At 44.5% G+C, this 57,671-nt stretch carries 35 protein-coding genes, 1 tRNA gene and 1 pseudogene (2 of these 37 running past the window's edge); 24 read left to right on the plus strand and 13 right to left on the minus strand.

Annotated features, from left to right (window positions below; genetic code table 11):
- The 7 genes from BWI44_RS09915 to BWI44_RS09945 form a co-directional block, all read right to left on the minus strand.
- Nucleotides 1-2,054, minus strand: partial view of a sulfatase-like hydrolase/transferase gene (locus tag BWI44_RS09915; protein ID WP_394368900.1) — the 5' portion only. Its footprint begins 370 nt before the window's first position; the window shows 2,054 of its 2,424 coding nt (coding positions 1-2,054); the start codon lies at nt 2,052-2,054; its stop codon lies beyond the left edge, outside the window.
- A 46-nt stretch (nt 2,055-2,100) separates the two neighbouring features.
- Entirely contained in the window at nt 2,101-3,972 is a 1,872-nt protein-coding gene (locus BWI44_RS09920) for an alpha-L-fucosidase (RefSeq protein ID WP_286813150.1), read from the minus strand.
- 22 nt (nt 3,973-3,994) lie between these two features.
- The gene (locus BWI44_RS09925) at nt 3,995-7,054 is read right to left on the minus strand and encodes a glycoside hydrolase family 2 TIM barrel-domain containing protein (protein WP_286813152.1); all 3,060 of its coding nucleotides are present in this window, start codon (nt 7,052-7,054) and stop codon (nt 3,995-3,997) included.
- A 143-nt stretch (nt 7,055-7,197) separates the two neighbouring features.
- On the minus strand, nt 7,198-9,549 hold the full coding sequence (locus tag BWI44_RS09930) for a glycoside hydrolase family 20 protein (RefSeq protein ID WP_286813154.1): 2,352 nt from the start codon (nt 9,547-9,549) through the stop codon (nt 7,198-7,200).
- 28 nt (nt 9,550-9,577) lie between these two features.
- Entirely contained in the window at nt 9,578-11,161 is a 1,584-nt protein-coding gene (locus BWI44_RS09935; RefSeq protein ID WP_286813156.1) for a sulfatase family protein, read from the minus strand.
- Between the two features lie 232 nt (nt 11,162-11,393).
- Entirely contained in the window at nt 11,394-13,217 is a 1,824-nt protein-coding gene (locus BWI44_RS09940) for a RagB/SusD family nutrient uptake outer membrane protein (protein ID WP_286813158.1), read from the minus strand.
- 28 nt (nt 13,218-13,245) lie between these two features.
- Entirely contained in the window at nt 13,246-16,470 is a 3,225-nt protein-coding gene (locus BWI44_RS09945) for a SusC/RagA family TonB-linked outer membrane protein (RefSeq protein ID WP_195208708.1), read from the minus strand.
- Nucleotides 16,471-16,740: 270 nt separating this feature from the next.
- Between BWI44_RS09945 and BWI44_RS09950 the strand changes: the two are divergent.
- From BWI44_RS09950 to BWI44_RS09975, 6 genes and pseudogenes are all read left to right on the plus strand, one after another.
- Nucleotides 16,741-16,959, plus strand: a pseudogene (locus BWI44_RS09950) (hypothetical protein); the annotation flags it as partial.
- A 17-nt stretch (nt 16,960-16,976) separates the two neighbouring features.
- Complete coding sequence (locus BWI44_RS09955) at nt 16,977-19,016, plus strand: hypothetical protein (protein WP_195208706.1); 2,040 nt, start codon at nt 16,977-16,979, stop codon at nt 19,014-19,016.
- An 857-nt stretch (nt 19,017-19,873) separates the two neighbouring features.
- Nucleotides 19,874-20,545, plus strand: coding sequence for an O-antigen ligase family protein (locus BWI44_RS09960; protein ID WP_195208705.1), 672 nt, complete (start codon nt 19,874-19,876; stop codon nt 20,543-20,545).
- A 110-nt stretch (nt 20,546-20,655) separates the two neighbouring features.
- Entirely contained in the window at nt 20,656-21,081 is a 426-nt protein-coding gene (locus tag BWI44_RS09965; protein WP_195208704.1) for a tetratricopeptide repeat protein, read from the plus strand.
- A 24-nt stretch (nt 21,082-21,105) separates the two neighbouring features.
- Nucleotides 21,106-22,584 (plus strand): hypothetical protein, encoded by a 1,479-nt coding sequence (locus BWI44_RS09970; RefSeq protein ID WP_195208703.1) that lies wholly within the window; start codon nt 21,106-21,108, stop codon nt 22,582-22,584.
- A gap of 419 nt (nt 22,585-23,003) precedes the next feature.
- Nucleotides 23,004-26,912: a hybrid sensor histidine kinase/response regulator transcription factor gene (locus BWI44_RS09975; protein WP_229036105.1), complete on the plus strand. Its 3,909-nt coding sequence runs from the start codon at nt 23,004-23,006 to the stop codon at nt 26,910-26,912.
- Between the two features lie 591 nt (nt 26,913-27,503).
- Here the strand turns inward: BWI44_RS09975 and BWI44_RS09980 are convergent.
- The 3 genes from BWI44_RS09980 to BWI44_RS09990 form a co-directional block, all read right to left on the minus strand.
- Nucleotides 27,504-29,462: a family 20 glycosylhydrolase gene (locus tag BWI44_RS09980; protein WP_229036113.1), complete on the minus strand. Its 1,959-nt coding sequence runs from the start codon at nt 29,460-29,462 to the stop codon at nt 27,504-27,506.
- 110 nt (nt 29,463-29,572) lie between these two features.
- The gene (locus tag BWI44_RS09985; protein WP_195208701.1) at nt 29,573-31,105 is read right to left on the minus strand and encodes an arylsulfatase; all 1,533 of its coding nucleotides are present in this window, start codon (nt 31,103-31,105) and stop codon (nt 29,573-29,575) included.
- Between the two features lie 232 nt (nt 31,106-31,337).
- Nucleotides 31,338-34,013 (minus strand): glycoside hydrolase family 2 protein, encoded by a 2,676-nt coding sequence (locus BWI44_RS09990; protein WP_286813162.1) that lies wholly within the window; start codon nt 34,011-34,013, stop codon nt 31,338-31,340.
- 514 nt (nt 34,014-34,527) lie between these two features.
- On the opposite strand from BWI44_RS09990, the gene mraZ reads away from it, so the two are divergent.
- The 15 genes from mraZ to BWI44_RS10065 all read left to right on the plus strand — a co-directional run bounded on the left by mraZ (nt 34,528) and on the right by BWI44_RS10065 (nt 52,256).
- Nucleotides 34,528-35,004 (plus strand): division/cell wall cluster transcriptional repressor MraZ, encoded by a 477-nt coding sequence (gene mraZ / locus BWI44_RS09995; protein WP_044154727.1) that lies wholly within the window; start codon nt 34,528-34,530, stop codon nt 35,002-35,004.
- A 24-nt stretch (nt 35,005-35,028) separates the two neighbouring features.
- Entirely contained in the window at nt 35,029-35,943 is a 915-nt protein-coding gene (rsmH, locus tag BWI44_RS10000) for a 16S rRNA (cytosine(1402)-N(4))-methyltransferase RsmH (protein ID WP_007660745.1), read from the plus strand.
- A 19-nt stretch (nt 35,944-35,962) separates the two neighbouring features.
- The gene (locus tag BWI44_RS10005; RefSeq protein WP_021968182.1) at nt 35,963-36,322 is read left to right on the plus strand and encodes an FtsL-like putative cell division protein; all 360 of its coding nucleotides are present in this window, start codon (nt 35,963-35,965) and stop codon (nt 36,320-36,322) included.
- A gap of 52 nt (nt 36,323-36,374) precedes the next feature.
- A complete protein-coding gene (locus BWI44_RS10010) occupies nt 36,375-38,477 on the plus strand; it encodes a PASTA domain-containing penicillin-binding protein (RefSeq protein ID WP_115502408.1) in 2,103 nt (700 codons plus the stop codon).
- 33 nt (nt 38,478-38,510) lie between these two features.
- Nucleotides 38,511-39,959, plus strand: coding sequence for a UDP-N-acetylmuramoyl-L-alanyl-D-glutamate--2,6-diaminopimelate ligase (locus tag BWI44_RS10015; protein ID WP_007660748.1), 1,449 nt, complete (start codon nt 38,511-38,513; stop codon nt 39,957-39,959).
- A gap of 75 nt (nt 39,960-40,034) precedes the next feature.
- On the plus strand, nt 40,035-41,303 hold the full coding sequence (gene mraY, locus BWI44_RS10020; RefSeq protein WP_007660749.1) for a phospho-N-acetylmuramoyl-pentapeptide-transferase: 1,269 nt from the start codon (nt 40,035-40,037) through the stop codon (nt 41,301-41,303).
- Between the two features lie 135 nt (nt 41,304-41,438).
- Nucleotides 41,439-42,773, plus strand: coding sequence for a UDP-N-acetylmuramoyl-L-alanine--D-glutamate ligase (gene murD / locus BWI44_RS10025; protein ID WP_195208699.1), 1,335 nt, complete (start codon nt 41,439-41,441; stop codon nt 42,771-42,773).
- Between the two features lie 22 nt (nt 42,774-42,795).
- Nucleotides 42,796-44,073: an FtsW/RodA/SpoVE family cell cycle protein gene (locus BWI44_RS10030; protein ID WP_007660755.1), complete on the plus strand. Its 1,278-nt coding sequence runs from the start codon at nt 42,796-42,798 to the stop codon at nt 44,071-44,073.
- Nucleotides 44,074-44,084: 11 nt separating this feature from the next.
- On the plus strand, nt 44,085-45,242 hold the full coding sequence (murG, locus tag BWI44_RS10035; RefSeq protein WP_286813169.1) for an undecaprenyldiphospho-muramoylpentapeptide beta-N-acetylglucosaminyltransferase: 1,158 nt from the start codon (nt 44,085-44,087) through the stop codon (nt 45,240-45,242).
- A 10-nt stretch (nt 45,243-45,252) separates the two neighbouring features.
- Complete coding sequence (gene murC, locus BWI44_RS10040) at nt 45,253-46,632, plus strand: UDP-N-acetylmuramate--L-alanine ligase (protein ID WP_138290900.1); 1,380 nt, start codon at nt 45,253-45,255, stop codon at nt 46,630-46,632.
- Nucleotides 46,633-46,685: 53 nt separating this feature from the next.
- Nucleotides 46,686-47,426 carry a cell division protein FtsQ/DivIB gene (locus tag BWI44_RS10045; protein ID WP_007660758.1) on the plus strand — a complete coding sequence of 247 codons (741 nt, stop codon included), beginning with the start codon at nt 46,686-46,688 and terminating at the stop codon, nt 47,424-47,426.
- A gap of 109 nt (nt 47,427-47,535) precedes the next feature.
- Nucleotides 47,536-48,960 (plus strand): cell division protein FtsA, encoded by a 1,425-nt coding sequence (gene ftsA, locus BWI44_RS10050; RefSeq protein ID WP_007660759.1) that lies wholly within the window; start codon nt 47,536-47,538, stop codon nt 48,958-48,960.
- 20 nt (nt 48,961-48,980) lie between these two features.
- On the plus strand, nt 48,981-50,300 hold the full coding sequence (ftsZ, locus tag BWI44_RS10055) for a cell division protein FtsZ (protein WP_007660760.1): 1,320 nt from the start codon (nt 48,981-48,983) through the stop codon (nt 50,298-50,300).
- Nucleotides 50,301-50,354: 54 nt separating this feature from the next.
- A complete protein-coding gene (locus BWI44_RS10060) occupies nt 50,355-50,804 on the plus strand; it encodes a GatB/YqeY domain-containing protein (RefSeq protein ID WP_021968176.1) in 450 nt (149 codons plus the stop codon).
- Between the two features lie 201 nt (nt 50,805-51,005).
- A complete protein-coding gene (locus BWI44_RS10065) occupies nt 51,006-52,256 on the plus strand; it encodes an acyloxyacyl hydrolase (RefSeq protein ID WP_007660762.1) in 1,251 nt (416 codons plus the stop codon).
- A gap of 188 nt (nt 52,257-52,444) precedes the next feature.
- On the opposite strand, the gene recO is transcribed toward BWI44_RS10065, so the two are convergent.
- Entirely contained in the window at nt 52,445-53,182 is a 738-nt protein-coding gene (recO, locus tag BWI44_RS10070) for a DNA repair protein RecO (RefSeq protein WP_044534480.1), read from the minus strand.
- A gap of 286 nt (nt 53,183-53,468) precedes the next feature.
- Between recO and BWI44_RS10075 the strand changes: the two genes are divergently transcribed.
- The 3 genes from BWI44_RS10075 to gyrB all read left to right on the plus strand — a co-directional run bounded on the left by BWI44_RS10075 (nt 53,469) and on the right by gyrB (nt 56,006).
- A tRNA-Glu gene (locus tag BWI44_RS10075) sits at nt 53,469-53,540 on the plus strand.
- Nucleotides 53,541-53,579: 39 nt separating this feature from the next.
- A complete protein-coding gene (gene rpsT / locus BWI44_RS10080; protein ID WP_007660764.1) occupies nt 53,580-53,834 on the plus strand; it encodes a 30S ribosomal protein S20 in 255 nt (84 codons plus the stop codon).
- Nucleotides 53,835-54,044: 210 nt separating this feature from the next.
- Nucleotides 54,045-56,006: a DNA topoisomerase (ATP-hydrolyzing) subunit B gene (gene gyrB, locus BWI44_RS10085; RefSeq protein ID WP_007660765.1), complete on the plus strand. Its 1,962-nt coding sequence runs from the start codon at nt 54,045-54,047 to the stop codon at nt 56,004-56,006.
- Between the two features lie 175 nt (nt 56,007-56,181).
- Here gyrB and BWI44_RS10090 read toward each other — a convergent pair whose 3' ends face one another.
- Together BWI44_RS10090 and gpmI are read right to left on the minus strand one after the other, a co-directional pair.
- Nucleotides 56,182-56,763, minus strand: a complete 582-nt coding sequence (locus BWI44_RS10090; RefSeq protein WP_007660767.1) for a DUF3109 family protein — start codon at nt 56,761-56,763, stop codon at nt 56,182-56,184.
- A 69-nt stretch (nt 56,764-56,832) separates the two neighbouring features.
- On the minus strand, nt 56,833-57,671 hold the 3' portion of the coding sequence (gpmI, locus tag BWI44_RS10095) for a 2,3-bisphosphoglycerate-independent phosphoglycerate mutase (RefSeq protein WP_007660774.1). 676 nt of this gene lie beyond the right edge of the window; only the last 839 of its 1,515 coding nucleotides appear in the window; its start codon lies off the right edge, out of view — the gene reads right to left on this strand; its stop codon occupies nt 56,833-56,835.

The following is a 57,671-nucleotide window of genomic DNA, read 5'->3' on the forward strand; positions in this document are numbered from 1 at the left end:
TTCTCGGAATGCAGTGTGAAGTGGGCACGGTCATTCAGCGTCTTCTTCGGATTTTCCAAAAGGTCGATTTCACCGTTCTCCGGCCAGGGACGGTTATTGTTGCCCATAAACCAAAGGGCATCATTAAAGCCTACATAGGAAGTACGTTTGAAGCGGATTTCAATGCGCATATTCTCGGTGAAATTGCACCAAAACTCCTTACTTCCCGGTAAAGAAGTACGGTAACAACCGTGAGAGTACTTCACTTTCTTACCAAAACGGTTGTCTATCGAGTCTTTCTCTTCCACACTCCAGATGCGCAAAACTCCATCCTCTACCTTTGAGCATTTCCGGTTATCGACCTTTGCCGTACGGGACATGTGCATGCCTCGATGTTCTATGAAACCAAGCGGCAAGCCTTTTTTTGTATCTTTATTATTAAACTCATGAGCTGTATAGAAATGCCAGTTCTTGATTTTGGGGTGCATGTCCCCTTCCTTCAAAAGCAACGCACTCCCTGGATTATCATAAACCAGCGTTTCATCATCCTTGGGCAATTTCCGCTCCACTTGTCCGCCGTCGGGATAAGAAACAAACCTACCGGTTCTTTTCAGGACAGGCATAGTAGCATGTTGTTCTCTCAAATAATCGCTCAATGCTTTCGCCAGTTCTTTCGTTTTATCCGGATAACGGGCAGATACATCCTGCTTTTCAGAAATGTCATCCGCCAGGTTATAGAGGCAGTTCTTCCCGGACTCATAATAATGAATCAGTTTCCAGTCTCCTTTCAGTATGGCACTTTGCGGGGCACCGATGGTCTGTACTCTCTCGCCCCAGTTATTTGGATAATGAAAAAACAAGGCGCGTTCCTTATCACCGGGCTGTCCTTTTATTTGCGCCATGAAACTTTGCCCGTCAACATGCTGCGGCGTTTGATAATCGCGCACTCCGGCAAGTTCCAGCAGGGTGGGAAAGAAGTCTTCGATGATGACCGGGGTGTCATTGACAGTCGACGGTTTCGTTATATTCGGATAATAGACAATCATCGGTTCGCGGATACCTCCTTCTTTCAGAGAACCTTTTCCTTCGCTCAACGGAGCGTTCTTGTCTGCACGCCCTATGGTATAACCGCCATTATCGGACATAAAAATGATTACTGTATTATCTGCAATGCCTTTCCGGTCTACATAGTCCATCAAATCTCCCAGACTCTTATCCATTCCCTCCAGCAAAGCGGCGTACTGCGCTTCCTTGTGGGCGAGGCCTTTATCAATATACTTCTGGTAGAAACGTTTGTCCGTCTTGAAGGGGGCATGTACGGCATAATGGCTCATGTACAGGAAAAAAGGGTTGGATTGTTCAATGGCTTTGTCCATAAGTCCCTTTGCTTCCAATGTCAGGGCCTCGGTAAGGAAAGTATCCGTTCCATGATACTTCTCCAGATCCGGTACAGCCCATATCGCCGCCCACTCCGGTTGGCCGGTTGCACCGTATCCTTCTTCTCCCAGATAGCTGCCCATAGCACCGGCGGCATGACCGGCAATGTTGTAATCGAAGCCGATTGTCAGAGGATTGGCAGCAGGCGTATCTATCGAACCGAAGTGTGCTTTGCCTACCATCATCGTCGTATATCCGTTTTCACGCAGCAGTTGCGGCAGGCATTTTGCATAGAAAGAATGTTCCAGGCCGGGTTCAGGGCACAGGCCATTGTAGTTCCAAGCCTCGAAATCCAGCGTTTCATTCTTCCGGTCGGTCGGTGTGTCTTTCTTCAAAGTCCAGTTCGTAACCTTGTGCTGCGCGGCATTTGCGCCAGTGAACAGGCTGACACGCGAAGGGGAACTGATAGGACATGCATAAGCGTTTGTAAACCTGACGCCTTTCTTTGCCAGACGCTCCATGTTGGGCGTCTCATAAATATGATTCAGTTCGGTAGTGTCTTTCCAGAACGGCAGGGAGGTGTCCTGCCATCCCATATCATCAACCAGAAAAAGAATGATATTAGGCTTTTGTTGGGCTGCGACATTACCGGAAAGCAATGCCGCAGCAGCTATAGAAACAAGGGGATATTTCATCATAAGCAATAATTCAAAAGTAGTTTTATAAATGATAATCCAGTACTTGCTATCTTGTCAGAATACCTACTTCACCGACGGTTACGGCGTTTTTATTATTCATCTCCGATATAGGTTCCAGCTTGAAGTAACGGGCGGGATACGTCTTTCCAAACCGTACAAAGTAAGGTACGGGATTGTGCATGATGTTGCTGAACTCACCGCTTGCCTCACATTTAGTCCACGATTGGCCGTCGAGGCTGATGTAGAAAGCATACTTATAGATAGTCCCCGTTAAATCTTCTTCCAAAGAGGGAGCGTAACTGAAACCTTTCACACTCACTTCATGCCCCATATCGACTACCAACGGTGTAAGAGCAGAGGCACGCCAGACAGTTTTCCGGTCTCCGTCGATAGCCAGACGGGAATCTGCATTGCCACCGACCACCTTCCATTCAGTTACAGGAATGTCACTAAGCTGCACTTCCTCACTTTTATCAGCAAGAGGTTCGGCATAGAACAGACCTACGGCAGAAACGTTAGCTATGCCACGGGCGGAACGAATCGTAACACGGATACGCTCCGGACAAGTGTCGGAGAAGCGGACAAGACGCTTATACCCTACTGTAGTGCCCTCGGAGAGATGAATCCAGGCACCGTCTTTATAGGCTTCGACAAGGAAACTTTCGATACGTTGCCCCTTGGAAATATCTTCCTGAATCATAAAAGCATTGACCAGCGCACCTTTCTGCACATCATATTCGCGGGCTGTACCGGAGGTTCCTTGCCATGTTTCGTCTCCTTTCAGCACATAATTGCGGGCAAAGGTCTTCTTCAAATAACCGGAAAACTCTTTCAACCGTTGCACATCGCTCTCATGAATCCGCCCACGAAGGTCGGGCGGGATGTTGAGCAGAAGAACGGAGTTATAGCCAACGGATTTGAAATAGATATCCACCAGATGGCTCAAAGACTTCACCTGATTGTCCTGGTCGGCATGATAGAACCAACCCGGACGGATAGAAACATCCACTTCCGAAGGATACCAGAAAAGTTCGGTGGCACGAGCCACAATGTCGCGTCCGCCCAAGTCCTTTGCCTTGCCGTAGATGCCCAACGCCTTGTTCTGTTCGCCGGAACGGGGGTAGATGCCGGGAGTGAGGGCGGTGGCGCTCCATTCGGTTTCACGGCCGATACCTTTTTCATTGCCTACCCAGCGGACATCATCGCCCATAATGGCGGTGACGGCTTTGGGTTGCAGGCGGCGGATGGTGCGCAGGATGGCGTCCCAGTCGTAGATTTGCTTCTTGCCATTGGGGCCTTCACCGTTGGCACCATCAAACCAGACTTCGTGAACTTCACCGTAATTGGTAAGCAATTCGGTGAGTTGTTCGATGAAGAAGCGGTTGTAGGCGGGGGAATCGCCGTAGCAATCGGCGTTGCGGTCCCAGGGGGAAAGGTAGACACCGAACTTGATGCCATATTTCTTGCAGGCATCACGCAGTTCGCGAACGACATCGCCTTTGCCGTCCTTCCAAGGGGAGGAGGCTACGGAGTGGCGGGTGGTCTTTGTGGGCCAGAGGCAGAAGCCGTCGTGATGCTTCGCGGTGATGAGGACCATCTTGAAACCGGCGTCCTTGAGGGTACGCACCCATTGTTCGCAATCCAGGGCCGTGGGGTTGAAGATATTCGGGTCTTCGGTTCCGTCGCCCCACTCACGACCGGTGAAAGTATTCACACCAAAGTGCAGGAAAGCAGTCAGCTCCATCGCCTGCCACTCCAGTTGCTGGGGAGTGGGAACGAGACGGGAGGCCATGTCGAGCTTCTCGGCGGCGGTGGCATTAACGGGAAAAGCAACGTGCTTTTCATAATAAGTCTCCTGCGCGTGCAATCCGGTGAGGGATGCAAGAGCGAATAAAAAGGATAGTGCAAACTGTTTCATAGTCGTTATTATTATTTTGGTATTACTTCAATGGACGGATTGTGAACCGGAACTTGTATTCCTGCACAGGCACCCGGTATTGCGGCAATACGCCGGGACCGCAGGTTGCCGTTCCCACACCCGCCTGCTCAGCATCCAGATGCACGGTCACAACTCCTTCGCGTCGCAACTGATTAATATGCGTCGCCGTATCCAGACATTCATCCGTGAAAGGAATGACACTGAACTGGAACGGAACGTCGGAACGGAAAGCCAACCCCTCGCCTGCTTCATCAGCAAGTTGCATCCAACGGACATCCGTACGATTTCCCGTAGCCTGCGGACGGACATAATAGTGGAACATACGTTCTACATCCGTATGATAAACACCGATACGGCCGGACTCATTACGGTCAATATACGTTTCATGTTCCCCGCGTCCCAGATAAGCGACCCGGCTATAAGCATCAGGCATCTCAAAAGTAAGTCCCACACGTGCCAATGAAGTAACAACAGCCGTATCGGGAACGAAATGCGTCTGCACATCCAGCGCTCCATCTTTCTTCAACGTATAGATGAAGGTGGCAGTACCGAGACGCTCATTACGGACATTCAGCAGTTCCACTTCACTGCGTCCGCCACGGGCAGAAGTCTTGACCGAAAGGGCGCGTTGCGTCAGTTTATCCAGTCCGACTTTCTTCCAAGCCTTGGCACCACCCACTTTTTCACGATTGTCATTATCCGTAGCAGGGCGGTAGAGGCTCAACATCACGGGAGAAGCCAGCATTTCTTCACCTTTATATATATAGGAGCTTAACGCTCCCGTCACGGGGTCGATGTCCATCTCCACTTTACCGGAGAGTTTCGCCTCAGGAGCACGGTAGTTCCGGTTTCCGGCGAGGGGGAACTGGTCGTAGGCCACTTCATAATCCGTACCAATGAACGGAGCAGCCTCAACAGGTGTCCAGCGCAGATTGAGCCAAGCCTCGCGGACGTCAGCAGGCAGGCGCACGGCACCCAATGTCACTTCCACCGTAGCATGCGGGGCGGCATCTACCTGACGTGTACCGTCGGCAATCACCCGGCCATCGTCGCCCACCACCTGCCAATGCAGTGTGTAAGCGTTGAGATTGGTGAAGTCGTACCAGTTCTTGATACTCAGGGTTAGTTTCTTACTATCTACCAGTTTCGCTTTGATATATTGATAAGCCTTCTTCACCTCGAGCAAATGCGGATGTGGTTCACGAACAGCATTCACCAAGCCATTGCAGCAGAAGTTGCCGAAGCTGGGGATGTTTTTGGGTCCGTAGTCGCCGCCGTAAGTCCAGTACCAGCGACCATCGGCATCTATTTCGCGGAACGACTGGTCTACCCAGTCCCAAATGCAACCGCCCTGTACGATGGGTTCGGTTTCGAAGACTTCCATGTATTCGCGCAGTCCGCCACAGCTATTGCCCATAGCGTGCAGATATTCGGTCATGATGAAGGGACGGTAGACTTTTGGTTCTGTCTGGCGGGCATAAGCAAGAAGTTCGTCCACGCTGCGGTACATGCGGCAGTAGATGTCGGTGTTGTAGTTCTGCTCGGCGCGCTCGTACTGGATGGGGCGGGTGCGCTCGATGGACTTCATGTAGTCGTAGGTGCGTTCGAAGTTGACGCCGTTGCCCGCTTCGTTGCCGAGGGACCAGATGACGATGGCGGGGTGGTTCTTGCTGCGCTCGTACATGCGCCGGGTGCGGTCCATGTGAGCGGGCAGCCAGGTGGTGTCTTTGGCGAGAGAAGCGGGGCCGTATCCCATACCGTGCGATTCGATGTTTGCTTCATCTATCACATAAAGTCCGTAGCGGTCGCAAAGCTGATACCAATACGGGTGGGTGGGATAATGCGAATTGCGCACGGTGTTCAGGTTATGTTGTTTCATCAGGCGGATATCTTGTTCCATGAGTTCACGGCTGACGGTGCGCCCCAGTTGGGAGTGTTCGTGACGGTTGGCGCCTTTCACCAACACGGGCACGCCGTTGATGCAGAAGCGTCCGTCCTTGATTTCGGAAGTGCGGAAGCCGACGTTGCCCCCTGTCAGGTGTGTCACTTGTCCGGCGTCATTCTTCAGGGCCAGTGTCAGCGAGTAAAGGTTGGGATGTTCCGCGCTCCAACGTTTCACTTCCGGAAGAGTCTGTTCGTCAAAAGTAACAAAATTACTCAAGCCACGGCTCTTTACCGGGATTTCTTTTTTCAGGATTGTTTTTCCGGAAGGGTCTTCCAGCGTATACTCCAAAGTGGAGGCGCCGGTTGCCGCCCCTTCAACAGTGGCTTCAAGAGCGAAAAGCCCTTCTTTGTACGTCTGTTTATCCAGGGAAGAAGTCACTTTATAATCGGAGATGAAGCGGCGGGGGGTGCTGTAGAGGTAGACATCGCGCTCAATGCCACTCAAACGCCACATGTCCTGACACTCCAGATAGGCACCGGCGCTCCAGCGATACACTTCAAGCGCGACGGTGTTCTCGCCTTCTTTGACATAGTCGGTGATATCCCATTCGGCAGGAGTCTTGGAACCTTGGTTGTAACCCAACTGATGGCCGTTCACCCAGATGTAATAAAAAGAAATCACGCCTTCGCAGCAAATCACGATGCGGCGGTCGCGCCAGTCGGCGGGCAGGGTGAAGGTGCGGCGGTAGGAGCCTACTTCATTCTCTTCGTAAGGAACCAGCGGCGGGTTCTTGCGGAAGTTGAACAGGGGGTCGTCAAATTCGTAGGTTTCGTTCACGTAAATGGCGGTGCCGTATCCCTGACGTTCCCAGTTGCCGGGGACGTTGATGTCCGCCCAGCCGCCGGTGTAGAAAGAAGGTTTATAGAAATCCTTCGGTCGGAGGTCGGGGTTCTTCACCCAATGGAATTTCCATGTACCGTTCAGGCTCATATAGTAAGGTGACTGTTCGTAGTTGCCGCTGCGCAGGGCATCCGCCGTTTCGTAGGACCACACGTAGGCGTGCGGCTCCAGCTTGTTCTTTCCGATGGCGTACTGGCTCTGCCACTCCGGCTGCGCCGCGAGGGCGACGGGAAGGAGGCAGAGGGCTATCAAACTCAAAAATAGGTTCTTTTTCATATCCGTCTTGCTGTTAGTAAGGTGATTTGTTGAGGATGGAGCGCTTCCGGGGGGACAAAAAGTTCACATCCGTTAAGGATTGAGCTCATTTGGTGCCAACAAACCAGTTGGCGGGGACCGCGAGAGCTCCCGGCGCGTCGTCGTCACTCCACGATGACTTCGTCGAAATAGATGCGGGCTTCCTGCCCCGGGCGCACGTGGGTGAAAGGACATAGGCCTGCCCCGTATGCCACGACGCGGATGTAGCGTGCCTTCTCTCCTATCTCAAACGGAATATCCTCGCGGAAAGTACCTTCGCGGAAGATTTCCTCCTTCGTAAACGACTTCCCGGAGACCTTGCGGAAGTCTTTATTATCCGCCGAAACCAGCACTTCTATCCTTGCGGGTTTATGCGCCGCCATGCCGTAGTTGGTGATGGAACCCAGCGTGAGCCGCGCCACCGCTTCAGGCTTCTTCAAATCAAGAGTGAAGGAAACGGTATCGTTCTTCATCCACGAGCACCATTCGGAGTCGGTATATTTCAGACTTCCACGCACACCATTCACCAGCAGGCCGATGTTGTCGGCACCGATGCTCTTTATTGCCCGGGCCGTTGCCGGATTCCACCCGACGGGCAGTTCCAGCGTTTGTCCCATCTGCTTGCCTGCGGAGAAAGTGGCGGCCTTTATAGTTTTCGTACCCGTGAGCATCAATGGCCGAACGTAGAGGGCGGACTGTGCCGTGGGCTGACTGCCATCCATCGTGTAGCGCACCTCCACATCCGGGCGGATGCAATCCAACTTCACTTCCAGACGGCCGTCACGGGGTGTCACCGTCTGCTGGATGTTGTACATGGAACGGGCGTAGACGATGCCCTTCGCCGCCAGATGTTCGTTAAAGCCATCCATAGCCGCCAGATACGCCTTCCAGTCCTTGCGTTCCGGCCGCGTCCAGGCCACCTCCGCCAATGCGGAGAGGCGGGGGAAAAGCAGGTAGTCCACATCCTCGGGAGCATTGCAGAACTCCGTCCACATACACGCCTGCACCCCCATCAACAGGGAAGCGGTATGCTGCGACCAGTCTTTTTGTATCGGTTCGTAGTCGTATACATCCTTCAAGGTATTGTTTCCGAAATACGTCAACGGCTCAAACCATTGCGGGCCCTGATAGCGGATGAGATACATAATCCGGGCGGGCGTCATGACGAAACGATGTCCCAGTTCGGCAGCTTTCACCGCCGCTTCGCCATACTTCTGCCAGCCTAGGATGATGAAGTCGTCGGGGATAGTAGCGTTCGTCAGCTCATCCCAGCCTATCACCTCACGGCCTTTGCCCTGCACATAGCGCGCCACGCGACCCATGAAGTAGCCTTGCAGTTCTTCTTCATTCGCCAGTTTCTCCTCTTTCATCCGCGCCTGGCACAACGGACACGCTTCCCAATGCGTCTTGCGAGCCTCATCTCCACCCAAATGGATATACTTCGACGGAAAAAGTTCGAGTACCTCATCCAGCACATCTTGCAGGAAAGTGAATACACTATCGTTTCCGGCACAGAAGATGACATCGGCGTTCTCTCCACCCAAACCGGGCAACACGCCGATATATTTATTCACCACCGGACACGCCAGCAACGGATAAGCAGCCAGTGCGGCATTGCTATGCGCCGGCATTTCTATCTCGGGAATCACTTCGATGTGGCGTTCCCCGGCATAGGCCACTATCTCACGAATCTCTTCCTGCGTATAGTATCCCTTTTCTACCGTAGGCTCGCCCTGACGGGGATTTCGGCGGTCGGGAAAGTTCTTGCCCGGACGGTCTACACGGCGGGAACCTATCTCCGTAAGTTCGGGATATTTCTTGATTTCAATGCGCCAGCCGTTGTCATCCGTCAGATGGAAATGCAGTTTATTCAGTTTCAGCATCGCCATGCAGTCGATGATACGCAGCAGGTTCTCCTTAGGGGAGAAGAACCGTGCCACGTCCACCAACAATCCGCGATAGCCGAAACGGGGCTGGTCGGTGATGGTGACTGCCGGAACTGTCCAGTCGATGTTGGCCAAGGTTGAAGGGGAAGCCAATGTTGATGCCGGAGCCGAAGCCGTCTCAATGGCGGCGGGCAGCAATTGTCGGATACTTTGCAGGGCATAGAAGAAACCTTGCACATCGGCAGCATGAATGTTTATTCTCTTGGACGTAATCTCCAGTTTATAGGATTCGCTCTTCAAAGAGGCATCCGTAGTCAGACAGATGTCTCCTTTCTTGCTTCCCACCTTTATACGGGGAGTAAAACCTGCCGCATGGATAAGAAGTGCAGTAAAGCGGCGTACTTCTACAGCTTGTTCCTCGTTCTCCACAGCAAAGGTTGTTTTTGCAGAGAAATGAAAGTTACCCGTGCCCGGCACTATACTGACCGGGCAGGGAACTAAGGAAATGGATTGTGTCAAGTTATCAGCCTGGATGTTTGCTACTGCCAGAAGCAGCAGGCACACCAGTGCATAAATAGTTCTATTTTTCATAAGGTCTTTCTCATTAGCTATTAAAAACTCATTCTTTATCTCTCTCGGGCGAAAAGCGTACAGGATCATTATATTGTTCCTGCAATGCGGTTAGTTGCGCTTTCAGGTCTTTGATGATTTCTTCCGTCCCCGCTTGTCCGTAGATGTTGCGCATCTCGGTGGGGTCGGCCTGCAAGTCATACAGTTCCCATTCATCGATATCATTATAGAAATGAATCAGTTTGTAGCGGTCGGTGCGCACACCATAATGGCGTTTCACCATGTGCTCGGCAGGATATTCGTAGAAGTGATAGTACAAAGCCTTTCGCCAGTCGGCAGGTTTCTCTCCTTTCAGCAGTGGCATCAGGGAAACGCCCTGAATATCTTCCGGCACTTCCACTCCGGCAAGTTCAAGGAAGGTAGGTGCGTAGTCAATGTTCTGCACCATTTCGTCAATATCCCCTTTACGCTGAAAGTCTTTCGGCAAACGCATAATCAATGGAGTACGCATGGACTCTTCGTACATGAAGCGCTTGTCGAACCAACCATGCTCGCCCATATAGAAGCCCTGATCGGAGGTGTAAACCACGAGCGTATTATCATCCAGACCTTTTTCTTTCAGATAATCCAGCACGCGCCCCACGTTGTCGTCCAGAGACTTCACGGTCTTCATATAGTCGCGCATGTAGCGTTGGAACTTCCAGTTGGCAAGTTCCTTGCCTTGCGGATTCTTCTTATAGAAGTCATCAATGATAGGTCCGTAGAATTTATCCCATGCGGCACGCTGTCCTTCGTCCATGCGACCGATGTATTTCTCGTACATGGACTTCAAGCGGCTTTCTTTGTCGGGGCGCAGCATCTTGAGGTCGTAAATCATATCCATATCCTTCACGATGCTCATCTCCTGTGCCGCAGCAGCGGGGCGTCCTTCATAACCGTCAAAGAAGTTGTCCGGCAACGGGAAAGTTTTATCCTCATAAAGTGCCAGATTGCAGGTATCTGCCAGCCAGTTGCGGTGGATGGCCTTGTGATGGATCAGGATACAGAATGGTTTGTCCTTATCCCGCTGATTCTCCATCCAGTTGATGGCGTCATCGGTGATGAGGTTCGTTACATAACCATGTTTCTGTATCGTATCATTATCCTGGGTGATGAAAGCCGGGTTATAATAATCGCCCTGTCCGGGCACAATCTCCCAATAGTTGAAGCCGGTAGGCAGGCTTTCGAGGTGCCATTTACCAATGAGGGCTGTTTCATAACCGGCTTGTTGCAAGAGTTTAGGAAATGTCTGCTGTGAAGCATCGAACACGCAAGTGGTGTTGTCGTAGAATTTATTGGCACAACTGTGCTTGCCCGTAATCATACAGGCACGGCTGGGTCCGCTCAATGAGTTGGCAACAAAACTGTTGGTGAAACGTACTCCATCGGCAGCAATGCGGTCCAGGTTCGGTGTTTCCATATAACGGTGGTCATAGCAGCTCATCATCTGGGCTGTATGGTCATCCGTCATGATGTATACAATGTTGTATTGCTCCTGCTCTTCAGCCTTCTTTTGGGCAGAGCATGAGGCCAAGGATGCCACAGCAGCGGCACCGGTCAGGGAATAGAGTAATCCTGATTGTAAGTTTTTCATGGTCGGAAATCTTTAGTAGTTTAATTGCCCAAAAGTACGCGTAATGGATAAGAGCAATGTTCAAGAATATCTTTATCATATCCAAAATTCACCATTTCGGGTATATCTAAAGCAACAAAAAGACAAAATTAAAAGCAGCGAAGACAAAACCGGAAGCAGAACAGACAAGATGCGCTGTCTGCTTCCGAAATGTTAGGTTATATTAGCCTATTGAAAAAACCAATTCGTCACATTAAAAATAACCGAAGTTATTATCCGTGTAGTCCAAAGCCGAGTTCGTATCGATTTCCTCCTTCGGTATCGGCAACAGCAGATTTTTCTTCAGGAAGTCCGGATCATTTAGGTTTCCATTATTAAAAATACGTTCTCCCCAGTTGCCATTACCCTGCGGATTTTTGGCTACACTCTCCTTGATGATACCATGATTATTATTCAATTCCAGTGCTTTCTTAAAGAACTCGGTACCCCGCATACGCATATTCTGATACATCTCCGGTTCACCGGCTCCTTCCAGTAAACGTTCAAAGAAGATTTTCTCACGTATTTGTTCTTTTGTCAAGCTAGAGTCCCATCTTGCAGGTTGGGCAGAAACAGTAGTGCCTGAACGACGAGCTCTTGCCAACACTTCATCTACCAAATCTATCGCTTTACCCTTATCACCCAATTCATTATAAACATCTGCCATCATCAGTAGTAAATCCGCATAGCGATAAATAATCAAGTTCTTATGGCTATTATTTCCGCTCTGCTCCGGATCAAATGCTTTCTTATAGTAAGGCCATGACTGCGTGTTAACAGAAGGTTTCTGCGTACAGTTTTCAATAAAGCCTTTCAAACCTTTCTGATAACCGGTAGTGGCATCGCCAATGATGGCATTAATCTCTTCCATAGTAGGAGATGCCGGATTAGCAAATTTTTCATAAGGTAATTTGGCAACATACAGTTTAACCTTTTTCCAACCAGCAGGTATTTCTTCTCCCGGTATAGTATAGGTAAAATAGGGATAAGAATAACCGGAGTCACGCGGAGTTGCAATCGGTTCTTCCAGAGGTTTCGGACCTTGTCCCACACCTTTATAAGTTTTCCAGTTAGACAAATAAGAAACATCAATGCGGGGATCACCCGGATACGTAGCCATAAAGTAATCAAGCAACACTTTAGAAGCACGGATTCGTCCGAAACTCTGTCCATTAGTTGCACCAGCCGGCGCAATCAGCCAACTGCCTCTATTACGTGTACTGGACCCAGCCAAAGCAAAATTGAGCTGAAAGATAGCCTCTTTTGAGCCTTGCACATAGTTGGCAAATAAATTGCCAAAATTCTGTTCCAATGCATATTTGCCATATACCTCATCAAAACAAGCTTTTGCTTGTGCCCATGCTCCTTCATCTCCCTGACAAGCTAAAGTATAATACAACTTACCCAGATATGCTTTTGCAGCATACTTGTTTGCAAAGCCGTCATCAGATGTTTCCGGCAAATTTTCATAAGCAAACTCCCAGTCTGTACGCGCTTGTTCATAGACTGTCGCTCTTGGAGAACAAGGTATTTCCAGCGCATCATGAGCCGAAGAAGTAGTCTTCAATGGGACATCTCCGTAAACGACTGCCAAATTGTAGTAAGCCAATGCACGTAGGAAACGGGCTTCCGCCTCCATTTTAGTTTTTATTGCTCCATCCAAAGGACTTCCTTCAACATTTGCAACAAAAGCATTCACCTCACCTATCACCTTATACATACCTTTCCATGCCATGCCGTTGAGGGTTTCATCAATTGGTTTTCCCTTCATAGATGCCAACAAATCTGCCGATGATCCATTCGTCTGAGGATAGCCAAAGCCACTATATCCCATCATAACCTCTTGCCATGCTTGTCCATAAGCATTATCAGCACTCATATAACCATAGCATCCTAAAAGAGCACGCTGTGCATTCTCTGCCGTACTGAATTGGTTCTTCGAGTTCACTGTATACTGGGGGTCTTCGTCCAGCCATGATTCACAAGCACTAAATGACAATGCGCCTGCAACTAATAATATATATTTAAATTTTTTCATATCTCAATCAAATTTATCAGTTAACCACTTAGAAAGTAACATTTAATCCAAACACAAATGAACGCATGCTCGGGAAAGCATTCATATCGATACCCGGGCGAAGGCCTTCAAATGCGAAACTATTGATTTCAGGATCATAGCCGCTATAGCTAGTGATAACGAAAGCATTTTTCACAGAAGCAAACACACTTGTATTCTCAAATCCTATCTTCTTCATCCAAGTTTTAGGCAATACATAATTCAATGTAATATCAGAGCAACGCAGAAAACTACCATCTTCAATATAACGGTCATAAACCACATTCTTTATATTCGTTGTAGCAGCAGGGTAAAGGTTAGAATGATTGGCTTCCGTCCACATGCCCTGATAAGCCTCACGAGTCAGATTACCTGCTTGTTTAGATGGCGTATAGTAACGAATATTCGAGTTCAGGATATCATTACCATATACACCGTTAAAGGTAGCAGACAAAGAAATATCTTTCCAGGTAATGCGGGTATTGAAACCATAGGTAAAGTCAGGATTCGGATCACCGAGCATGTCTTTATCCTTTTCGTCTACCACACCATCTTCATTCATATCAATACATTTAATGCTACCGGGGGTCATATCATTGGCAGTAGAACTCTTATAAGTTTTAGTAGTACCATCAGCCGCAATATAAGACACCTCACCATTTACAATATCTTCCGGTTGAATGATTCCCTGCGTTTTATAACCATAAAATATACCCGGAGCCATACCTGCAATAAACAAATTTGCAATGCCAAAATGGTCACTAATAGCTGCACCTTCATAACCACGCACGTTTTTCAGCATACCGAAATCGGTTGGTTCAAATCCCAGGTCTCCAATTTTAGACTTATTGAAACCGATATTGGCACCAAGGCTCCAACTCCATCCTTTGGAATTACGCAGAATTTCTCCATCCAAAGAAAACTCAATACCCTTATTTGTCAAAGAACCTTGGTTCACCATTACATTGGCAAACCCACTGGAAGCCGGTAAATTACGTTTTATCAGCAAATCATTCGTTTTTTTCGTATACACATCTACCGTACCAAAAAGACGTCCGTTGAAGAATCCGAAATCAATACCCGCATTCCATGAAGAAGTACGTTCCCATTTCAAACCATCATTCTGTAAGTTACTTACAGCCATTGCCAATAAACGGTCACCCGTAGCCTGAGCATAGTCTATAATCTGCGAATAATCAGAGAATGTGGCATAAGGATCAATTCCTTGATTACCCGTCACACCATAACCGGCACGTACTTTCAGTTGGCTCAACCATTTAATATCTTTAACGAATTCTTCCTGTTCAATGCGCCATGCAGCTGAGAAAGAAGGGAAATAAGACCAACGCTTACCTTTTTTGAACTTACTTGAACCATCAGCACGTAAAGAGGCCGTCAACAGATATTTATCATAGGCAGAGAGATTCACACGACCCAGATAAGAAAGTAACTGATAATCTTTCTGAGTCGGCTGGTCATGTTTAATAATTGAAGCCAGATGCAAACCTTTCGTACGTAAATCGAAGTTAGAGAAACGGGTACCCTTTACATTCTTGTTCAGGAAGGTATGGACATCATAAGTCAGACCGGCCGTTGCATCCAAATGAATTTTCTTAGTCAGATCAACATTGTAATTCAGGATATTCTCAATACTATAGTTAGACTTATCTGTGTTGGAAACAGCCAATACGCCTTCATCATTAGCACCAATAGTCAATGTCATACCATACCAACGATTACGGTCATTAACAGAAACGCCACCACCGGCACGAAGATTATAAGAGAAATGTTTGTTTATCTTCCAAAGCAAATCAGCACTTGCATTGAACTTCTTATCGTTTATGATGTCATCATAGTCATTCTTCCAACTATCCACATTTGTCTTCGCATCCATATTATCCAACAACGACGGGTCATCCGACGGAGTGCGATAGGGAGCAGTATCCAACACCGTACGTGCCAAAGAGCCAGCAACGCCTCCGGTTGTATTACCACCGGTCATCATATCATTTTGCTGTAATGAACCATTCATGTTGAGGGTCAGTTTCACCGCCTTCGACAAGTTAGCTGTCAGGTTCAAGCGCAAGTCACCTTGCTTGATTCCAGTATTTTCTACAATACCTTTGATATTCTTGAAGTTTGCAGAAACATAATATTGCACAGCATCAGAACCACCACTGACAGAAGCCGAATAAATCTGAGACAAGGCAGAGATATATGCTTCTTTCTGCCAGTCTACATAGTTAATCACCCGGTAGTTTGCCGGATTGGTAGGATCTGCCTTATAGCTGTCCAGATTCTCTCCATATACGTAACGCATTTCTCCGTTTGCCTGAGGATAATATTTTTCTTCACCCGGATTCACTTTCATATTGGCATAAGTAGCAAATTCATTCAGATTAATCATATCATGCAGATTACGTGCATTTGCTATTGTAAAGTTAGCTGTTACATTCACTTTAGCCTTTCCTGCCTTACCTTTCTTTGTAGTAATAAGGATTACACCATTAGCACCGCGCGAACCATAAATAGCTGTTGCAGAAGCATCCTTCAACACTGTTATGTCTTCAATATCCGCTGGATTCAAGGCACTCAGCGGATCCTGGGCAATCTGAAAGTCACTGCCACCCATTGCAGATGCTGCAAATTCACCTGTTGAAGATTGAGGAATATTGTCAATAACATATAGCGGCTGATTGTCACCACGAAGAGAGTTGGCACCACGAATGGTCACAGATGTGGCTGCACCTGGAGTAGACATGGTTGCACTAACATTCAGACCTGCCACTTTTCCTTGCAAAAGATTATTTAAAGATGACGCTTTAGAAGCATCATTAGCATCAGGACGAAGACTTTTCGTGGCACCAGTCACATCACTCTTCTTTGCAGTACCGTAACCGACAACTACCACTTCATCCAGCAACTGCGTATCATCTTTTAAAGATACATTGATTACAGTCTGATTTCCCACAGATATTTCCTGCGTTACATAACCAATAAAAGAAAAAACTAATACTGATTTAGAGTTGGGGACATCAATCTTATAATTACCGTCAATATCGGTAATCGTCCCAAGCGATCCTCCTTTTACTTGTACATTGACACCGGGTACACCTTCATTGGCGTTGTCAATCACTTTACCTGTTACTTTGACAGATTGCTGTGCAAAAGCGGCAGCAGTAGTTGTCAAGCAGAACAGACATGTTAGAAAAACATTAAATAGCTTCTGTCTCATAGAATTAAATTTAAATTAGTAAAGACTATTGTTAACATTGATTTCGATGCAAATGTAAAGCGAAACAGAAGGAGCACCGGTACAATAATCACTATTACTAAATCCAAAATTGACTACCTACAGCCTTCCTGCAGGGGTATAGCCAAATTTGGAGCTAAAAATAGACAAAATTGGAGTTTCTTTCCATCAGATTCCTGCCTTTTGTTTTGTATGGTTCGATACAAAAGTTTATTTTTGTTCCAATCTTTGCACAACACCATGAGAAAAACCATGTTAACCACACTAGTATTGTTCCTATTATCGCTCTTTCCGGATAAGGCAGCCGGCAATAAACAATACGCTTTCCAGCAGATAAGTACGCAAAACGGCCTGTCCTCTTCGGTCCGCTGCCTGGTTGTAAGTCAGGAGAAAGGATATGTATGGATAGGTGCGAGGCTGGGTATCGGACGCTTCAACGGCTACGAACTAAGGAAATATCTATTTAGGAATAACTATTATTATATGTCATGCATCCACTAATAAAGAAATTTGCATATATAGTCTATATACTTTTGTTAACTTCATGCGGACATTACCCAAAAGAAGTAGAGAAAGCTTTACTGTCAGCTGGAAACAACAGAGAAAACCTAATTGCAGTTTTAGAACATTATAAAAGTAAGGATTCAGAGAAATATGCAGCAGCTTGTTTTTTAATAGCTAATATGCCTTATCACAAAAGCGATGTCTCGCTAAGCATTCCTTCTACTTACTCCCACTATTTCAGCAAAATAGATTCAATCTACCAAGTAAATCCCAATATCAATATAAACGATTCTATACAACAAATATTAGCTGCCGAATATGCGACATTGCTTCCCCCAAAAACAACAATTGGGCAGAAAGATATTGAAATTCTAACAAAAGATTTCTTAATCCTTAATATTGATGCAGCATTTGAAGAATGGCATCATTCTCCTCTACTTAGAAATCTCAGTTTTGATGAATTTAAAGAATGGATTCTTCCCTATCGTACCGTAAACGAAGCATTAGTCTATGATAAGATGGATTTACGCAAAATGATGTATAATAATCTTTCCCATGATGGAATGGATAACATACGTAAACCTATCGAGCTATATAAAAAATATGTCAGGTTACAAAAAAGCCTGAATAAACGCATAAATACCAACACTCATATTGGAACTTATGATCTTTTTCTCCCTACATTCAAAATGGATTGTCATAACTTGGCAACCATAACCTGCAACATTTTCCGTGCATGCGGAATACCCATTGTCTACGAATTCACCCCTCAATGGATTGATAAAGATAGCAGGCATTATTGGTGCAGCTCTCCTGATTCAACTTTTACTTTCCAGCCCTATACTCCACCTTATAATAACTTAGGAGAAGATTGGGAATTAAGTTTAAAATATGCCAGTAAAGTATATCGCATGACATTCGGAGTTCAGAAAGATACGCCTTATTTCCTGAAAACTGAAAAAGAAGAAATTCCTGCCGTTTTCAATAAAGCAACAATTATGGATGTAACTCCTAATTATCATGTTTGTACAGATATAAGTTTGCCAGCACCTCCAATAAAAGGAAATAATCTTGCTTATTTATCTCTTTTTAATACCCAAGGACTTAATCCAGTCGCTTGGGGGAGTATCGATTCTATAAAACAAGTAGTCCACTATCACAAGATACCTATAAATACACTTTTTTTCCCTACATATATAGACAATAATGGGAAATCAATTCAGTTTGATATGGCTTTTATGATACGCCAGGATTCCACAACAGGAAAATTTCATAAAGAAACAATTAATTGTAATCACCAAAAAAGAATTTCTATACATTTGTTACGTAAATACCCTCCCAAACCACACTTAGAAAACTATCGGAACAATATAAAAGGAGCACTTTTACTAGCCACTAACAAAATAGAAGATCCTTACGACACATTATATGTGCTACCTACCCCTCCTGCCCCCTATTGGCAGAAATATAAAATAGATAATAATAAGGAATACCGATACTATAAGTTACAGACAAAAGACAAGTCTTCTATTAATATTGCCGAATATGAATTTCTGGCTACCAAAGATAGTAAACACATTTATACACTTCCAAGTACATTACCCATCTTTGACTCATTACAATGTTATGCTCCTGCAATCAATCCATATATGAAAGTGAAAGGAGCACCGATCAAATCAGGCCCTCTCTATCTTCAGGCATGTGACGGAAATCTAGATTCTTATATTGAATCAAGTTGGTTTGGTATAGAGTTTGCCCCGCCAGTATGTGTTAGAGCATTACAGTTATATCCAAGAAATGCCAGAAATGGAATAGAACCCAATAATAATTATCAGTTGCTCTATTTTGATAAAAACAAATGGATAGAACACGAAACAGCATGCTCCAGATATAACTATATAGATTTTGATTCTGTCCCTAGTGGAACTATATATTGGTTACGAAATTTAGATCATGGCAAAGAAGAACTTCCTTTCTTTTTCCGAAAAGGCAAACAAATATTTATTAGTCAAGAAACATGGTAGATAAATATCCGCAAATTACAGAAAACAACCTTTTCCTCCTTTAAAACAATCAAAAACAAAACACAAAAATCCAGTTTTAGCTAAAACGAATCCAAAATTAGCTAAACCATTATCTTTTAAGGATATAAATTTGCACACTAATCAATATGCCTATACTTTTGCTCAAAAGGTAGTTAGCCTTTAGATCTAAATACATCATAGGAAAAGTCTAAGCTGTTTCAACTGATTTGATTTTAAACCAAAAGAAATATCCAGCAGACTTGCACTACATTCTGTTTAGACACGGACATTTATAACACAGGATTCTTGATATGAAAAAAGTCATAAACTACTTGGTTTCTCTACTGTTAGGAGTGATTATAACATTCTCCACACTAGGTTCTTTTATCGAGGTATTCAATCAACCTCGTACCTCATTCATATTTAGTATGGCCGCAACATCAATTATAATGAGTGTAATATCTTTAGGCATTTACCGAGGGAAAGTCAGGATATCCAAGCCCATAATCCTATGTTTTTGTTTTTTGGTATTTTATTTGATTGACTTCAGAGACTTGACAAGTTTATGGAATATAGGAAGTTACAGTTTATTAATATTATTCATTACATTATGTTACATTGAACAAATATATTATTCAATAGTATTTAAAGTTTGTCTTTGGACAGCATTTTTACTTGCATGTTGGGGGTATCTACAATACTTCGAATATCTTCCTTCCAATAGCAAATATTTCATATTAACAGGCCCCTATCACAATCCGGCAATACTTGCCATAATATTAAGCTCTTTATTAGGAATAATACTGAATGTATTCATACTCTTTTATATTAAATTAAAAAAGTGCCACAAATTACTGATGTTTATTATTGCAATCACACTATTCTGTACACCTATACTGATATTGACTTATGCCCGTGCTGCTTATATTTCATTGATCATTTCTATTTTATATAGTCTATATTTACTATTTGCGCCCCAAAAGTTACGATTTAAACAAGTAATGTATTGTGGAGGTATTGTACTTTGTATTGTTATATCTGTTGGAACATTATATTATTTAAAACCCAAGTCAGCTGACGGGCGTTTACTAATATGGAAAGTCAGTTGGCAAATGATAAAAGACAAGCCTCTAACAGGATTCGGCAAAGGCGGTTTTGCAGCAAATTATTTGTATTATCAGGCTAAATACCTGGATTGCTCATCAGCAACTACCGAGGAAAGAGCATTAGCTGGTAATACCCATTTAGCATTTAATGAACCTCTGCGTATAACTGTTGAGTATGGAATAATAGGCTTATTCGTTTATTTAAGTTTCATTATTTGGCTACTTATTCCACCAAAAAGAAAGGGAGCTATTAATATTATATGCAAATCTCTTTTAGTAGGAATCTTTATATGGGGGATTTTTGCCTATCCAGATCAAGTATTTTCACTGCTCGCATTCTGGGTTATAGGAATTGCCCTCATATTAAAAAAAAAAGAGAAAAAAAATATCATGAGCTTCCTTATAATAAATACTCCAAAATAGCAATGATAATTCTATGCAGTTTCACTATTATTTGCCTAAGCAATCAACTTTGGAATAAATGGGAGTCGTACCACAAACTATATAGTTGTTTGAAAAATAGCAATTCACAAATGGCTACAGAGTTTCCCAATACACTTGAAAATATAAAAAAAGAAATGAAAAGTGATATAAGTTTTTTCCACCTCTACATTCAACTATTAAGAGCAAGTCATTCAGACGAGAAACTTCTTTACTCAATCCAGTTTCTGGAAACCAATTTTCCTACTCCTGGTTTATTCATAATAAAAGGAGACTATTTAAAAGAAAATTACAAATGGAAGGAAGCCGAAGAAGCCTATAAATTAGCAGCAGCTATGATGCCTTCTTTACAAGTTCCACGAGGGAAATTAGCCTTTTTATACAACGAAACGGGAAGAATAGAAGAGGCACGAAAAATAGCCCATAAGATATTAACAGAGGATGTAAAAATTTACGGTTTCAATACATTCAAATTACATCGCGATTTAAAAAGTATCTTCGAAGGTAAATCAAAATAATTATTAATTTAAACAGGAAAATGTATGAAAAACATTAGATCTTACAAAAAATGGAATATCCTAGCTTATATTGGGATACTCGGTATGCTATTGGCTTGCGCCGATCATATGTTACAAGGGGATGGAAATTCTGGAAACAATCGGCAAGATAATAAAAATGAGGAATTAACTATGCCGATAGCCAAACTATGGTTTGAGAACAACTATACTCCAGTAATCACAACACGAACTATCAGTGGGGAAGAATGGTTATGCAAGCCTCGTTGGGATGAAGCCGAAGAATATAATAGAATGCAGTACGAAGTAGTAGAAACTCCTATCTACACTCATGGAGCATATCTTATATTGGACAATGATACTGAATCTCATTGGCAATCTGATAAGAAACAGAGCTATATTCGAAACAATGCTCATTTAGTAGTTTTACTAAATAAAAAGACGAAAGAAACGAAAAGTTTCATTATGGTATTTATTGGAACTTATGAGTATTTAAAAAATACTCGAACAATCGGAAAGAACAATTATCTATATCGTCAACCGGACTTCAGTGGCAGCGTCTTTTTTTATGAGGTGAATGGTAGCTTTATTAATGGTTGGAAATATTCAGAAGGAAAAATTACCGCAAGCCTATCAAAGATTACAGATTTAAAAAAAGAGGCTAACTCTTCAAATGTTGCTACACGCTCTAGTGATGGATGCCAAGAAATCTGTTATCCTATTTATGGCCCTAGTTGCGATGGCGGACAAACAGGTATGGATGATATGGAATTTGGCACAGGTGATTCAAGCCCTCACTGTCCAACAGTACTCCTTGGTTATGAATGCATAGAAGACTGTAATATACCAGGTGGAGACGGTCCAGGAGAGCCCCCCATTGGAGAGATAGTGTATCCCTCAGATCCTATTGATAAAATCTATGGAAACAAGTCCACTTTAACATATAAAGAGCAAATGCTTCTGAGGGAGGCTCTATTATCAATAAAGGCTCAAAGAATTTGGAAAGAAGTCTATAACGCTTTAACAATATGCGATGTAAAAATAAATTTTCACATAGATTCATCCATTGAAGGAAAATCAAAAGAGAAATATGATGGTAACGATAGGTATATTCTATTTGCAAGTAAAGAAAATATCAATTCTAAAAACCTCATGAAAGAATTATTCAAAACTCTACAACATTGTTACTACGGAATAGATTTCAATAATCCAGACAAAAAGCTTACTATCGAATTTGAAGCGCATGTTTTTCCGGATATAGTAACTGCTATACTTTATGGTAGAATTCTGGAAGCAGATTCTTATTTAGCTTCAACAGATTCTTCCCCCATTTTTAAAAGTGCTGCAAAGGATCTAATTAATTCAGTACTCAAGGCTGGCTGTTTTGATGATGACCAATATATGCTTTATGAAAAAGCCGGAAAGATATGGAACCCCCTCAATTATCATGGAGAATTTGACTCTAATATCCAACCTATGGTATTATATTATATTTTCAGGAAATAAAGCAGATTAAATTAAGAAAATAGAAAAATACATTTAACAAGAAGGTCGGGATATTCAGTATATATCTCCTAATCACATAGAATAAAGAGTAAAGCTACATATAGACTTTACTTTTTATTCTATGTACATCCAGTTTTCTTCTATATAAGAAGATAAAATTGAAACATAACATATTTGGAAGAAATTTTTCAATGAAATAGAAAACATGACATATTTTAGTAGAATTAGCATATAGTATTTTTGCATAATACACTACATATCTTATGTACTAATCTAGAAGTTAATCCTTTATCAATAAGAAGCCAACTTTCTACAGCTAAAATAGATAAATTTAGAGTTCCTGCCCATCAGATTCCTGCCTTTTGTTTTGTATGGTTCGATACAAAACCCTATTTTTGTTCCAATCTTTGCACAACACCATGAGAAAAACCATGTTAACCACACTGATATTGTTCCTATTGTTACTCTTTCCGGATAAAGCAGTCGGCAATAAACAATACGCTTTCCAGCAGATAAGTACGCAAAATGGCTTGTCCTCTTCAGTCCGCTGCCTGGTTGTGAGCCAGGAGAAAGGATACGTATGGATGGGAACGAGGCTGGGCATCGGACGTTTCGACGGCTACGAACTAAGAAAATATCTATTGGGAAACATCACCCATATTATTGAAGATAAAGAACATACCATCTGGACCATTACTCCCAAAGGTTTATTCTACTACGATTATCAGGAAGACAAATTCCTCCAAGCACGCGACGAAGACAACAACCCGGTGACCGTAACTTCCATCTGCCCGTGGACCGACGGCGTATTGTTCGGTGGTAACGGAAGACTCTACAAATATGACTATGCCAACCGGAAAATCAAATTCTTATATCCTCTGACACCTAATAATAAATACAATATTACCAACTTACAAAAGTGGGACGACCACACCCTATTGTGCAGTAACCGCTGGAACCATGCACTGCTCATTGACGTTTCCACCGGACAGACACGCCCTGTTCCTTTTGAGAGCAACGAACTGATTTCCACACTCATTGATAAGAACGGGAACATATGGATAGCCCCTTATTATCAGGGGGTGAAGTGTTACGACCGGAATGGCAAACTCCTGCACTCCTACCACAGCGGAAATTCCCCTCTGCAAACCAATGTTGTACTCTCACTGGCCGAAAATGACGGACACATCTGGATTGGAACGGACGGTGCAGGCATTTATATATTAAATCCGGAAAACGACGAGATGTCCGTCCTGTCACATACTCCGGGCGATCCTTACTCTCTGCCGGTCAATTCCATTCTTTACTTGTATTCCGACACCAACAACAGTATGTGGGCAGGCAGTGTACGCGGAGGACTAATCAGCATTAAGGAAGTAGGGATGAAGATTTACTCGGATGCCCTACCCGGCACGGAATACGGATTAAGTGAGAAATCAATCTTATGCATCTATCAGGACGAAGATGACGAAATCTGGATTGGGACAGACGGCGGTGGAATCAACCATTTTCATCCCGGTAGCAAGAAGTTCCACCACATCATGTCCACATGGGGAGACAAAGTATCTTCTATCACAGGAGTGGACAAACAACGGTTATTAGTATCCCTGTTTAGCAAAGGATTGTTCTTCTTCGACAGGAAAACCGGAAATTACCAGCCACTCATTATCGTAAACGACAGCATCAACGAACTGATGTGCAAGCGTGGAAAAGCCGTAAATGTATTCCAAAACACACCCGAAACCATATTATTACTTGCCGAATCGCCTTATAGTTACCACATAGGTAAGAAAGAATTCACCCCTATTTCACTGGACAAATACACTAAAGAGATTATTGGTACCATGTTGCCGATAGAGAGCGAAGGCCCTGTCTCCTACCTGCACGATTTTAAACACATCTACCGCATAGACTCCCGGAAAAATGTATTGGAAACTCTCTTCAGTTGTCAGGGAGACACCATATTCAACTCCATAGCCATCGATGAAAGCGGGGTTTTCTGGATAGGAAGCAATTACGGCCTCAGCCGTTACTCCATCGAGAAGCGAGAACACACCAACATCCCCAACAGCCTGATTAATGAAATCAATTCACTGATTTGTGATAAACAGGGGCGCGTATGGCTGGGGGCTGACGGAAAACTGTTTGCCCACCTCATTCACGAAGGAGAGTTCATCCTCTACGGAGAATCTGACGGAGTGATTCTGAATGAGTATCTGGAAAAGCCACGGTTGTTATCTGCCCAAGGCGATATCTACATGGGCGGTGTCAACGGCCTGCTCTGTGTCAACAAGCAACTCCCCGACGAGCCAACAACTCCACCCGTGCTGGAACTGGCTGATGTATCGGTGGGCGGAGAACGTATGAACGCCCTGATTAACACCGGACAAAGCCTGAAAGTACCGGAACAAAGCAAACCCATATCCATTAAGATTATCGCCCACGACAAAGATATCTTCCGCAAACCCATGTATCGCTACACCCTGCGGGGAATGGAGGGGCAAGTCATCTACTCTTATCAACCGGAACTGACACTCAGCGGTTTGCCTGCAAGAACTTATCAAGTGATGGCTGCATGCAGCACCCGTTGTGGCGGATGGACGGAAGATTACCAAATACTGGAATTAATAGTGCTTCCGCCCTGGTATAAATCCGGCTGGTTCACAATTAGTTGCATCATAGTGGCATTCTCCGGCATTGTACTCGTATTCTTCTCCTTGCTGCGCCGCAAAGAAAATAAGCTGAAATGGGCCATGAAAGAGCACGAGCAACAGGTGTATGAAGAAAAAGTACGCTTCCTTATCAACATCAACCATGAATTGCGCACTCCATTAACTCTGATACATGCTCCGCTAAAACAACTGTTGGCAACCTTATCACCGGAGGATGAAAAATACCCTATTATACAAAGCATCAGCAAGCAGTCCGGACGCATGAAAGAGCTTCTGAACATGGTACTGAATGTACGAAAAATGGAAGTGGGACAAAGCACCCTGCATGTGGAGAACGTAGAGTTGAACCCGTGGGTGGAACAACTTATTGATGACTTCCGGCCGGAGGCAACAATGAAAGGAATTTCCATCGTTTACAATCCGGACAAGGAAGTGGACACCCTCTGTTTTGACAAGGAAAAATGCACCACCATCCTGACGAACCTGCTTATCAACGCACTGAAATACAGTTCCGAAAACGGGCAAATCAGTGTATCCGTAAGCTTGTCCGAAGACCAGAGCAACGTGCGCATTTCTGTAGCCGACGAAGGTCCCGGTTTAAAGGACATAGATATAAACAATCTCTTTATCCGATTCTATCAAGGCAACAACAGCCGTCCGGGCACAGGTATCGGTCTTTCTTATTCCAAAATTCTGGCCGAACAGCATGGCGGAAGCATCGGTGCGTATGACCACGAAACCACTCCCGGAGCAACCTTCTGGTTTGAGTTGCCCCGCAACGTGCAGCCCGGAAAGGTAACCCTACAACCCCAACCTTATCTGAATGAGTTATTAGCTCCTACCCAGGAAGTGGAAAGTGTTCCGGAAGAAACAGCCGTAAAAGAAGAAACCACGAACAACACACTACTCATAGTAGATGACAATAAGGATTTGACCGACTATTTGTCCGAAGCACTGAAAGGCAAATTCAAGAAGATATGGGTGGCTTATGATGGCGAAGAAGCGCTGCGCATTTGTCGGGAATCATATCCGGATATAGTTGTCAGCGACATACAAATGCCCCGCATGAATGGGTATGAGTTGTGCAAGCACATCAAGGAAGACCTGGAAATCAGCCATATCCCTATTATTCTGCTGACCGCCCGCAATGATGAGGAAAGCCAGATTTTCGGCTACAAGAACGGAGCCGATGCTTATCTGACGAAGCCTTTTGAGGTCAGCATACTTCACACCATCATCCAAAGCCAACTGAAAAACCGTGAACGGATGCGGACTCGCTATGCGGAAGCGGGGCCATTGCCTCAGCCACAGGAAAGTACATTCAGTTCAGCAGACGAAATATTTCTCAAACGAATGAATAAAACCATTTCAGATAATCTGGAAAATCCGCAAATGGGAGTACCGCTACTTTGTACAGAACTGGGCATCAGCCGCGCATCCCTCTACAACAAGTTGAAGGCACTGACCGGAATGGGGGCAAATGATTATATTACTAAAATCAGGATGGAAAAAGCTGTATGGTTGCTTACACACAGTTCCCTCAGCATAAATGAGATAGCGGATCAGACAGGGTTCTCTACATCACGTTATTTCAGTACAGTGTTCAAACAGTATATGGGATGTTCACCGACGCAATATAAGGAGGAGCATTCGTAAAAAAGGCTGTTATTTGCTGTAAACTCAGCAGCTTCATTGCGTTCGCATAGGTAGTTTCTTAGTTCAGAGTGCTTCTTTTTGCAACGGCCACGAATGTCGTTCAGCTGCTTCACGGCGATGAGGCTCGTGCTCCACAGTCATGAAGCACAAGCCCCACGAATGTACGTACTACCAAAACACTGCATATCAACACAATAGACATGCACGATTTTCACAAAGAACAAAGGAGATTGACATCTACAATCCCTATATAGGATGGATAAAAGTAGGTAAGAAACGGAGTACTATCTGAATAAAAAGCAGGTAATCCGGTATCTTTTACATCAAAATAAGCAGGAAATGAGAAGATAGAGAATGAAAGGTCTTATACAAATATAAATGATAACAAAAAGATAATCAGAAATATACATTCAATTAAGAGTGGTGTAGGCAAATTTGCCTACACCACTCTTATTATTTGCTTCCACCATGCTCTATCACCGATGAACAGGGAGATACAGAGCGCTGGTGTAAGCGTGTAGGTAAAAGTGGAGATAAAGTCTGTGTAACAAGACAAGCATGGATAAGAAAGAGATGATAAGTATAAGCAGTTCACTCTAATTTCTTGTCGGGCGAATAAATCAATCCGTCCACTGCCTTTTCTCCATCAAGAGTAACAAACACTACAGTAAACATCCATTTTACTAATCGCACCTCCGGCAAAGTAAATTTGCCTACAGGAAGTTTCAGTAATACCTTATTCCAGCCTTTATGCAGTTGAACCGATAAGGGGGGACGGGACACGCAGTTTTCATTCCCGAGAGGAGTCTCAGGATTTTTTATACGATGAGTGGCCGTCCATACCGGCGGTAACACTTCTTCTTCATTCAGCCAGATGCGACTCTCTTTATAATCCCATTTGCCGGGCAAAGGCGGGAGATCAGCCTCCGAACGACCATAATTTTGAAACTCAGCCCATAATCCAACAGTCTGTTCTTGGGGAGAATAGACATAAGTATAGGCATAAGCCGTATGATTTTCCTTCGGATCTTTATAAAAAGTTGGGACAAACGTTCCCCACACATGGCGTAAGTAAATTCCGGTACCTACGGCAAGATGGGTATCATACTTCTTTCCATTATACTGATAGCTATCCTGCAATTTTCGTTCAGGAGGAAATACCCTTGTCAAATCTCCCTCATTGGGAAATGCATCGGTAATCTTCCACCAGACATTGGTTTGTTTGACATAAGCAAACGGATATCCCCGGAAAAGATGTTCTTTATACCATAACATCCGCTCTTCAAAATCAACGAAAGAATGATATGTTGCATTATTCTTATCCGGCGGAAGAATGGTACCGTTCTTGTCGAAATATTCAGTTCCTCCACCCAGCCAGGCGCGTTCTGCAATGGCCAGCATATTGGGGTAAAAACCATTCTCACGGATAATGTTTTCCTCTTTGTTGACGCAGCGGTCGTTCCATACAGCAAGGATAGCTCCGGCAATGTCATCGTTGCCCTGTTCTACATCGCAGATATGGCTGTTATATAGCCCTATGATATCTCCGAAAGTATCAAAATGATTCAGATAGTGCAGACGCGAATCAATAGCAGGAATACCTTTCTGCGCTTTTCCGCGCGAACTCCACAGATGTGTCATATCAATTTCACCCGTTTGATAATGCCAACCAGGATTCCAAGAAATAGCTTTCTTCCCCAAAGCACGGATAAATGCCACCATTTCGGGCACAAACTGCGGATTGGTAATCTTCACTTCGTCCGTGCCGATATGCAGATAAGGTACATCAAAAGTTTCACAAACTTCCTCAACTAAGAGTTTTAATATTTTCATCCCTTCCGGACTCTGCATATCGTGGCGAAATGTACGCATAAAAGCTGCACTGTGTCCCGGCATATCTATCTCTGGAATCAGTAACATTCCATGAGCCTTACAGAAAGCTACCAGTTCTTTCGCTTCAGCTTGCGTATAATATTTTCCCGGCATGCGGGTAGTATTAGCACTGTCGTTCAGCATCGGAAATATTTTACTTTCCAACCGCCAGGACTGATTCTCCGTCAAATGCCAATGGAACACATTTATCTTGAATCTGGAAAGCATCGTGATTTCACGTTTCAATTCGCCCATAGAAATATACGTACGTCCCACATCGTGCATAAAACCCCGGATGCGAAAAGCCGGCCAATCGGTTATCGTACATCCCTGAAAAGTAGTCTTTTTACCTGACGAGTCGGCTAATTGCCTTAAAGTTTGCATAGCCCAATAGACTCCCCTTTCGCTCATTGCTTCTATAGAAATCTTCTTAGCCATTACTTTAAGTTTATATGCTTCATCTCTATTTAAAGGCGCTTCATCCAGCGACTCCACTAATTTCACTTCAATCACTGCCGCAGATCTTCCATCTATCCGACCGCCCAGTTCAGAAATAAAACATTCCCATTCATCCTGCAAAACAGGAGTATCAAGGCGTGTCTTATCCAGTACAAAATGGCCACGTTCTTCTGTAAACTTCTGCGGTCGAGGCAGCAAATAATATTCGCTCGCCTGCATATGACACGCAAACAAAAGACAGCATAAATAAAAATATAAGAAATATAAGCCTTTCATAATATAGTGATTAAGATTACATTATAAATATACATTTCCTTATAGCTAATAAACTATTCCAACTCCGGCAATGTCACCGGAAACATATTATTTTCTCTATGTTCCTGGCGGATAACTTCAAGCATCTGTTTCACAATATCCGGATGTTGCGCCACTATATCAGTATCTTCGTGGATATCCCTTGAGAGGTCGTACAGATAAGGCTTTCCTTTCTTGACTACCAGTTTCCAGTCGTCCATACGAACGCCGAACTGATCGGTTTCATGGAATTCCCAATAGAGGAAATCATGTTTCTGCTGTTTGTCGGCATTGCCTAATAAGGTAGGGGCAAAGGAAATGCCATCGAAACAGTCATTTTCTAATTTCTTATTGATATACTTTTTCGGGAATCCTTTGTCACCTATCAGTTCACAGAATGTGGGCATGATGTCGTAAAATGCCAGTTGATGGTCGTTTACCGAACCGGCGGAGATGCGTTCCGGCCAGCGCACAATGAAAGGTATCCGAATGCCGCCTTCATGGCACTGCCGTTTCAGGCCGCGCAGTTTCCCATCCCGACCGAAGAACTCCGGGTCTGCTCCTCCTTCTTCGTGAGGACCGTTGTCACTGCTGAAGATGACGATGGTGTTCTTGTCCAGCCCTTTTTCTTTCAGTTTCTTCAAGACTTCGCCCACGTAATAGTCCAGACGGGTAATCATACCGGCAAACTGGGCATGGGTATGCTCCGAAACATTATAACGTCCTTTCTCGTACCCGCCCCAGGTTTTATCTCTAAAGAACTTCTTCTTGTAGCTTTTCAGAATAGAATCATTCGGCTGTGCAAGTTCCGCATGCGGCAAGGTGTAGGTGAAAAAGCCATAGAAAGGCTGCTCTCCGTCCTGTTGGTCCAACCATTCCAGCGCCTTACCGTGAATCAGGTCAGCCGAATATTGTGTACGTTTCTTGTAATCATCGCCAAACATCGGATAGTTGATATTATCTTCCATCAGGATGCGTACAACTCCTGTGTCTCCTTCCTGTTTACTGTATCTGTTCAGAAAATTGGGATAATACAAATGAGCTTGAAACTGACATATATAACCATAGAATTCATCAATACCCCGTTTATCCGGTGTGGAACAAGAGCCTTCATAACCACCTGCCCACTTGCCGAAGACTCCTGTTGTATAACCGTTCTTCTTCATGATTTCAGGGAGAATGATATGATTTTCATCGTATGGTTCTTGACCGACAACGGTGAATTCGTCATTAATCCCATATTTCACGGTTGGAACTCCCTGCCAATACTCTTTATTTCCACGCACATGAGTGTGTCCCGTATGTTGCCCCGTCATCAGCGAAGCACGGGAAGGGGCGCTCACCGGACTACCGGCATAGGCTTGAGTAAACAGCATACCTTCGGCTGCCATACGATCTATATTAGGCGTTTCAATGTATTTCTGTCCGTAGCACCCCAAATCCCCGTATCCCATATCATCGCAGAGGATAAAGATAATGTTAGGTTTGGGATTCTTGTTTGCCGCATTAGCGCACAAAGCAACAGTAGCCAACAAGCCTGTTCCTAAAGTTATACCTATCTGTTTCATGCTAAGCAATTTATTATGTGCTGACTCTAAATTATTTTGATATATCATAACTGTAGTAGCTGTCATCCTGAGCTTGTCGAAGGATCTCTTCTCCTGCTTATATAGCGCAGATTTATGCTAAGAGAGTAGATCCTTCGACAAGCTCAGGATGACAGGCACTAACAGAAATCATTCTCATATATCAAAATTATCTCAAATCAGTACTTATTATTTATTTCAATTTCCCTGTCACTTATTCTTCTCCCCCGAAATCTTCTTGTTGCTGCTCCACTTCTTTCAGTCTTTGAGCATTCTGCACTTTCAGAATCCTCTCCTGCTCCAACTCCACAGCCGATTTTGCGGACGTTCCGGCAGACTGTAAAGAAGATGAACCGGCAATCAGCGCCGCATCTTTCTCCGAATAAACCAACGGATGAGCAGCAGGATAGCTTTCCAACTCCAAAACAGCACTTACAGGCATCTGCGAGCCTTCAAAGAGCACACTTGCCGTTACCTTTATCTTACCCGGCTTCAAGGTGGACTGTATCAGCACCGGAGCTGTCCCCCACTTCACCGGAGCAGGATTTGCCAGTATTCCGGCATCACCCAGAATACGTCCTTCACCTTCCACATGAAACTTCACATAGTAATTGTTCAAGCGTTTGATGTTCCCATTCTTATCGGCTATAGCAGCTACTACAGTAACAAAGTCGGAGCCATCGGCTTTCAGATTTACATTCTCATTGTCAACCCAGAGCAATACTTTCTCCGGACGACGGGCAGGGTGAACTTCGTGCGTAGCAACCACCTTGCCATCTATCAAACCTTCTGCCCGCAACAATACTTCATCCTGCTTTTTCTTCCGTGACATCGCTTTATCAACCATGAAATCGTAAACATCGGAGAAGGTTATAACAGGCGAAGGCATACCTTCTTTAACTACCGGTTTATTATAAGCATAAGTCTTTCCATCTTTCAAGAAGGTGAGGCGCACTTCATCGCAATTGGAATAAACAGTCACATCCTTGCCGGAAAACGGTGTCATTTCATGAGCGATATAAACCACCGGACCGGTTTCAAAAAGCCGCTCTTCTTTCCGGGGCGAACGCTGCGCCTTGAACATATAGTACGAATACTTGGGCTGGCGGAATACATCCATCAGTCCGCCATAAAATGGATCGGGATGATAGCCACGCTGATGGTCGAACGAATGCCACAGGCAGCCGCCCACATGTTGGCGGGGAGTGCGATAAAGGGCATCGTAGCAGGTATAAGTATAACTGGGATTTGCATAATGCTGTGCTTGGATAAGCATAGGTTGTTCTCCCCAATTGCGGGCTACACGACTGGGAGAGTTATGTGAGCTCCAGTCGTCTACATTGTCACCCCATTCACGGGTAAAATAGGTTATCTTAGGGTCAGCATCCTTGTCGCCCCACGACTTGCCATCGAAGGAGGGATGCGTGAAAAGTACCGGGAAATGCTCGCGTCCGCGTGCACCGCTATCACAACCGGAATAGCAGTAGGGATAAGGATACTCCTGGTCTACAATGTCACGGGTGTTCTTGGCAAAGTCTTCCGGATACCAGGTTTCATTGAGGATAGGTTCCCACATCCACACACAAGCATGGTTGCGGTCGCGTCGCACAAGGTTGCGGATATCACTGTATACACGTTGTGCAAATTCGGGAGCATCATTCCAGAACTGCCAGCCCGGAGTATTAACAATTACAAACAAACCGAGTTCATCGCATGCATCCATGAATGCCGGGTCTTGCGGACAATGGGCGTTACGGATTACTTTCATTCCGGCATCACGCAGTTTCTTGGCATCACGCCAATGAATACTGTTAGCCACGGCATTACCTACCACCGCAAAGTCCTGATGACGGTTAGCGCCAATCAACGGACTTTCATAAGGTTTACCATTCAGCCAGAAACCGTCCTTGCCCTTAAACTCTACGATACGGATGCCGATACGGCGGCGATAACCGTCCACCACATTACCTTCGCGGTCACGGATACGTACAATCAGATTATATAAGGTGGGAGTTTCCGGACTCCACAGTAATGGATTCTTGATCGTGATTTTATCTTGTGAAGTAACAGCCTTTCCCGGCCGTACTTGAACCTTATCATTCAAGAAAGCAACCTGTGTACCATCCGGTTGCTGCAATTCATATTCCACAATTCCGGCAAAAGTTTTACGGCTATCATTACGTAAGTGAGCTTTCAATAATACTTCAGCCAAAGTATCCGATACTTTATCATAAGCCACAAACAAGCCGCCGCCCGCTACTTCGTCCTCAAAATTCGGATCAGTAATAAAGACCGGATTATGAGCTACCAACCAGCAATCACGATAAATGCCACCGAAGTAGGTAAAGTCGAGCACATCCTGTGCCTTTCCGGGAGGATAGCTCGTATCATCGCTATTATCCGCCCACACGGCTATCACATTATCCTCTCCCCAGTTCAATACGTCAGAGATATCGACCACCACAGGCAGATAACCGCCAAAATGTTCAGTCAGCAACTTCCCGTTGACAAATACCTTGCTCTTTCCCATGATGGCTTCGAAGTGCAGGAAGAGTTTCTTCCCCTTCAAAGCATCCGCAGGGGTGAAGTGCTTACGATACCAGACTTCTCCCTGATAATTGATGCAACCACTGGCTTCTGTCGGCAAATATTCAATGCCATTGGGCAGAGAGACTACCGTCCATTCCGCATCATTAAAGTTCGCAGCTTCAGCACCCGCAACGGCTCCTTTATAAAAGCGCCAGGCAGGATTCATGGAAAACACTTCACGCCCGGAATTGGGCAGTTGGAAGAAACCGGCAGTAGAAAACTCGGGTTGATGAGATGCCTGCACAGCACAGCAGGGAATTAAGAATAAAGCGATCAGGATGAAATGAATGATTCTCTTCATAAGGATAGTATTATTTTAAGTATATAGATTGGAGCAATGACAATGTCTATAGCATCCGATACAAAAGTAGGGCAAAACCCAGAAATACAATTACAATAATCGCTATTTTTAATCCAATTTTATCTAATCAGCCATTCATAGCCGGAATTTATTGACAGTATTTGCTCTTCATCCTACAAAGCAGAACTAACTATGGGGATTAACCAACTCCATACCAAAACCGAATCCGAACCATACTTGCTCCGTAGTAAATTCAGTCAAAGGTACTTCTACACAGAGAAAGTACGGGATTGGTACGGAGCAAGTATGCCCCAGGTATAGTCCGGAGACAAAACTAAGACTATAAAACCACCTCAATTCCCCACCCAAAAGCCCTTTCAGCACTATGTTCATTATCAATGAAATAAACAATAAACAGGGTGTTGAAAACTTCTCAAAAAGTTTTTAGTTAAAACTTGTGGGGAATTGTGGGGAAATGTGTACTTTTACCGTCGCTTATTATAATAAGGTAACAATGATACGTTTTTTGGGCAATATAGAAGCGAAAACCGACGCTAAGGGACGTGTATTTATCCCTGCCGGTTTTCGGAGGCAACTGCAATCTGCTTCCGAAGAGAAGCTCGTGCTGCGCAAAGACGTGTTCCAGGACTGCCTGGTACTCTATCCAGAAAGCGTTTGGTTCAAGACGCAAAACCAACTAAGGAAGCGCCTGAACAAGTGGAACGCAAAACACCAAGAAATCTTCCGGCAATTTGTGAGCGATGCGGAAATCATGGTTCCCGATGGGAATGGACGCATCTTGCTGCCCAAACGTTACCTGCAAATGGCCGGCATACAGAGCGATGTACGTTTCATCGGTGTGGACAATACGATAGAAATCTGGGCAAAAGAGAAAACTGAACAACCGTTCATGAACCCGGAAGAGTTTAGCGAAGCTTTGCAGGATATTCTGGGAGACGAAGACGATTGGGAAGAAGACGAGGATGAGTGATTAACGATTAGTGATTAGTGATGAATGGGAAATGAAGAGTTGACATATCATGTACCGGTGTTGTTGATGCCGAGTGTGGACGGAATGAATATCCGGCCGGATGGAACGTATATAGACGTTACCTTCGGAGGTGGAGGGCATTCACGGGAAATACTGTCACGGCTGGGAGACGGCGGACGGTTACTGGGATTCGACCAAGACGAAGATGCGGAACGGAACATTGTGGATAATCCGCACTTCACTTTTGTACGCAGCAACTTCCGATATCTGCACAATTTTCTACGTTATCACAACATCGAGGAAGTAGATTCAATACTGGCTGATCTGGGTGTATCCTCCCATCACTTCGATGATAGCGAAAGGGGATTTTCGTTCCGCTTTGACGGTGCACTGGATATGCGCATGAACAAGCGTGCGGGGGATACTGCAGCAGATATCATAAACAACTATGATGAGGAACGGTTGGCTGACATCTTTTACCTATACGGTGAATTAAAGAACAGTCGCAAACTGGCATCTGTAATTGTGAAAGCACGTGCCGGACAGAAGATTACAACCATCGGTGAATTTCTGGAAGTCATTAAACCGCTTTTCGGTCGGGAACGGGAGAAAAAAGAACTGGCTAAAGTTTTTCAGGCACTGCGCATCGAAGTGAACCAGGAAATGGAAGCTCTGAAAGAGATGCTATATGCAGCAACCGAGGCTTTGAAACCAGGCGGACGATTGGTAGTAATTACCTACCATTCACTGGAAGACCGGATGGTAAAGAATATCATGAAAACCGGAAATGTGGAAGGTAAAATGGAAAAGGATTTCTTCGGAAATGTACAGACTCCATTCCGGTTGGTTAACAATAAAGTGATTGTACCGGACGATGCGGAAATAGAACGGAACCCGAGATCGAGAAGTGCAAAACTGAGAATAGCAGAGAAAAAGTGATGGTAAGATAATGAAGGATATGGAAGAAAAACAGGTAAACGAAAAAACAGAGAAAGCGAAGAAAGCCAAAAATCGCACATCTCTGAAAAACATTATTGGTGGCGACATTCTGGCTACGGATTTTTTTCGCCGTCAGACGAAGTTGCTCGTAATGATAATGCTGCTGATTATATTCTATATACACAATCGTTATGCTTGCCAGCAGCAAATGATAGAGATTGATAAATTGAAAAAAGAGCTGATTGACATCAAATACGATGCTCTTACCCGTAGTTCAGAATTAATGGAGCGGAGCCGGCAGTCACGTATCGAAGAGTATATTGCAAGTAAAGAGAGTGACTTGCAGACATCCACTCATCCACCGTATTTGATTAAGTAATTATAGAATCATTAAATTGTAGACAGATTTGGCAGTAAATAAGAAAAATATCATGACCCGCTACTTCTTTGTAGTCCTCGTAATGGGATTGCTGGGAATAGCTATTGTCGTTAAAGCCGCAGTCATCATGTTTGCGGAGCGACAGTATTGGCAGGATGTAGCCGACCGTTTCGTGAAAGAAAACGTGACGGTAAAGCCTAATCGTGGTAACATTCTTTCATCCGACGGCAAACTGATGGCAAGTTCCCTGCCCGAATATCGTATATACATGGACTTCAAGGCAGGAGGAGAAACCAAGGACACGATGTTGGTGAACCACATGAATGAAATATGTGAAGGGTTACATAAGATATTTCCTGATAAGAGTGCAGCTGAGTTCAAGTCACACTTACAGAAAGGGCGTAAAAAAGGTAGCCGGAACTATCTGATTTATCCGAGACGTATTTCATACATCCAGTACAAAGAAGCCAAGCGTCTGCCTGTTTTCAATCTGAACAAATACAAAGGCGGTTTCCACGAACAGGTATATAATCAGCGTAAAAAGCCGTTTGGCTCCTTGGCAGCCCGTACACTGGGTGACCTCTATGCAGATACTGCACAGGGGGCAAAGAATGGTATCGAACTGGCTTTTGACACTCTGCTGAAAGGACGTGACGGTATCACGCACCGCCAGAAAGTGATGAATAAATACCTGAACATCGTAGATATAGCTCCCGTAGATGGCTGCGACATTATCTCCACTCTCGATGTAGGTATGCAGGATATCTGCGAGAAAGCATTGGTGGATAAGTTGAAAGAAATCAATGCTACTGTAGGTGTAGCCATACTGATGGAAGTGGAAACAGGTGAAGTCAAAGCTATCGTCAACATGATGAAAGCTGGTGACGGCAACTATTATGAAATGCGTAATAATGCCATTAGCGATATGATGGAACCGGGGTCTACATTCAAGACGGCTTCTATCATGGTAGCCCTTGAAGACGGGAAAATTACTCCGGAGACGGAAGTAGATACCGGAAACGGTGTAATGATGATGTACGGTAGTAAGATGAGGGATCATAACTGGCATCGCGGTGGCTACGGGAAGATCAATGTAACCCGTATCCTAGAAGTTTCTTCCAATGTCGGTGTTTCGTACCTAATCGACAAGCACTACAAGGATAATCCTCAAAAGTATGTAGACGGGCTGAAGCGAATGAGCATTGACCAACCACTAAATCTACAAATCTCAGGTGAGGGAAAACCGAATATAAAAGGTCCGAAAGAAAGATATTTCGCCAAGACGACCTTACCATGGATGAGTATCGGTTACGAAACTCAGGTTCCGCCGCTCAACATCCTTACTTTCTATAATGCTATTGCCAATAATGGCACGATGGTGCGTCCTAAGTTTGTAAGAGCCGCTGTAAAAGATGGTGAGGTGATAAAAGAATATCCGACGGAGGTAATCAATCCGAAGATTTGCTCCGACCGCACCTTGACACAAATCCGCGATATTCTGGAAAAAGTGGTATCACAAGGATTGGCGAAACCGGCCGGAAGCAAACAATTCTCCGTAGCTGGGAAAACGGGTACGGCACAGGTATCCCAGGGTTTGGCAGGCTATAAGTCAGGACGGGTGAATTATTTGGTAAGTTTCTGCGGTTACTTTCCGGCAGAAGCACCGAAGTACAGTTGTATTGTTTCTATCCAGAAACCGGGACTTCCTGCCTCAGGTGGTTTGATGGCCGGTAGTGTATTCGGAAAGATTGCCGAAAGAGTGTATGCTAAAAATCTGCGGTTTGATATCCGCAGTGCAATAGATAGCACAAGCAATGTCATTCCTCCGGTAAAAGCAGGAGAAATGAATGAAGCATTGCAGGTGTTGGATGGGCTGAATGTTCCGGTACAAAAGCAGTTCTCTCCCAAGAAAGGGAAAGAAGCATGGGGACATACGCAGGAGTCCCCTAATGCAGTTATTCTGCAGGCCAAGGAGGGAACAAGCTCAAATACAGTTCCCAACGTCATAGGAATGGGAGCGAAAGATGCTGTTTACTTATTGGAAAGCAAAGGACTGAAAGTCAGAATAAGCGGTATAGGAAAGGTAAAGAATCAATCGATACCGGGTGGTAACCGCGTTGTGAAAGGTCAAACCATAGTTTTGACACTTCGTTAAACTATTAAGAATATACATTATATATAATAAGGTATGATATTAAGTGAATTACTGAAAGCAATACAACCGATACAAATTATCGGAAGTACGGAGACGGAAATAACGGGGGTAAATATCGACTCCCGTCTGGTGCAAGCCGGACATCTGTTCATGGCTATGCGCGGTACCCAGACTGACGGGCATGCTTACATTCCCGCTGCCATTGAGAAAGGTGCCGTCGCAGTGCTTTGCGAAGATGTGCCTGAAGAAAAGAAAGAAGGCATCACCTATATCCAGGTGAAAGACAGCGAAGAAGCTGTTGGTAAAATAGCCACTACTTTTTACGACGACCCAACCTCCAAAATGGAATTGGTAGGCGTAACCGGAACAAACGGAAAAACCACCATCGCTACCTTATTATATAATACATTCCGTTATTTCGGTTACAAGGTAGGACTGATCTCTACAGTCTGCAACTATATAGATGATCAGGCAATCCCAACTGAACATACCACCCCCGACCCCATCACCCTAAATCAGTTGCTGGGACAGATGGCAGACTCCGGGTGCAAATATGTCTTTATGGAAGTAAGTTCACATTCCATTGCCCAGAAACGCATCAGTGGTCTACGCTTTGCAGGGGGAATCTTTACCAACCTGACACGTGACCACCTGGACTACCACAAGACTGTGGAAAACTATCTCAAAGCCAAGAAGAAATTTTTCGATGATATGCCGAAAGGTGCTTTCAGTCTGACTAATCTGGATGACAAGAACGGACTCGTCATGACCCAGAACACACGTTCCAAAGTATATACTTATTCCTTGCGTAGCCTCAGCGACTTCAAGGGCAAAATATTGGAATCTCATTTTGAAGGGATGTTGCTCGACTTCAACAACCATGAACTGGCCGTACATTTCATTGGTCGTTTCAATGCTTCAAACTTGCTGGCAGTATTCGGTGCAGCCGTATTGCTTGGAAAGAAGGAAGAAGACGTACTCGTTGCACTCAGTACCCTGCAACCTGTGGCCGGACGCTTCGATGCTGTACGTTCACCCAAAGGTATCACTGCCATTGTGGACTATGCACACACACCGGACGCTCTCATCAATGTTCTGAATGCCATTCACGGCGTACTCGAAGGAAAAGGGAAAATAATTACTGTAGTAGGTGCAGGCGGCAACCGAGACAAAGGTAAACGCCCCATCATGGCAAAAGAGGCGGCCAAAGCAAGCGATCGTGTTATCATCACTTCGGACAACCCCCGCTTTGAAGAGCCGCAAGATATCATCAATGATATGCTTGCCGGATTGGATAAAGACGACATGCAGAAGACCATCAGCATTGCCGACCGGCGCGAAGCTATCAAAACAGCATGTATGCTGGCGCAGCCCGGTGATGTTATTCTTGTAGCCGGAAAGGGCCATGAGAACTATCAGGAAGTCAAAGGAGTTAAACATCATTTTGATGACAAAGAAGAGTTAAAGGCGATAATGTTTTAAAGTGATAAAGTGGTAGAGTGATATTACTTTAACACATTATCACTTTACCACACTATCACACTAAATAGTTGATTTATGTTATACTACTTATTTCAATGGCTGGACAAATATAACATTCCCGGTGCGGGCATGTTTGGCTATACATCATTCCGGGCTCTGATGGCAATCATTCTCGCATTGCTCATCTCAAGTATCTGGGGTGACCGTTTTATAGACTTGCTGAAACGGAAACAAATTACAGAGACCCAACGTGATGCCAGCATCGACCCGTTCGGAGTGAACAAAGTGGGTGTACCAAGTATGGGAGGTGTCATTATTATTGTGGCCATTCTCATTCCATGCCTATTGCTGGGTAAACTGAGCAATGTCTATATGATATTGATGCTGATTACCACAGTATGGTTAGGATCGCTGGGCTTTGCCGATGATTACATCAAAATCTTTAAGAAAGACAAAGAAGGTTTGCACGGGAAATTCAAAATTATCGGCCAGGTAGGTTTAGGACTGATTGTAGGCCTGACACTTTACCTGAGTCCACAGGCAGTTATCCGCGAGAATATTGAAGTAAAGAAACCAGGACAGGAAATGGAGGTCATCCATGCAGGGCAAGACATTAAGTCCACGCAGACTACGATTCCGTTCTTTAAGAGCAATAACCTGGATTACGCAGACTTTGTGGGTTTCTTAGGTGAGCATGCACAAACTGCCGGTTGGGTTTTATTCGTAATCATTACTATATTCGTAGTAACAGCTGTCAGCAATGGCGCCAATCTGAATGACGGAATGGACGGCATGGCAGCGGGAAACTCAGCAATCATAGGCTTGGCATTAGGGATTTTAGCCTATGTATCGAGCCACATTACGTATGCCAGTTACCTTAACATCATGTATATCCCCGGATCGGAGGAACTGGTAATTTTCATTTGTGCCTTTATCGGTGCATTGATCGGTTTCCTGTGGTACAATGCATATCCTGCACAGGTATTCATGGGCGATACGGGCAGTTTGACGATTGGTGGCATCATTGCCGTGTTTGCCATTATCATACACAAAGAGTTACTTATACCTATTCTTTGTGGAGTGTTCCTGGTAGAAAACTTGTCCGTCATCCTGCAACGATTTTATTACAAAGCCGGAAAGAGAAAGGGCGTTAAGCAAAGGTTGTTCAAGCGAACTCCCATTCACGACCATTTCCGTACTTCCATGAGTCTGATAGAACCGGGGTGTACAGTGAAGTTCACAACGCCGACCAAGCTGTTCCATGAATCAAAGATTACAGTCCGCTTCTGGATTGTGACGATTGTATTGGCAGCGATAACAATTATAACATTAAAGATAAGATAATAGAGCTGCCAGCCGCGAGCTACAAGCTACAAGTGCTCGCTACTGGTTGCCGATAAATAACAAACTTGTAGCAACTGCCAACTCCAGCCACTTACTGGTAGCTAGTAGCTGGTAGCCTGTAACTTTAAAGAATATATGAGTAGAATTGTAGTATTAGGAGCCGGAGAGAGCGGTGCAGGTGCTGCCGTACTCGCCAAAGTGAAGGGTTTCGACACATTCGTATCCGACATGTCCGCCATCAAAGATAAATATAAGGAAGTGCTGGATAAGTACGGCATTGCCTGGGAAGAAGGACAGCATACGGAAGAATTGATTTTGAGTGCGGATGAAGTGGTGAAGAGCCCCGGTATTCCCAACGACGCTCCGATGATACTGAAACTGAAAGAGCAAGGTACGCCTGTTATCTCTGAGATAGAGTTTGCGGGACGCTATACCAATGCAAAAATGATATGTATTACCGGTTCAAATGGCAAGACCACTACCACCTCACTTATTTACCACATTTTCAAAAGTGCAGGTCTGAATGTGGGATTGGCTGGTAACATAGGTAAAAGTCTTGCCTTGCAGGTAGCCACAGACCAACATGATTATTATGTGATTGAGCTCAGCTCTTTCCAACTGGATAATATGTATAAGTTCCGTGCCAATATTGCCGTGCTGATGAACATCACACCCGATCATCTGGACCGTTACGACCATTGCATGCAGAATTATGTGGATGCAAAATTCCGCATCACACAGAACCAGACACCTGAAGATGCTTTCATCTTCTGGAATGATGACCCCATCATCAAGCGGGAACTGGACAAGCATGGACTACGAGCCCATCTTTATCCATTCTCTGCAGTAAAAGAAGATGGAGCCATAGCTTATGTGGAAGACGGCGAAGTTGAAATCAACGAACCCATCGCCTTCAATATGGAGCAGGAGAAACTGGCCCTGCAGGGTACGCATAATTTATACAATTCTCTCGCCGCAGGTATCTCAGCCAATCTTGCCGGAATAGAGAAAGAATATATTCGTCGGGCATTGTCTGACTTTAAAGGTGTGGAACATCGCCTGGAAAAAGTTGCAACTGTACGTGGCGTGGAATTCATCAATGACTCTAAAGCCACAAACGTAAATTCCTGTTGGTACGCCCTACAGAGTATGAAGACGAAAACCGTGCTTATTCTGGGAGGAAAGGATAAAGGTAATGACTATACGGAAATAGAGGATTTAGTACGCGAGAAGTGTTCAGCCTTAGTCTATCTGGGACTGCACAATGAGAAGCTACATGACTTCTTTGATCGCATGGGATTGCCCGTCGCTGATGTACAAACCGGCATGAAGGACGCTGTAGACGCAGCATTCCGTCTGGCCAAAAAGGGTGAAACCGTATTACTCAGTCCTTGCTGTGCCAGTTTCGACCTTTTCAACAGCTATGAAGACCGGGGCGATCAATTCAAAGAGTGTGTGAGAAAATTATAGAACACATTACCACATTAAATTTATGGATTTATTAAAAAGCATATTCAAAGGTGATAAGGTAATCTGGATTATATTCCTTTTCCTTTGCCTCATTTCTATCGTAGAAGTGTTCAGCGCTGCGTCTACCCTGACGTATAAAAGCGGTGACCACTGGGGGCCGATTACACAGCACAGCATCATCTTGATGGTGGGTGCCGTAGTAGTGGTGTTTATGCACAATATCCCCTACAAATGGTTTCAGGTATTTCCTGTATTCCTGCTTCCACTATCCGTGGTACTGCTGGCCCTCGTTATGATGATGGAACGCATTAACGGTGCTGCACGCTGGATGACCTTCATGGGGGTTCAGTTCCAGCCTTCGGAAGTAGCCAAAATGGCTGTCATCATCGTTACCGCCTTTATTCTTTCGAAAGGACAGGACGAAGATGGGGCCAGCCCGAAAGCTTTTAAACGTATCATGATTATCACAGGTATTATTTGTCTGCTGATTGCCCCGGAAAACCTCTCGACGGCAGCACTGCTCTTCGGAGTGGTTTATCTGATGATGTTCATCGGGCGAGTGGCAATGAAAAAATTATTAATACTGGCAGGCGGCCTGGCTGGAGTAGCAATTATAGGTGTGACATTCCTTGTACTGACCAAGAATAGCGATTTACCATTCCTGCACCGTTTCGACACATGGCGTGCCCGTATTGAGAAGTTTACAAATGACAATGAGGTACCTGCTGCCAAATTCGATATAGACAAAGATGCTCAGATAGCCCATGCACGTATTGCCGTAGCTACGAGTCACGTTGTAGGCAAAGGACCGGGTAACTCGGTACAGCGCGACTTCCTGAGTCAGGCTTTCTCTGACTTTATCTTTGCTATCATTATCGAAGAATTGGGATTGATAGGTGGAGCTTTCGTCGTATTCCTTTACGTCTGTCTGCTGATACGAGTCGGGCGTATTGCGAAAAAGTGCGAACGAACATTCCCTGCTTTCCTTATAATAGGAATTGCACTACTACTTGTATCGCAAGCTATATTCAACATGATGGTAGCAGTAGGATTGGCCCCGGTAACCGGACAGCCGCTTCCGCTTATCAGTAAAGGTGGTACTTCTACACTTATCAACTGTGCTTATATCGGCATGATACTGAGTGTGAGCCGCTATACCGCCAGACTGGAAGAGCAGAAAGAACACGATGCTTTGATACCCATGCAAGTAGAAGTACCTGCCGAAGAGACGAATAGCGATGCACAAACAGCCGCAGAACCGACGGCAAAGGTATTGAACAGTGATGCTGAATTTGAATAAAAATAAGATATATGGAAACAAAAAATAACAGACCACGCATCATCATCAGTGGTGGAGGTACAGGAGGGCATATATTTCCCGCAGTATCTATCGCCAACGCCATCAAGGAACTGCGCCCTGATGCAGAAATCCTCTTTGTAGGTGCAGAAGGACGAATGGAGATGCAACGTGTGCCCGATGCAGGATATAAAATTATCGGTCTGCCTGTAGCAGGTTTCGACCGTAAGCGCTTATGGAAGAACTTTGCAGTAATTATCAAGTTATTGCGTAGCCAATGGAAAGCACGTCGTATCCTGAAAGAATTTAGCCCGCAGGTAGCAGTAGGTGTAGGCGGATATGCCAGTGGTCCTACATTAAAAGTAGCGGGCATGATGGGAGTCCCTACTTTGATACAAGAGCAGAATTCTTATGCAGGAGTGACAAATAAGTTGCTTGCACAGAAAGCATGTAAAATCTGCGTAGCATATGATGGAATGGAGAAATTCTTCCCCGCAGATAAGATTATCATGACAGGGAATCCTGTACGCCAGAACCTGTTAGCAAATAAACAGAGCCGCGAAGAAGCTGTAAGCTCTTTCGGCTTCAATCCGGAGAAGAAAACAATATTGATACTGGGTGGTAGCTTGGGGGCACGTACCATCAATCAGACCCTCATTGCTGCACTGGATACGATAAAAGTAAACGGCGACATTCAGTTCATCTGGCAAACGGGAAAAATATATATCCAGCAAGTCAAAGATGCTATTACTACCGCAACGGGCGAAGCTATACGTAATCCACGGATTTCTGCCATCCCGAATCTGTATGTAACGGATTTCATCAAAGACATGGCAAGTGCATATGCAGCTGCCGACCTCGTCATTTCCCGTGCAGGTGCCGGTTCTATCTCTGAATTCTGCCTGCTGAACAAGCCGGTCATCCTGGTGCCTTCACCAAATGTGGCAGAAGACCATCAGACTAAAAATGCACTGGCACTGGTAGATAAGAAAGCTGCTATTTATGTGAAAGATGTAGATGCTATGAAGCATCTGATTCCTGTGGCTCTTGAAACTGTCACAGATGCCGAGAAGCTGAAAACATTGAGCGAGAACATCGCTAAATTGGCTTTGCCGGATTCGGCAACCATTATTGCAAAAGAAGTATTAAAACTGATAAATAACGATAAGTGATAAGTGTATTATGAATATAGAAAATATAAAATCCGTATATTTCGTTGGTGCCGGTGGCATCGGTATGAGCGCCCTGATACGCTACTTCTTATCAAAGGGAAAGCTCGTTGCCGGTTACGACCGTACCCCAAGCGAACTAACCGAACACCTGATTGCAGAAGGAGCACAGATACATTACGAAGAGAATGTGGATCTGATTCCTGAAGCCTGCAAGAATATGGAAAGCACTTTGGTAGTGTATACTCCAGCTGTTCCGCAAGAGCATGCCGAGTTAGTATATTTCCGTAACAATGGTTTCGAAATTCAAAAACGGGCACAGGTTTTAGGAACGATCACACATAATAGCAAAGGCTTGTGCGTAGCCGGTACACATGGTAAAACAACTACCAGTACAATGACAGCGCATCTGCTTTACCAATCACACGTAGGTTGCACTGCATTCCTCGGAGGCATCTCCAAGAATTATGATACTAACCTGTTATTATCACAGTCCAGCCCATACACTGTGATTGAGGCAGATGAATTTGACCGCTCATTCCACTGGTTATCACCTTACATGAGCGTAATAACTGCTACAGACCCCGACCATCTGGATATTTATGGCACAGAAGAAGCCTACCTGGAAAGTTTTCGTCATTATACGACGCTTATCCAGCCGGATGGTGCACTCATTATACACAAGGACATCGCTTTGAAACCTGATGTGCAGGCCGGTGTAAAAGTCTATAGTTACGCCCGTACCGAAGGAGATTTCCACGCAGAGAATATCCGTATCGGAAATGGTGAGATCTTTATCGATTTTATTGCACCCGACACGCGTATTAATGATATCCAACTGGGTGTTCCCGTCAGCATCAATATAGAGAATGGCGTAGCAGCCATGGCACTCGCCCACCTCAACGGTGTGACAGACGAAGAGATCAAGCAAGGTATGGCAAGTTTCCGTGGAGTAGACCGTCGTTTCGATTTCAAGGTCAAGAATGACAAAGTCGTATTCCTGAGCGACTATGCCCATCATCCCGCCGAAATAGCACAGAGTGTGAAATCCATTCGTGATCTGTATCAGGACAAGAAGATTACAGCTATCTTCCAACCACATCTCTATACCCGCACGCGCGATTTCTATAAGGAATTTGCCAACAGTTTGTCGTTACTTGACGAAGTCATTCTCGTAGATATCTACCCGGCACGTGAGCAACCAATTCCCGGTGTCACCAGCCAATTGATATACGATAACCTGCGACCGGGCATTGAGAAATGCATGTGTAAGAAAGAGGATATACTGGAACTCTTATCTCAAAAGCAGATTGAAGTTCTGATAACTTTAGGTGCCGGAGATATAGACAACTACGTCCCTGAAATCACAAAGCAATTGACAATTGATAATTAACAATTGACAATTGACAGTTAATAGTTGAATAATGATAATTAGATAGTTGATACATGTTTAAAAGAATTCTATTGTCTATCGTCCTACTGCTCGTCATCGCCTATCTGGTGGTAGCTCTCTCGGCTTTCAACCGGAAGCCTGCCGGACAGGTGTGCAATGACATGGAATTGGTTATCAAAGATACCGTCTATGCAGGTTTCATCACCAAAAAGGAAGTGGCTGACATATTGGAGAAGAAAGGGATTTATCCTGTTGGTAAACCAATGGATCGCATCCGTAGTAAAACGCTGGAACGGGAACTTGCCAAACATCCGCTTATCGATGAAGTGGAATGCTACAAGACTCCCAGTGGCAAACTTTGCGTAGAAGTCAGTCAACGTATCCCTATCCTGCGAGTGATGAGTGCGAACGGGGAGAACTACTATCTGGACAATAAAGGTACTGTGATGCCACCCGATGCAAAGTGCGTTGCACACCTTGCCATAGTGACCGGAAGAGTAGAAAAGTCGTTTGCCATGAGGGATTTATATAAGTTTGGTGTATTTTTGCAGAATAATAAGTTCTGGGAAGCACAGATTGAACAGATACATGTGCTGTCGGACAAAGACGTGGAACTGGTGCCTCGCGTAGGCGACCATATTATCTATCTTGGGAAGTTGGATGGTTTTGAGCGTAAACTCGAACGGATGAAAGCTTTTTATGAAAAAGGTTTAAATCAGGTAGGATGGAACAAATATTCCCGCATTAGCGTTGAATTTAGTAACCAGATTATCTGTACAAAGCGAGAGAACTAATGTACGATTTGACGATGTCGGACGTACGATTAATATCAGACGTCCCCATACATTGATTTACAGAGTAATCTTAATCGTAAATAGAAAATTGTAAAATAGGAATATATTTATGGCAACAACAGAATTTATCGCCGCTATCGAGTTGAGTTCTTCCAAGATTTCCGGTATCGCAGGAAAGAAGAACAGTGACGGAAGCATACAAGTGCTGGCTTATGCGCGTGAAGATGCCGCTTCTTTTATCCATAAAGGAGTCATCTACAACATTGATAAGACCGCACAGGCTCTGACTTCCATCATCAACAAGCTGGAAAGCCAGTTGAACAACTCCATTGCCAAAGTATACGTAGGCATTGGCGGACAGTCTTTGCGCACGGTAAAGAATGCGGTAAGCCGTGTGCTGGAAGAGGAAGGGATTATCTCACAAGAGTTGGTAGACGCTATCAGCGACGAAAACCTCGAAGTCCCCCTGATGGACATGAGTGTGCTGGATGTCGCCCCGCAGGAATATAAAATAGATAATAACCTTCAAGCCGACCCGGTAGGTGTGGCAGGCAAGCGTATCACGGGAAACTTCCTGAATATTGTGGCCCGTGCTTCACTTAAGAAGAATCTGGAACACAGCTTTGAACAGGCTAAAATAGAAATAGCCGACCTGCTGATCGCTCCGATAGCATTGGCGAATGCCGTGCTGACGGAAAGTGAGATGCGTTCGGGTTGTGCATTGGTGGATTTCGGTGCAGATACAACGACTGTATCGGTTTATAAAAATAACATGCTCCGCTTCCTCAGTGTATTGCCACTGGGTGGAAACAATATTACCCGTGACATCACTGCCCTGCAAATGGAAGAGGCCGAAGCTGAACAACTGAAAAAGAAGTACGGCGATATGCTCTATGAAGAAGAGGAAACAGAGACACCCGCAGTCTGCACTTTGGAAGACGGTCGCAACATCGAACTTAACGTATTGAATGATATCATCGATGCACGCGCCGAAGAAATCCTTGCCAATGTATGGAACCAGCTTCAATTGTCAGGATACGAGGATAAACTATTATCCGGTATCATTTTCACCGGTGGAGGTGCCAACCTGAAAAACCTGGAAGAAGCATTCCGTAAACGTAGCAAGGTTGAGAAAGTGAAGACCACCAAATTTGTTCATAGCAGCATCCACGGCTTCAATGATGTGCTGAAGAAAGACTGTATGCAGAATACTTTGCTCGGACTGCTTGCTGCCGGAAATGAAAACTGCTGCCTGCAAGAGATGAAACCCGCCGTTACGACTACTGCTACTCCTACACAACCCGTCGATATGTTCGGCGATGACGAAGCCCTGAAAGAACAGGAAGCTGCCGCCCGCGCTGCCAAGGCCCAACGTGAAAAAGAAGAGAAAGAACGCCGTGAACGGGAACGTAAGGAGAAAGAGCGTAAAGAGAAAGAAGAGAAAAAGAAAAAGAAGAAAGAAGGTCCCAGCTGGTTTGAAAAGACCTTCAACAAGCTTTCCAATGAAATTTTCTCGGATGACGATTTGAAATAAACTCAATAAAATAAGGAACTATGGACGATATAGTACAATTCGATTTCCCGACAGACTCACCGAAGATCATCAAAGTGATTGGTGTAGGTGGTGGTGGTGGTAACGCCGTGAACCACATGTACCGGGAAGGCATACACGACGTGACGTTCGTTCTGTGCAACACAGACAACCAAGCGTTGAAAGAGTCTCCCGTCCCCGTAAAATTGCAACTGGGGCGTTCTATCACCGAGGGACTAGGTGCCGGAAACCGTCCCGAACGTGCCCGCGAAGCCGCCGAAGAAAGTAGTGAAGAAATCAAAGCGCTACTGAACGACGGTACAAAAATGGTATTCATCACTGCCGGAATGGGTGGCGGAACAGGTACGGGCGCTGCTCCCGTCATAGCCCGCATAGCCAAAGAAATGGACATCCTTACGGTCGGTATCGTCACCATACCTTTCATCTTCGAAGGTGAAAAGAAGATTATCCAGGCACTGGACGGTGTGGAGCGTATCGCCCAACATGTAGATGCTCTACTGGTTATCAATAACGAACGCTTGCGTGAGATATATTCCGACCTTACGTTCATGAATGCTTTCGGCAAGGCAGATGATACATTGTCTATCGCTGCCAAAAGTATTGCCGAGATTATCACCATGCGCGGAACAGTGAACCTTGACTTTGCAGATGTGAAAACCATCCTCAAAGATGGTGGTGTGGCTATCATGAGTACCGGTTTCGGCGAAGGTGAAAGTCGTGTGACCAAAGCTATCGACGATGCCCTGCACTCTCCGTTACTGAACAACAACGATATCTTCAATGCCAAGAAGGTGATGCTGAACGTATCCTTCTGCGAAAGTTCCGAGCTGATGATGGAAGAAATGAACGAGATTCACGAGTTCATGAGCAAATTCCGCGAAGGTGTAGAGGTGATCTGGGGTGTGGCTATGGACAACACATTGGAAGGCAGAGTTAAGATTACCGTACTTGCCACCGGTTTCGGTGTGGAAGATGTTCCCGGTATGGACAGCGTACTCGAAAAGCGCAGCCAGGAAGAGGAAGAACGCCAGCTTCAACTTGAAGAAGAAAAAGAGAAGAATAAAGAGCGTATCCGCAAAGCCTATGGTGAAAGTGCCAGTGGCATCGGTAGCAAAAATATCCGCAAACGTCGCCATATCTATATCTTCAACCCGGAAGACTTGGACAACGCCGACATTATCAGTATGGTAGAAAGTTCACCGACGTATCTGCGCGATAAGAGTACTTTGAGTTCTATCAAAACCAAAGCCGCCACCGAAGGGCAGATAGCTACGGAAGAAGCACAGGGAAGTGAAGGCCTGGGAGGTGTGATAACCTTCTAAGTTACAAAGCGACTTCAATTATTAAATGTAAATGGTAAAATAACAAATAGCATTATGGATTTATTTGAAAGAGTCAGCGAAGACATTAAAACCGCAATGAAAGCCAAAGACAAAGTGGCTCTCGAAACACTGAGAAATATCAAGAAAGTATTCCTGGAAGCAAAAACGGCTCCGGGAGCTAACGATACTCTGACTGACGACGCTGCATTGAAAATTATGCAGAAGCTCATGAAACAAGGCAAAGATGCAGCTGAAATATACATCCAGCAAGGTCGCCAGGACTTGGCAGACGAAGAGCTGGCACAGGTAAAGGTGATTGAGGTCTATCTGCCCAAACAAATGTCAGCTGAAGAACTGGAAGCTGCCTTGAAAGAAATTATTGCTGAAACAGGTGCTACCAGTGGTAAAGATATGGGTAAGGTAATGGGGGTTGCTTCCAAGAAACTTGCCGGACTTGCCGAAGGACGTGCCATTTCTGCCAAAGTAAAAGAATTGCTGGGATAATCTCCTGTTTTGTCCCCGTCATTGCCCGTGTTTTCGGGAGACAGAAGAAGACAAATCAACTTCTATCTCCCAAAAACACGGCTTCTTTTTGCATTTTATTGAGTATCATAATTTTTAATTCAAATACTATCGTTATATTTGCCACGCATTTTAAGGGAATATCCCCGCATAATAATAAAACTAGAATTCTGGCACAATATCATGAAAAGCAATATAAAGATATGGAAATTAATAGTCCTTGTGGGGACAATGTTTTTCTTGTCTGACGTTGCTCATGCAAAGAACCGGGCACAAGATAGTATACCGGGATACAAGCCGGATACAGGTTACTTCGCCAAACGCTTTATTCACAGACTGGGAGTAGAATACCGCCCGGGATACATTTTCCAGACCAGTTCTTTTCTGGCAGGAGATAACTCACAATGGAAGCCTTACGAATGGGGTTATTCAGCCCACTTGAAATATTCATTCCAATTTAAGCCCAATACTTGCGCCGACCGGATTTATGGTAGCGCCTATCAAGGTATAGGCTTAGGCTATTACGATTTCGGAAACAAAGAAGAATTAGGAAATCCGATTGCCATTTACCTCTATCAGGGAGCACGTATTGCCCGTATTACTTCGCGACTATCACTCAATTACGAATGGAACTTCGGCTTATCTTTAGGATGGAAACCGTACGACGAATACACCAATCCTCACAATAGTGTCATCGGTTCGAAGGCAAATGCCTATATCAATGCGGGCATACAATTCAACTGGATGGTTTCACGGGAAATCGACCTGGTTGCCGGAATTACGGGTACCCATTTCTCCAATGGCAATACTAAATTTCCCAATGCCGGCCTCAATACAATGGGCTTAAAAGTAGGGGTTATCTACAACTTCAACAGACCTAAAGATGCGCTCACCAAGCCTCTATACCAAGCTCCCATTCCAAAGTTCTCACGATACCTCAGCTACGACTTAACCCTGTTCGGCTCATGGAGACGGAAAGGCGTATGGGTAGGAGAAGGGCAAATTGCTTCACCGGATGCTTATACCGTACTTGGTTTCAATTTCGCCCCCATGTATAACATCGGATATAAATTCCGCACAGGTGTATCATTGGATGGTGTATATGATGCCAGTTCCAATGTCTACACCATCCCCGGGAACGGCAATGAATGCTACAAACCTTCATTGGAAAAACAGTTAGCTTTAGGTATTTCCGGACGCGCAGAATATGTAATGCCCTACTTCACAGTAGGTGTGGGCATAGGAGCCAATGTACTGCACGGTGGCGGTGACCATAAAGGTATCTACCAGGTATTGACACTCAAAGTGGAGATGACCCGCAGTTCTTATCTGCACATCGGGTATAACCTGAAGAACTTCAGTGACCCGAATTATCTGATGATGGGTATCGGCTTCCGCTTCAATAACAAGTATCCTACCTTTCACAGAAGATAAAACGCACCATGTCCAAAGGGCTTCCCCACATCCCCAACACATCTCTTGCACATTCCTGCTTAATCTCACGCAAAAGATAGCATCTTTTACATCAAAAGGTGGCATGTTATGCTACAAAAGATGGCATCTTTTACAGCGAAAGATGGTATCTTTTGCATCACAGGTCAGTAAAATATGCAGGAAAGGGTTTATTGTTCCGCGTCAAAGAGCTCCTTCAACACCTCAAGAGACTTTAATACGGGAAAGTCAGGCAAGTGGAGGCGATAATATTCATTCATTATTGTAAGGCAGCGAGTACGTTCGGCGCGGTTCATGGCAAAGAGATGCATTGTTTCATAATTCATGCGCATCAGCATTATCAACCGTGAGGCTTCCTCCGGAAGTATATAAGAAGAATGGAGTTGCGGTCGCAAAGGAGTAAAACAAGCATTCATCATATCAAAATAATCGCCTTTTTGATAATCTTCCAGATTAGGATATAATCCCAGGAAGCGGGATAAGCGCATCAGAAATACCAAATGGAAGTTGGCAAAATTATCACGGCACTCATCCAGCCAAATAATAGAATGCTGCAAATAAGCAAACAACGGACGGTTTTCAGCCTCCTCACGCACTGCCCGATAAAGAAATTCCGCCAGGAAAAGTGCAATGGAAGACTTATACGGATCATAAGGAATAGAAGAAAACGGATAGAAAGACTTCGCTTCCGTTATCTTATATATACTGGCATTCGGACGGAAATCAGCTTCCAGTTCCACTAAAGCCAATGGTTGGAACAATACCGGTTTCACCGCCGCCTTTCGCGAACGGGGAATCTTTACGATGAACGAAGCACGCCCGACCACCTCTGTATAAATGTCTGCAATAAGGGAAGTATCGTTATATTTCAGGGTATGCAGCACAATCCCCAGCGTTTTCTGTAACATCCGCACTTACTATTTTGGTTTCAATCCGGTAACAAAACTACGAAAAAAGACGGAAACAGCAGGGATAAAACACGGATAAATAAAAAAATGCAGGCAGACAAGTAAAAAAATGAAAGTTTTTATCCTACTGACATTCAGGCAATAAGCCGCAAATATTAGAATAATCCCGACATATTCCTTTGTTTTTTTCTCATGATTATTTTGCCAATTCAAAAATAGTCCCTACATTTGCAACCGCAAACGAGAGATAATCTCTCTGCAAGAGCAGAAATGCTCACCAAAGGATGGCCCGTTCGTCTATCGGTTAGGACGCAAGATTTTCATTCTTGAAAGGGGGGTTCGATTCCCCCACGGGCTACAACTAAAAAAATAAACGAATTAAAAAAGATTAGTCGAGATGGCAAATCACAAATCATCACTGAAAAGAATCAGACAAGAAGAAACTAGAAGACTTCACAACAGATATTATGGTAAGACCATGAGAAATGCTGTTAGAAAGCTTCGTTCTACAACCGACAAGGCAGAAGCTACTGCAATGTATCCGGGTATAACTAAGATGTTGGACAAATTGGCTAAAACCAATGTGATCCACAAGAACAAAGCAAGCAACTTGAAGTCTAAGTTGGCTCTTTACATTAATAAGCTAGGATAAGCTAATTAATATTACACAAAAGAAATATTGGAAGGTTGGACTTTTAAGTCCGACCTTTTCTGCGTATGGCATATTTATATCCCCTATTCCAAACACCTTCCGGAAGAAGCTAAAAAGCTGTAAACGAATGAAATTTATCACGCAGTTTAGTTTCGCATCTTACGAATTTTCACTATATTTGCTCTGTTATTTGAATAAGGAAATTAGATTATGACTGAAGAACAGATTAACTCCAATAGCGGGAACTATTCAGCCGAAAACATCCAGGTTCTGGAAGGTTTGGAAGCCGTTAGAAAGCGCCCCGCAATGTATATTGGTGACATTAGTACGAAAGGACTTCACCACCTGGTTTATGAAGTTGTGGACAACTCTATCGACGAAGCTCTCGCCGGCTATTGCGACCACATTGAAGTAACCATCAACGAAGACAACTCTATCACCGTACAAGACAACGGACGTGGTATTCCGGTTGACTTCCACGAAAAGGAACAGAAGTCAGCCCTGGAAGTAGTTATGACCGTACTGCATGCCGGTGGTAAATTCGATAAGGGTTCTTACAAAGTATCAGGCGGTTTGCACGGTGTAGGTGTATCCTGTGTAAACGCTCTGTCTACCCACATGACTACACAGGTTTTCCGCAATGGAAAGATCTACCAACAGGAATATGAATGCGGCCATCCGTTGTATCCGGTGAAAGAAATTGGCACAAGTGATATTACAGGTACGCGTCAGCAATTCTGGCCGGATAACACAATCTTTACTGATACCGTTTATAATTACGAAATCCTTGCCACCCGTATGCGTGAACTGGCTTACTTGAATGCAGGCATCAAGATCACGCTGACCGACCTTCGCGTAAAAGATGAAGAAAACAATGCCAAAATGGAAATTTTCTATTCGGAAGAAGGTTTGAAGGAATTCGTTCGCTACATCGACTCTTCCCGCGAACACTTGGTGAATGATGTTATCTACATCAACACTGAGAAACAAGGCACACCGGTGGAAGTGGCTATCATGTACAATACTTCTTATAACGAAAACATCCACTCATACGTAAACAATATCAATACCATTGAAGGTGGTACGCACCTTGCAGGTTTCCGTCGTGCACTAACCCGTACGCTGAAGAAATATGCCGATGATAACAAGATGTTGGAGAAAGCTAAAGTGGAAATTGCAGGTGATGACTTCCGTGAAGGTCTGACGGCTGTAATCTCCATCAAAGTGGCAGAACCTCAGTTTGAAGGGCAGACCAAAACAAAGCTCGGAAACAGCGAAGTGATGGGAGCCGTAGACCAAGCTGTAGGTGAAGCTCTGAACTACTACCTGGAAGAGCATCCGAAAGAAGCGAAAATGGTGGTAGACAAAGTGATTCTAGCTGCCCAGGCACGTGTTGCCGCACGTAAGGCGCGTGAGTCCGTGCAACGTAAATCACCGATGTCCGGTGGCGGTATGCCGGGTAAGCTGGCCGACTGTTCAAGCAAGGATCCCGAGGAATGTGAATTGTTCCTTGTCGAGGGTGACTCGGCAGGTGGTTCGGCAAAGCAAGGTCGTGATCGCAGATTCCAAGCTATTCTGCCGCTTCGCGGTAAGATTCTGAATGTGGAAAAGGCCATGTGGCATAAAGCGTTCGAGAGTGATGAAGTCAACAATATTATTCAGGCTCTCGGCATCCGTTTTGGCGTAAATACTGAGGACAGCAAGGAAGCAAATATCGATAAATTGAGATATAAGAAAGTGATTATCATGACCGATGCCGACGTCGATGGTTCTCATATCGACACACTGATCATGACGCTCTTCTTCCGCTACTTCCCGCAGGTAATCCGCAACGGGTACTTGTATATTGCCACTCCGCCACTCTATCTCTGCAAAAAAGGCAAAGTGGAGGAATATTGCTGGACAGACCAACAACGTCAAAAATTTATCGACACTTATGGTGGTGGTTCAGAAAGTGCCGTACACACACAACGATACAAAGGTTTGGGTGAAATGAACCCGGAACAGTTGTGGAGCACGACCATGAACCCCGAAAACCGTATGTTGAAACAGATAAGCATTGAGAATGCTGCTGAAGTAGACTACATCTTCTCCATGCTGATGGGCGAAGATGTTGGTCCACGCCGTGAATTCATTGAAAAGAACGCAACGTATGCAAATATAGATGCGTAAGAAAAAAACAGTGACTAATGATTAACAATTAGTGATTAGTCACTGAATAACACGTTTTATTAACCAACCTCACATCTTACAACGAAGAAACGCCGGACGGACAGGAAAATCCTGTTGCCCGGCGTTTTTCTTTTCACCCCACGAGATAGAAAAATCCGCCTCATTCCACACTATCTTAAAGCATATTCTGCTTCTTCATTTCTTCTGCCACCAATTCCAGTTCTGCATACCAGTCTTCACCGAATTTGCGTATCAACGGCTCTTTCAGGAACTTATATACCGGCAGATTCTTCTTCCGTCCTAACAATACAGCGGCTTTGCATACATCCCAACGGTTATAGTTCACCGCCTTATACCCCCCATAGTTCCCTACCCTAATTGGATACAGATGGCAGGATACAGGTTTATAAAAATCTGTCTTGCCTTCCCTATAAGCCTTCTCAATAGCACAATAACAACATCCTTTCTCATCATAGCAAGTAAAGACACAATCTTTATTATTAACAATAGAGGTTACCAGATCACCTTCGCAATCGGTATAAACAACCCCTTGCTTCTCTAATATGACATGCGCTTCGGGCGAGAGTTCATCCCAAATTACCGGAAGTACTTCTTCCAGTTTTTCAATCTCATCCAATTCGACGGGAGCACCGGCATCGCCTTCAACGCAACAGGCACCCTTACAAGCATTCAGATCACAAAGGAACTTCTCACGCAGCACATCAAAACTCACCACTACATCACCTATCTGTATCATCTTCAATCTAAGATTAGAAAAGATAAAGGCGGAGTACACCCCCGCCTTTACTTATATAATTATAACTATTTACTTAATCAAGTCTTTTCCTGTCATTTCAGCCGGCTGTGCCATACCCAGAATGTGAAGGATAGAAGGAGCAACATCTGCCAAAACACCATTCTCTACTTTAGCATTCTTATTCTCCGTTACATATACAAAAGGAACCGGATTCAAAGAGTGAGCCGTATTCGGAGTACCATCTTCGTTCAGTGCATGATCTGCATTGCCGTGGTCAGCAATGATGATAACTTCATAATCGTTAGCTTTAGCTGCTTCTACTGTATCTTTCACACATTCATCGATAGCTTTCACTGCTTTTTCAATGGCGTCATAGATACCAGTATGTCCTACCATATCACCATTCGCATAGTTCACAACGATGAAATCAAACTTCTGAGTGTTGATAGCTTCCACTAATTTATCCTTTACTTCATACGCACTCATTTCCGGCTTCAAGTCGTAAGTGGCTACTTTCGGAGACGGAACCAGGATGCGTTCTTCAGCATCGTACGGAGTTTCACGACCACCGTTAAAGAAGAAAGTTACGTGAGCGTACTTCTCTGTTTCAGCAATGTGCAATTGAGTTTTGCCTTGAGCTGCCAGATATTCGCCCAATGTATTCTGAACATTTTCTTTATCGAAAAGGATATGTACACCCTTGAATGATGCATCATACGGAGTCATGCAATAATATTGCAAGCCCGGAATAGCATGCATACCCTGTTCAGGCATATCCTGTTGAGTCAGCACTACTGTCAACTCTTTTGCACGGTCGTTACGATAGTTGAAGAAGATAACTACATCACCTTCTTTAATAGTTCCATCGAAGTTACCATTTACAATCGGCTTGATGAATTCATCCGTTA

The sequence above is a fragment of the Bacteroides sp. Phil13 genome (assembly GCF_001940965.1).
GTDB lineage: Bacteria > Bacteroidota > Bacteroidia > Bacteroidales > Bacteroidaceae > Bacteroides > Bacteroides intestinalis.

What these genes read in the sequence shown, in the direction of transcription:
- BWI44_RS09920 (WP_286813150.1), bottom strand. Translation starts at nt 3,972, where the DNA reads ATGAAACAGTTTGCACTATCCTTTTTATTCGCTCTTGCATCCCTCACC.
- BWI44_RS09925 (WP_286813152.1), bottom strand. Translation starts at nt 7,054, where the DNA reads ATGAAAAAGAACCTATTTTTGAGTTTGATAGCCCTCTGCCTCCTTCCC.
- BWI44_RS09930 (WP_286813154.1), bottom strand. Translation starts at nt 9,549, where the DNA reads ATGAAAAATAGAACTATTTATGCACTGGTGTGCCTGCTGCTTCTGGCA.
- BWI44_RS09935 (WP_286813156.1), bottom strand. Translation starts at nt 11,161, where the DNA reads ATGAAAAACTTACAATCAGGATTACTCTATTCCCTGACCGGTGCCGCT.
- BWI44_RS09940 (WP_286813158.1), bottom strand. Translation starts at nt 13,217, where the DNA reads ATGAAAAAATTTAAATATATATTATTAGTTGCAGGCGCATTGTCATTT.
- BWI44_RS09945 (WP_195208708.1), bottom strand. Translation starts at nt 16,470, where the DNA reads ATGAGACAGAAGCTATTTAATGTTTTTCTAACATGTCTGTTCTGCTTG.
- BWI44_RS09955 (WP_195208706.1), top strand. Translation starts at nt 16,977, where the DNA reads ATGCATCCACTAATAAAGAAATTTGCATATATAGTCTATATACTTTTG.
- BWI44_RS09960 (WP_195208705.1), top strand. Translation starts at nt 19,874, where the DNA reads ATGTTTATTATTGCAATCACACTATTCTGTACACCTATACTGATATTG.
- BWI44_RS09965 (WP_195208704.1), top strand. Translation starts at nt 20,656, where the DNA reads ATGGCTACAGAGTTTCCCAATACACTTGAAAATATAAAAAAAGAAATG.
- BWI44_RS09970 (WP_195208703.1), top strand. Translation starts at nt 21,106, where the DNA reads ATGAAAAACATTAGATCTTACAAAAAATGGAATATCCTAGCTTATATT.
- BWI44_RS09975 (WP_229036105.1), top strand. Translation starts at nt 23,004, where the DNA reads ATGAGAAAAACCATGTTAACCACACTGATATTGTTCCTATTGTTACTC.
- BWI44_RS09980 (WP_229036113.1), bottom strand. Translation starts at nt 29,462, where the DNA reads ATGCAGGCGAGCGAATATTATTTGCTGCCTCGACCGCAGAAGTTTACA.
- BWI44_RS09985 (WP_195208701.1), bottom strand. Translation starts at nt 31,105, where the DNA reads ATGAAACAGATAGGTATAACTTTAGGAACAGGCTTGTTGGCTACTGTT.
- BWI44_RS09990 (WP_286813162.1), bottom strand. Translation starts at nt 34,013, where the DNA reads ATGAAGAGAATCATTCATTTCATCCTGATCGCTTTATTCTTAATTCCC.
- mraZ (WP_044154727.1), top strand. Translation starts at nt 34,528, where the DNA reads ATGATACGTTTTTTGGGCAATATAGAAGCGAAAACCGACGCTAAGGGA.
- rsmH (WP_007660745.1), top strand. Translation starts at nt 35,029, where the DNA reads ATGGGAAATGAAGAGTTGACATATCATGTACCGGTGTTGTTGATGCCG.
- BWI44_RS10005 (WP_021968182.1), top strand. Translation starts at nt 35,963, where the DNA reads ATGGAAGAAAAACAGGTAAACGAAAAAACAGAGAAAGCGAAGAAAGCC.
- BWI44_RS10010 (WP_115502408.1), top strand. Translation starts at nt 36,375, where the DNA reads ATGACCCGCTACTTCTTTGTAGTCCTCGTAATGGGATTGCTGGGAATA.
- BWI44_RS10015 (WP_007660748.1), top strand. Translation starts at nt 38,511, where the DNA reads ATGATATTAAGTGAATTACTGAAAGCAATACAACCGATACAAATTATC.
- mraY (WP_007660749.1), top strand. Translation starts at nt 40,035, where the DNA reads ATGTTATACTACTTATTTCAATGGCTGGACAAATATAACATTCCCGGT.
- murD (WP_195208699.1), top strand. Translation starts at nt 41,439, where the DNA reads ATGAGTAGAATTGTAGTATTAGGAGCCGGAGAGAGCGGTGCAGGTGCT.
- BWI44_RS10030 (WP_007660755.1), top strand. Translation starts at nt 42,796, where the DNA reads ATGGATTTATTAAAAAGCATATTCAAAGGTGATAAGGTAATCTGGATT.
- murG (WP_286813169.1), top strand. Translation starts at nt 44,085, where the DNA reads ATGGAAACAAAAAATAACAGACCACGCATCATCATCAGTGGTGGAGGT.
- murC (WP_138290900.1), top strand. Translation starts at nt 45,253, where the DNA reads ATGAATATAGAAAATATAAAATCCGTATATTTCGTTGGTGCCGGTGGC.
- BWI44_RS10045 (WP_007660758.1), top strand. Translation starts at nt 46,686, where the DNA reads ATGTTTAAAAGAATTCTATTGTCTATCGTCCTACTGCTCGTCATCGCC.
- ftsA (WP_007660759.1), top strand. Translation starts at nt 47,536, where the DNA reads ATGGCAACAACAGAATTTATCGCCGCTATCGAGTTGAGTTCTTCCAAG.
- ftsZ (WP_007660760.1), top strand. Translation starts at nt 48,981, where the DNA reads ATGGACGATATAGTACAATTCGATTTCCCGACAGACTCACCGAAGATC.
- BWI44_RS10060 (WP_021968176.1), top strand. Translation starts at nt 50,355, where the DNA reads ATGGATTTATTTGAAAGAGTCAGCGAAGACATTAAAACCGCAATGAAA.
- BWI44_RS10065 (WP_007660762.1), top strand. Translation starts at nt 51,006, where the DNA reads ATGAAAAGCAATATAAAGATATGGAAATTAATAGTCCTTGTGGGGACA.
- recO (WP_044534480.1), bottom strand. Translation starts at nt 53,182, where the DNA reads ATGTTACAGAAAACGCTGGGGATTGTGCTGCATACCCTGAAATATAAC.
- rpsT (WP_007660764.1), top strand. Translation starts at nt 53,580, where the DNA reads ATGGCAAATCACAAATCATCACTGAAAAGAATCAGACAAGAAGAAACT.
- gyrB (WP_007660765.1), top strand. Translation starts at nt 54,045, where the DNA reads ATGACTGAAGAACAGATTAACTCCAATAGCGGGAACTATTCAGCCGAA.
- BWI44_RS10090 (WP_007660767.1), bottom strand. Translation starts at nt 56,763, where the DNA reads ATGATACAGATAGGTGATGTAGTGGTGAGTTTTGATGTGCTGCGTGAG.